This is a genomic window from Vibrio sp. AIC-3, assembly GCF_013114515.1.
GTDB lineage: Bacteria > Pseudomonadota > Gammaproteobacteria > Enterobacterales > Vibrionaceae > Vibrio > Vibrio crassostreae_C.
This window is the reverse complement of the sequence record NZ_VTXG01000012.1, coordinates 1-57,671: the sequence shown is the minus strand read 5'-3', so window position 1 is coordinate 57,671 and position 57,671 is coordinate 1. Positions and strand designations below refer to the sequence as shown.

50 protein-coding genes (1 of these 50 running past the window's edge) are annotated in these 57,671 nt (G+C 44.5%); 24 read left to right on the top strand and 26 right to left on the bottom strand.

Annotated elements, in window-relative coordinates:
• On the bottom strand, positions 1 to 1,433 hold the start of the coding sequence (locus F0229_RS10610) for an HD domain-containing phosphohydrolase (RefSeq protein ID WP_171732796.1). 1,591 nt of this gene lie to the left of the window's left edge; 1,433 of the gene's 3,024 nt are visible here — the first part of the coding sequence; its start codon is at positions 1,431 to 1,433; the stop codon falls past the left edge of the window.
• A gap of 321 nt (positions 1,434 to 1,754) precedes the next feature.
• Between F0229_RS10610 and F0229_RS10605 the strand changes: the two genes are divergently transcribed.
• From F0229_RS10605 to F0229_RS10590, 4 genes are all read left to right on the top strand, one after another.
• A complete protein-coding gene (locus F0229_RS10605; RefSeq protein WP_171732795.1) occupies positions 1,755 to 2,501 on the top strand; it encodes a phosphatase in 747 nt (248 codons plus the stop codon).
• A 144-nt stretch (positions 2,502 to 2,645) separates the two neighbouring features.
• Entirely contained in the window at positions 2,646 to 3,041 is a 396-nt protein-coding gene (locus tag F0229_RS10600; protein WP_171732794.1) for a cytochrome b562, read from the top strand.
• A 301-nt stretch (positions 3,042 to 3,342) separates the two neighbouring features.
• Positions 3,343 to 3,693, top strand: a complete 351-nt coding sequence (locus F0229_RS10595; protein WP_017064798.1) for a hypothetical protein — start codon at positions 3,343 to 3,345, stop codon at positions 3,691 to 3,693.
• Between the two features lie 111 nt (positions 3,694 to 3,804).
• On the top strand, positions 3,805 to 5,340 hold the full coding sequence (locus F0229_RS10590) for a PepSY domain-containing protein (RefSeq protein ID WP_171732793.1): 1,536 nt from the start codon (positions 3,805 to 3,807) through the stop codon (positions 5,338 to 5,340).
• Between the two features lie 111 nt (positions 5,341 to 5,451).
• Here the strand turns inward: F0229_RS10590 and F0229_RS10585 are convergent, their stop codons facing one another.
• Together F0229_RS10585 and F0229_RS10580 are read right to left on the bottom strand one after the other, a co-directional pair.
• Entirely contained in the window at positions 5,452 to 5,835 is a 384-nt protein-coding gene (locus tag F0229_RS10585; RefSeq protein ID WP_171732792.1) for a VOC family protein, read from the bottom strand.
• A complete protein-coding gene (locus F0229_RS10580; RefSeq protein WP_017059538.1) occupies positions 5,835 to 6,767 on the bottom strand; it encodes a LysR family transcriptional regulator in 933 nt (310 codons plus the stop codon). The genes F0229_RS10585 and F0229_RS10580 overlap by 1 nt, the downstream gene beginning before the upstream one ends.
• 455 nt (positions 6,768 to 7,222) lie before the next feature.
• On the opposite strand from F0229_RS10580, the gene F0229_RS10575 reads away from it, so the two are divergent.
• Together F0229_RS10575 and tdh are read left to right on the top strand one after the other, a co-directional pair.
• The gene (locus F0229_RS10575) at positions 7,223 to 8,416 is read left to right on the top strand and encodes a glycine C-acetyltransferase (RefSeq protein WP_017064793.1); all 1,194 of its coding nucleotides are present in this window, start codon (positions 7,223 to 7,225) and stop codon (positions 8,414 to 8,416) included.
• A gap of 110 nt (positions 8,417 to 8,526) precedes the next feature.
• The gene (gene tdh / locus F0229_RS10570; RefSeq protein ID WP_017059546.1) at positions 8,527 to 9,558 is read left to right on the top strand and encodes an L-threonine 3-dehydrogenase; all 1,032 of its coding nucleotides are present in this window, start codon (positions 8,527 to 8,529) and stop codon (positions 9,556 to 9,558) included.
• A 128-nt stretch (positions 9,559 to 9,686) separates the two neighbouring features.
• Here tdh and F0229_RS10565 read toward each other — a convergent pair whose 3' ends face one another.
• From F0229_RS10565 to F0229_RS10555, 3 genes are all read right to left on the bottom strand, one after another.
• A complete protein-coding gene (locus F0229_RS10565; RefSeq protein WP_171732791.1) occupies positions 9,687 to 10,913 on the bottom strand; it encodes a DUF819 domain-containing protein in 1,227 nt (408 codons plus the stop codon).
• Positions 10,914 to 11,453: 540 nt separating this feature from the next.
• Entirely contained in the window at positions 11,454 to 13,376 is a 1,923-nt protein-coding gene (locus tag F0229_RS10560) for a monovalent cation:proton antiporter-2 (CPA2) family protein (protein ID WP_017067137.1), read from the bottom strand.
• Complete coding sequence (locus F0229_RS10555; RefSeq protein ID WP_171732790.1) at positions 13,376 to 13,993, bottom strand: NAD(P)H-dependent oxidoreductase; 618 nt, start codon at positions 13,991 to 13,993, stop codon at positions 13,376 to 13,378. The genes F0229_RS10560 and F0229_RS10555 overlap by 1 nt, the downstream gene beginning before the upstream one ends.
• A 306-nt stretch (positions 13,994 to 14,299) precedes the next feature.
• Here F0229_RS10555 and F0229_RS10550 point away from each other — a divergent pair, with 306 nt between their 5' ends.
• Entirely contained in the window at positions 14,300 to 15,376 is a 1,077-nt protein-coding gene (locus F0229_RS10550) for a low specificity L-threonine aldolase (protein WP_171732789.1), read from the top strand.
• 102 nt (positions 15,377 to 15,478) lie between these two features.
• Here the strand turns inward: F0229_RS10550 and F0229_RS21980 are convergent, their stop codons facing one another.
• Complete coding sequence (locus tag F0229_RS21980) at positions 15,479 to 15,604, bottom strand: hypothetical protein (RefSeq protein WP_017060906.1); 126 nt, start codon at positions 15,602 to 15,604, stop codon at positions 15,479 to 15,481.
• A 247-nt stretch (positions 15,605 to 15,851) separates the two neighbouring features.
• Between F0229_RS21980 and F0229_RS10545 the strand changes: the two genes are divergently transcribed.
• Positions 15,852 to 16,286 (top strand): YccF domain-containing protein, encoded by a 435-nt coding sequence (locus F0229_RS10545; protein ID WP_004730224.1) that lies wholly within the window; start codon positions 15,852 to 15,854, stop codon positions 16,284 to 16,286.
• 115 nt (positions 16,287 to 16,401) lie between these two features.
• On the opposite strand, the gene F0229_RS10540 is transcribed toward F0229_RS10545, so the two are convergent.
• The 3 genes from F0229_RS10540 to F0229_RS10530 all read right to left on the bottom strand — a co-directional run bounded on the left by F0229_RS10540 (position 16,402) and on the right by F0229_RS10530 (position 19,103).
• Entirely contained in the window at positions 16,402 to 17,325 is a 924-nt protein-coding gene (locus F0229_RS10540; protein WP_171732788.1) for a hypothetical protein, read from the bottom strand.
• Between the two features lie 216 nt (positions 17,326 to 17,541).
• Positions 17,542 to 18,690 (bottom strand): L-threonine dehydrogenase, encoded by a 1,149-nt coding sequence (gene yiaY, locus F0229_RS10535; RefSeq protein WP_171732787.1) that lies wholly within the window; start codon positions 18,688 to 18,690, stop codon positions 17,542 to 17,544.
• Between the two features lie 260 nt (positions 18,691 to 18,950).
• Positions 18,951 to 19,103: a hypothetical protein gene (locus F0229_RS10530; RefSeq protein WP_171732786.1), complete on the bottom strand. Its 153-nt coding sequence runs from the start codon at positions 19,101 to 19,103 to the stop codon at positions 18,951 to 18,953.
• A 213-nt stretch (positions 19,104 to 19,316) separates the two neighbouring features.
• Here F0229_RS10530 and yjjG point away from each other — a divergent pair, with 213 nt between their 5' ends.
• Positions 19,317 to 19,991 (top strand): pyrimidine 5'-nucleotidase, encoded by a 675-nt coding sequence (gene yjjG / locus F0229_RS10525; RefSeq protein ID WP_171732785.1) that lies wholly within the window; start codon positions 19,317 to 19,319, stop codon positions 19,989 to 19,991.
• 180 nt (positions 19,992 to 20,171) lie between these two features.
• Positions 20,172 to 21,104 (top strand): aromatic amino acid DMT transporter YddG, encoded by a 933-nt coding sequence (gene yddG, locus F0229_RS10520; RefSeq protein WP_171732784.1) that lies wholly within the window; start codon positions 20,172 to 20,174, stop codon positions 21,102 to 21,104.
• 47 nt (positions 21,105 to 21,151) lie between these two features.
• On the opposite strand, the gene F0229_RS10515 is transcribed toward yddG, so the two are convergent.
• Complete coding sequence (locus tag F0229_RS10515) at positions 21,152 to 22,048, bottom strand: cation diffusion facilitator family transporter (protein WP_017064786.1); 897 nt, start codon at positions 22,046 to 22,048, stop codon at positions 21,152 to 21,154.
• A 306-nt stretch (positions 22,049 to 22,354) separates the two neighbouring features.
• Between F0229_RS10515 and F0229_RS10510 the strand changes: the two genes are divergently transcribed.
• Positions 22,355 to 22,705 (top strand): hypothetical protein, encoded by a 351-nt coding sequence (locus tag F0229_RS10510; protein ID WP_017060899.1) that lies wholly within the window; start codon positions 22,355 to 22,357, stop codon positions 22,703 to 22,705.
• Positions 22,706 to 22,739: 34 nt separating this feature from the next.
• Here the strand turns inward: F0229_RS10510 and F0229_RS10505 are convergent, their stop codons facing one another.
• The gene (locus F0229_RS10505; RefSeq protein WP_171732783.1) at positions 22,740 to 23,618 is read right to left on the bottom strand and encodes a LysR family transcriptional regulator; all 879 of its coding nucleotides are present in this window, start codon (positions 23,616 to 23,618) and stop codon (positions 22,740 to 22,742) included.
• A 161-nt stretch (positions 23,619 to 23,779) separates the two neighbouring features.
• Here F0229_RS10505 and F0229_RS10500 point away from each other — a divergent pair, with 161 nt between their 5' ends.
• The 3 genes from F0229_RS10500 (at position 23,780) to F0229_RS10490 (ending at position 27,262) form a co-directional block, all read left to right on the top strand.
• A complete protein-coding gene (locus F0229_RS10500) occupies positions 23,780 to 24,379 on the top strand; it encodes a class I SAM-dependent methyltransferase (protein WP_017064785.1) in 600 nt (199 codons plus the stop codon).
• A gap of 346 nt (positions 24,380 to 24,725) precedes the next feature.
• Positions 24,726 to 26,291 carry a YjjI family glycine radical enzyme gene (locus F0229_RS10495; RefSeq protein WP_171732782.1) on the top strand — a complete coding sequence of 522 codons (1,566 nt, stop codon included), beginning with the start codon at positions 24,726 to 24,728 and terminating at the stop codon, positions 26,289 to 26,291.
• Between the two features lie 56 nt (positions 26,292 to 26,347).
• Positions 26,348 to 27,262, top strand: a complete 915-nt coding sequence (locus tag F0229_RS10490; RefSeq protein WP_171732781.1) for a YjjW family glycine radical enzyme activase — start codon at positions 26,348 to 26,350, stop codon at positions 27,260 to 27,262.
• 75 nt (positions 27,263 to 27,337) lie between these two features.
• Here the strand turns inward: F0229_RS10490 and F0229_RS10485 are convergent, their stop codons facing one another.
• The 5 genes from F0229_RS10485 to yccS all read right to left on the bottom strand — a co-directional run bounded on the left by F0229_RS10485 (position 27,338) and on the right by yccS (position 32,892).
• Positions 27,338 to 28,249, bottom strand: coding sequence for a LysR family transcriptional regulator (locus F0229_RS10485; RefSeq protein WP_065584590.1), 912 nt, complete (start codon positions 28,247 to 28,249; stop codon positions 27,338 to 27,340).
• A 75-nt stretch (positions 28,250 to 28,324) separates the two neighbouring features.
• The gene (locus F0229_RS10480; protein WP_029235254.1) at positions 28,325 to 29,587 is read right to left on the bottom strand and encodes a hydroxymethylglutaryl-CoA reductase; all 1,263 of its coding nucleotides are present in this window, start codon (positions 29,585 to 29,587) and stop codon (positions 28,325 to 28,327) included.
• Positions 29,588 to 29,748: 161 nt separating this feature from the next.
• Entirely contained in the window at positions 29,749 to 30,069 is a 321-nt protein-coding gene (locus tag F0229_RS10475) for a hypothetical protein (RefSeq protein WP_017060893.1), read from the bottom strand.
• A gap of 121 nt (positions 30,070 to 30,190) precedes the next feature.
• A complete protein-coding gene (locus F0229_RS10470; protein ID WP_017064780.1) occupies positions 30,191 to 30,376 on the bottom strand; it encodes a hypothetical protein in 186 nt (61 codons plus the stop codon).
• Positions 30,377 to 30,708: 332 nt separating this feature from the next.
• Positions 30,709 to 32,892, bottom strand: a complete 2,184-nt coding sequence (gene yccS / locus F0229_RS10465) for a YccS family putative transporter (RefSeq protein ID WP_017060891.1) — start codon at positions 32,890 to 32,892, stop codon at positions 30,709 to 30,711.
• Positions 32,893 to 33,069: 177 nt separating this feature from the next.
• On the opposite strand from yccS, the gene helD reads away from it, so the two are divergent.
• Entirely contained in the window at positions 33,070 to 35,145 is a 2,076-nt protein-coding gene (gene helD / locus F0229_RS10460) for a DNA helicase IV (protein ID WP_017064779.1), read from the top strand.
• 87 nt (positions 35,146 to 35,232) lie between these two features.
• The gene (locus tag F0229_RS10455; RefSeq protein WP_017071128.1) at positions 35,233 to 35,583 is read left to right on the top strand and encodes a VOC family protein; all 351 of its coding nucleotides are present in this window, start codon (positions 35,233 to 35,235) and stop codon (positions 35,581 to 35,583) included.
• 117 nt (positions 35,584 to 35,700) lie between these two features.
• Here F0229_RS10455 and F0229_RS10450 read toward each other — a convergent pair whose 3' ends face one another.
• Both F0229_RS10450 and torT read right to left on the bottom strand, forming a co-directional pair.
• On the bottom strand, positions 35,701 to 36,156 hold the full coding sequence (locus F0229_RS10450) for a methylglyoxal synthase (protein WP_017064778.1): 456 nt from the start codon (positions 36,154 to 36,156) through the stop codon (positions 35,701 to 35,703).
• Between the two features lie 60 nt (positions 36,157 to 36,216).
• Positions 36,217 to 37,245, bottom strand: a complete 1,029-nt coding sequence (gene torT / locus F0229_RS10445) for a TMAO reductase system periplasmic protein TorT (RefSeq protein ID WP_171732780.1) — start codon at positions 37,243 to 37,245, stop codon at positions 36,217 to 36,219.
• A gap of 92 nt (positions 37,246 to 37,337) precedes the next feature.
• On the opposite strand from torT, the gene torS reads away from it, so the two are divergent.
• Positions 37,338 to 40,343: a TMAO reductase system sensor histidine kinase/response regulator TorS gene (gene torS / locus F0229_RS10440; protein ID WP_017060885.1), complete on the top strand. Its 3,006-nt coding sequence runs from the start codon at positions 37,338 to 37,340 to the stop codon at positions 40,341 to 40,343.
• A 135-nt stretch (positions 40,344 to 40,478) separates the two neighbouring features.
• On the opposite strand, the gene F0229_RS10435 is transcribed toward torS, so the two are convergent.
• The 3 genes from F0229_RS10435 to F0229_RS10425 are packed head-to-tail and all read right to left on the bottom strand — an operon-like array spanning position 40,479 to position 44,519.
• Positions 40,479 to 42,059 carry a hydantoinase/oxoprolinase family protein gene (locus F0229_RS10435; protein ID WP_171732779.1) on the bottom strand — a complete coding sequence of 527 codons (1,581 nt, stop codon included), beginning with the start codon at positions 42,057 to 42,059 and terminating at the stop codon, positions 40,479 to 40,481.
• Positions 42,060 to 42,063: 4 nt separating this feature from the next.
• The gene (locus F0229_RS10430) at positions 42,064 to 43,188 is read right to left on the bottom strand and encodes a DUF917 domain-containing protein (RefSeq protein ID WP_065584596.1); all 1,125 of its coding nucleotides are present in this window, start codon (positions 43,186 to 43,188) and stop codon (positions 42,064 to 42,066) included.
• A gap of 5 nt (positions 43,189 to 43,193) precedes the next feature.
• Entirely contained in the window at positions 43,194 to 44,519 is a 1,326-nt protein-coding gene (locus F0229_RS10425) for a cytosine permease (RefSeq protein WP_171732778.1), read from the bottom strand.
• A 93-nt stretch (positions 44,520 to 44,612) separates the two neighbouring features.
• On the opposite strand from F0229_RS10425, the gene F0229_RS10420 reads away from it, so the two are divergent.
• Positions 44,613 to 45,551 carry a LysR family transcriptional regulator gene (locus tag F0229_RS10420; protein ID WP_017069448.1) on the top strand — a complete coding sequence of 313 codons (939 nt, stop codon included), beginning with the start codon at positions 44,613 to 44,615 and terminating at the stop codon, positions 45,549 to 45,551.
• Between the two features lie 101 nt (positions 45,552 to 45,652).
• On the opposite strand, the gene F0229_RS10415 is transcribed toward F0229_RS10420, so the two are convergent.
• The 3 genes from F0229_RS10415 to F0229_RS10405 form a co-directional block, all read right to left on the bottom strand.
• Positions 45,653 to 48,007, bottom strand: a complete 2,355-nt coding sequence (locus F0229_RS10415) for a fatty acid cis/trans isomerase (RefSeq protein WP_171732777.1) — start codon at positions 48,005 to 48,007, stop codon at positions 45,653 to 45,655.
• 243 nt (positions 48,008 to 48,250) lie between these two features.
• Complete coding sequence (locus F0229_RS10410; protein WP_171732776.1) at positions 48,251 to 49,915, bottom strand: VRR-NUC domain-containing protein; 1,665 nt, start codon at positions 49,913 to 49,915, stop codon at positions 48,251 to 48,253.
• A 57-nt stretch (positions 49,916 to 49,972) separates the two neighbouring features.
• Complete coding sequence (locus F0229_RS10405) at positions 49,973 to 51,211, bottom strand: OFA family MFS transporter (RefSeq protein WP_171732775.1); 1,239 nt, start codon at positions 51,209 to 51,211, stop codon at positions 49,973 to 49,975.
• 594 nt (positions 51,212 to 51,805) lie between these two features.
• Between F0229_RS10405 and F0229_RS10400 the strand changes: the two genes are divergently transcribed.
• Positions 51,806 to 52,186, top strand: a complete 381-nt coding sequence (locus tag F0229_RS10400) for a hypothetical protein (RefSeq protein WP_017064770.1) — start codon at positions 51,806 to 51,808, stop codon at positions 52,184 to 52,186.
• 180 nt (positions 52,187 to 52,366) lie between these two features.
• Here F0229_RS10400 and F0229_RS10395 read toward each other — a convergent pair whose 3' ends face one another.
• Positions 52,367 to 52,711, bottom strand: a complete 345-nt coding sequence (locus tag F0229_RS10395; RefSeq protein WP_017060876.1) for a YajD family HNH nuclease — start codon at positions 52,709 to 52,711, stop codon at positions 52,367 to 52,369.
• A 284-nt stretch (positions 52,712 to 52,995) separates the two neighbouring features.
• Here F0229_RS10395 and yghU point away from each other — a divergent pair, with 284 nt between their 5' ends.
• The 5 genes from yghU to F0229_RS10370 all read left to right on the top strand — a co-directional run bounded on the left by yghU (position 52,996) and on the right by F0229_RS10370 (position 57,519).
• Entirely contained in the window at positions 52,996 to 53,853 is an 858-nt protein-coding gene (gene yghU, locus F0229_RS10390; RefSeq protein ID WP_102428327.1) for a glutathione-dependent disulfide-bond oxidoreductase, read from the top strand.
• A 317-nt stretch (positions 53,854 to 54,170) separates the two neighbouring features.
• Positions 54,171 to 55,307: a hypothetical protein gene (locus F0229_RS10385; protein ID WP_171732774.1), complete on the top strand. Its 1,137-nt coding sequence runs from the start codon at positions 54,171 to 54,173 to the stop codon at positions 55,305 to 55,307.
• Between the two features lie 16 nt (positions 55,308 to 55,323).
• Positions 55,324 to 56,229 (top strand): zinc ABC transporter substrate-binding protein, encoded by a 906-nt coding sequence (locus tag F0229_RS10380; RefSeq protein WP_253820986.1) that lies wholly within the window; start codon positions 55,324 to 55,326, stop codon positions 56,227 to 56,229.
• A gap of 2 nt (positions 56,230 to 56,231) precedes the next feature.
• Entirely contained in the window at positions 56,232 to 57,029 is a 798-nt protein-coding gene (locus tag F0229_RS10375; RefSeq protein ID WP_216606112.1) for a metal ABC transporter permease, read from the top strand.
• A gap of 166 nt (positions 57,030 to 57,195) precedes the next feature.
• Positions 57,196 to 57,519, top strand: coding sequence for a DOPA 4,5-dioxygenase family protein (locus F0229_RS10370; protein ID WP_017060873.1), 324 nt, complete (start codon positions 57,196 to 57,198; stop codon positions 57,517 to 57,519).
• The last annotated feature ends 152 nt before the right edge of the window (positions 57,520 to 57,671 follow it).

Sequence of the window (57,671 nt, the reverse complement as noted above, 5' to 3'; positions counted from 1 at the left end):
AAAAGGACAATGGTTTCTGCTTTGGTAATTAAATAGCTTTGATGAGCAATGTTCTTGGCTAAGAACGAAAACTCCTGATTCCCGGCGGTGTCTCGAAGTAGGGTAATCAGATCATGAAGCGTGTGTTCCATTAGCTCAATCGAGTGGGCGAGGTTAGCCACTTCTTGAATCATGCTTTTGGGATAATGAGTACGCCTGAAGTCGAACCGAGCGATGTTGTCGGTGAGTTGCATCAGCGTATTGAGCGGCTGAGACAGTCGATTAGCAACAAACCATACGATAGCGAAGCAGATGAACAACATCCCAATCGCGACCGCAACTTGCTTGTCTCGCATCGAGATAAGATCAGCGAGCAGCTCATTGTGTGGCGTCGCTTCTGCCAAGTATAAGGTGACATTTTGAGTCAGTTGAACCGGCGTTAGCGTTAGTGCCCAAGTGTTTAAGTTGTACTCAACGTTTTTTAGATTGAGGTTAAACTTCTCTTCATCAGAGATAAGCGGCGCAATAACGGACGCTTTCAATGCTTCCATCTGTTCACGTTTGGGCACATTAAAGAAGCTTTGGTCTTGCTCACTGCCAGAGAGATTCCCCGTCGTTTGGTTGTTCGTTTGCTCAGTTTTACTTGTGTCATCAGATTGGGAGTCAGGCTTGGGTACTGATAGCTCAAGTTGATGCTGACCGAGAAGATTAAAATGTTGATCGAACAAGGCGAGTCGGGTTTGCGGAGAATAAGCTAATTCACTGATCTGAGAAGAGAGGGAACTCAACGTAAAGTCGGCACCAACCACATGCTTGCCATCGGCAGAACGCCTAGAGAGTGTAATGCCATTGGTTTGCAGGAAATAGAATAGATAGGGCTCAGAGAGTTGTATTGAGCCATCAGGCTTTGCGTTACGAAACCAAGGACGAGTGGTGGGGTTGAACTTACTCTCTGCTTGTCGAGTACTGATCACTTGATGTGCGCCATCAAGATAGGTAATAAAGTTTTCACCGTCTAGATTGGTGCTGCTGACCATCATGGTCGCTTTAGCGGGCGCGCTGTTTTCGGCTCTCTGTTTATTGGTGCTTAATGGACGAAAGATTCTGAAGTCACCATCTTCAGAACCATAAAATAGAGCGACCAAATTGGTGTTTTGCTTGAAGATGATATCGACCGAAGCAAGCCAAGAGTCTTTTTCGACAGCGGAAGCTTGATGAGCAACAAACGGGCTCACCGCCATCACATTTAAGGTTGTGATAACAGGGGCAATGGCTTGTTTAAATACTGATTCCAGTTTGTCGCGGTGCTCATTACTGATCTCGCGCACTGTGCCTAGCAGCAGCTCTTGGGAGTGCCGATAACTAATCGAAATCAATACCGCACCGACAAGTGTTGTCAAAATTAGGAAAAGGCTAGTGATGTGGATACTCAGCGGATATCGTCTTCTTCTCATCTAACACTCCAGTTTGTAGGCTGGTTTAAGTATTGACGAACTTGGGTAGGTTGCAAAAAATTGGCGCAATTACCGAGTGTGTGCGGTTCGACTTAGATAAGACCAAGCGCTGGCTGGCTCTGGTTAGCCACGTATTCCCGTGTCGTGTAAATGAACCAGTAATAAACCTTTATGTTTGGGTGCTAATTGTCACTTTCAGCTGATAAACTGGCCGAATTGTTGCCATTAGGCATTCATTTTCTGAAGTATTCTTTTCCTGAAAGAGATTCAGAGTTACTTTCTGAAAAACGTATTTTGACCGAGCGAAGAGGGCATTGATTCATGGAACTCAAAGTAGATACTCACACCCACACATACGCAAGTGGTCATGCTTACAGCACATTGATCGAAAACGCCAAGTCGGCAAAGCAAAATGGTTTAGCCATGTTTTGTACTACTGATCATTCAGGATCAATGCCGGGCGCGCCACACTATTGGTTCTTCAGCAATCAGCGTGTGCTCCCTCGTTTTATTGAAGATGTCGCAATTATTCGAGGTGTTGAGTCAAACATCATGAACACACAGGGTGAAATCGACATTCATCCGAGTGTGGATAAGAACTTGGATTGGGTGATCGCGAGTTTTCATGAGCCAGTATTTCGCCCATCGGATGTCGCTACCCATACAGAAGCATTGTTGAATGTGATTAAGGGCGGTCGAATTGATGCGCTTGGTCACTTAGGCAATCCTAATTTTGATTTCGATTTCGAAGCCGTTATTCAATGTGCGGTTGAGAACAACGTGGCGATTGAGATCAACAACACCACACTCAAAGGCAATAGCCGAGTTGGCAGTGTTGACCGCTGCTATGAGATTGCAAGAATAGCGAAAGCGAAGGGTGCATTTATTACAACAGGCAGCGATGCGCATTTCTGTTTAGATGTCGGTGGCTTAGACTTAGTCGCAGCATTGTTAGATGAAGTGGGCGTAGATTCGAGTAAAGTGATTACCCATTCGCCAAAGCAGTTCCTAGCCTTTTTGGCCTTGCGCGGTCGTAATGAAATCCCAGAATATTCAGATCTTGTTTAAGAGAATGTCGGCGGGTTTGCATTTCGACACAATCAATTTTTGTGCCTGAAAGATTTTTGTATACACTAGCCGAAAATAATAAAGTCGAAGTGCCACAGTAATGACGGCTCTAACTTCAAAGACACCGCTTCACCTGGAGAAACAATGAAAACTCGCTCAATCCTTTTATCTGGCTTAATCGCTGCTTCAGTATTGTCTGGCAACGCATTTGCTAATGTAGACCTTAAGAAAAACATGCAAGAAATGAAGCTTGCGTTCAAACAAGCGGCAGAAGCTCAAAGCATTGAAGAGATGCAAAAGCCTATCGTTCGTTTAGATACGCTAGTGGCAGAGCTGAAAACGGGTGTTTACCCAGTCGAGAAAGAAGACAACTTCATGGAAGGCTTCAAAAAGATCAGTGCATCACTGGATAGCATTGAGCAGAAGCTAAACCAAGGTGACTTAGCGTCGGCACAGCAAGAACTTCGTACTATTGATGGCCTTCGTGAAGAGTACCATGAGAAGCGTAACCCAAGCATCTGGAGCAAGATCTTCGGTTAATTCGTTAATCATGAACGTTTGCTAGATAGGTAACAAAGAGCAAACCTCAAGATTCGATTTCTAAAACGCCGCCTTACATTACCCTCTTTCGAGGAAGGTGTAAGGCGGCGTTTTTATTGTCTCTTTTATCGAAAGCCTGCTGCAAAGAGATGAGTATTACTTTCTTAGTTTTAGTGTTGTAACCAGTATTTAACGAAAAAGAGTGTGCGTTAGCTTCAATTTTTTAACTTGCTGTTAATCTTTACGTTTACCTATATTCCAAGTCCCTCATAATAAGGGAAATTTATAAAGACTTGGAATAATGCGCCGAACCTCGTTCAACTTCTTCATGTTACTTGCAACAGCATTAAGCTGGGCGCTAGTGACATTAATGCCTGTTATCAATGCTCATGGTAATAGTGCGGGAGTATGGGCGTCGTTATGTACGGTCAATGGCTTTGAATTGGTTCAAATCGAAGAAGGCGAACCTAATACTCATAAAGGAAAGCCGTGTCCGTTTAGCCATTTTTCCACGTTTCACCAAGATGAACTTCCCACTACACTACTGACAACTCGACTGAGTTCTATTGTCTCCGACAGCTACGCTTTTTTGGCTCTAAGCGAACGCTACACGAGGCAAGCCCCGCGCGGCCCTCCCTTTGTTATTGCTTAAACCTAACCCATTAAAATAATTAAAAAATAAAGTATTAAGTAAAGTTAAACATGCTCAGATTACTTTCTGATTTTTCAGAAGGTATGTTTGCGTGTGTCAAAGGAAATTATAATGTTGAGAAATGAATCTCAAACCCCTGCGAAAGCACAAGCAACTTCGCAGTCTAAAAGCAGTGCAACAACCGGTTCGGAAACCAATATAAAAAGCAAAGACCGCAATAAAACCCTCTATTTCCTCACATGGCGCTGGCACTTCTATGCTGGGCTATTTGTTATCCCGTTTATGTTAATGCTGAGCATTACAGGTTTGGTGATGCTGTTTGATGATGAAATCGAATTGACTTTCCACCACGAAGCCCTAGAGATTGTTGCATCGGGCGAGCCGATTAAAGTGTCACAACAGTTAGCTGCAGTACAACTTCAATACCCACAAGGTTCGGTTACCCAGTTTGTTCCGAGCAAAGCTCCTGATCTGGCTAACCGCTTTTCGGTAGCACTTGTAGACGGCACATCGGTCTTCGCCACGGTAAATCAATATACGGGCGAAGTGGTCGGAGAGATTCCGCGTAGCGACAGCCTGTACCAACTCGCGAATGACATTCACGGCACTTTGTTGATTGGTGATTGGGGTGATTATCTAATTGAAGTCGCAATAAGCTTGTCTATTCTGTTGCTCATCAGTGGTATTTACTTATGGTTACCTAGAGATAACGCGAGCCGCGCTGGTTTTCTTAAGCTTCGATTTGGTTCAGGAACGCGTATTTTAATGCGTGATCTGCATGCGAACATTGGAGGTGTGTTATCGCTCGTTCTGTTGTTGTTTATTCTGTCTGGATTGGCATGGACAGGTTTTTGGGGCGGTAAGCTTGTTCAAGCATGGAGCACTTTCCCTGCTCAAATGTGGGACGATATTCCGTTGTCTGATAAGACGCACGCTTCCCTCAACCATGGCTCAGAAGAAGAGCTACCTTGGAACTTGGAGCAAACACTATTGCCTTTGTCTCAAGATAAGCCAGCAGAACACGTTCATCATGTGGAAGAGGTGACGGAACCTCATGATCACTCTAAGATGGGTGAAGATCACTCTCAACATGTGTTGTCAGCAAGCAACTTCGACATTGATGACGTTACTGAAAAAGCATACTCACTTGGTTTCACTCAATACAAGGTGAATTTCCCGCGTTCAGAAACAGGTGTTTACACGGTCACAGCCAACACTATGGGCGGTGACATCATCGATCCAACGCAGGATCGTACTACGCACCTCGACCAATACTCAGGTCGTATTCTGGGTGAGGTGACATGGCAAGATTATAACTTCATTGCCAAAACGTTAGCGGTAGGTATTTCATTGCATCAAGGTGACATCAGCATCATTAACAAGCTTCTAAATGCTTTGTTTTGTTTGGCGTTCATTGTTGTGTCCGTGACTGGCGGTGTGATGTGGTGGATACGTAGACCTTCAGGTCAAAGAAAGCTTGGCACGCCACCGAAGTTTGGCGATGCAGGGCTTTGGAAGACAGGTTTAGTGATCGTGATAGTTATTTCAGTACTGTTTCCACTGGCGGGAGCGACGATCGTGACAGCAATGCTGCTGGATTGGTTACTATTTTCACGCGTTGAGAAATTCAAGACGGCATTGAGTTAATTGATATACAAACTGACCTCCTTTTTGAGGAGGTCAGTTTCATTATTCAGATGACATGCTCTGTTTATTAAGAAGACGTTAGACTTGTACAGCTCTATATTTGATAAAGCTCTAGATTTCATAAAGCTCTAACGGAAGCCCGTCAGGATCGGCAAAAAAAGTAAATGCTTTACCTGTAAATTCATCAATTCGGATCTGTTCGACTTCGATTCTTTGTTCTTCCAAATAGCTTTTGATTTGTTGAACGTCATCAATACAAAAAGCTAAGTGTCTTAGCCCTTGAGCTTCAGGAAAGCTAGGCCTTTCTGGCGCGTTAGGGAAGCTGAATAGTTCTATTTGAGCACCATTAGGTAGCGCTAAATCAAGTTTGTACGACTGGCGAGCCTCTCGATAGTTTTCGGCAATGATCTCAAGTTTTAAAATCTCGGTGTAAAAGTGCTTCGATGCGTTGTAGTTTGAACAGATTATGGCTGCGTGGTGTATTCCTTTCAACATCAGTTTATTTCTCCTGCCAACTTGTCACCTAAGTGCTCCATGGCGTAATCAATGAATACACGCAGTCGAGCGGGCATGTACTTGGTTTGAGCAAACTGCATCGCAATCGCACCATGGTAATTACTCTTGATGGTCCAATCTTCCAACACTTGTACTACAGACCCTTCAGCCAACGCATCTTGAATCACGAAGTCATGGAAAATACCGACGCCTAGACCTTCTTTCACACCTTTCAGTCGCATCTGCGAGTGGTTAACTGCGTAACGTCCACTGACGGGTACTGTGTGAAATTCATCATCTTTAAGAAAATCCCAAATGTGATCTTTGTCTGTCTCTGCAAGATACAAACAGTCGTGTTCAGACAGCTCGGTAGGGTGGTGAGGAATCCCCTTGGCATCTAAATAGTCAGGGCTTGCACACAACACGAGGTTTGTTTTTCCTAACTCTTTCAATACTAAGCTTTCGTCGGGCTTATCAGTCAGGCGGAAAGCAATGTCGATGCCTTGACGTAAAATATCGATGTCGCCGTCAGCCGCTCTCAATTTAAGTTGGATTTCTGGATACTGATTTAAGAATGGAACAACGAAAGGCTGCAATACCGAATTCAAGAAGGCTTCAGGCGCCGCTACCGTTATCGAGCCTGCAGGTTCGGTATGGTCGGAGGTAGACAGTTCAACGGCTTGTTGCGCTGCGTTGATCATCACCACACTCTGATCATAAACCAATTGACCCGCTTGCGTAATGATAAGGGTACGAGTGGTACGCTCAAACAGTTTCACCGATAGCGCTTTTTCCAAGCGGGTGATGAGCTTACTCAAGGCTGATGGTGTCACGCCTAACTGTTTTGCTGCAGCCGTAAAACTACCTTCGTTAACCACCAAAATGAACGAGGCGAGATCCGGAAGCAGGGCGATGAGTTTTGGGTTAATCATAAGTATCCAGTTAAGCTAGTTTCAACGATGAACTTAATGGTCATTGTGAGCGATTTACTTTGATTTGTGAATCAATTTCATTAATTGATTGACGTGATTGCTCTGATAGGTTGTTGTGTTTGAAGCTCATCTGTATAGCGGCGTTGCTGCTGCGCATTCTGAGATGAAAAATTGAGATTTGATATGAAAGCGAAATTAGACGGAAATTATAGCTAATTTGGCGTTTAAAAAAGCAGGTGAAGGGCGTTAATGTGCCCTATGTCACTGGGATGAACTATTATTGGTGCCTGTGATTCATTAATGTTTTTCCAACTAAAGGGATAATCGGAACGGGGATGTTCAACTAGAATATAGGCATAAGTTTTACAGTGTAAATGATCGTGTTGAGATCGTTTACATCCCTACATAAAGCGGCGCGCGATGCTGCTAAATTATAACTAGGAAGGAATGAGACAATGTCTTCTGCATTTTACCAACAGATTCAAACTCAAATCGAAGAAGTTAAAGAAGAAGGTCTTTACAAGTCTGAGCGCATTATTACTTCTGCACAAAAAGCAGCGGTTTCTATCTCGACTGGTGAAGAAGTACTAAACTTCTGTGCAAACAACTACTTAGGTCTTGCCAACCACCCAGCTCTTATCGAAGCAGCTAAAGATGGTATGGATCAGCACGGTTTTGGTATGGCTTCAGTACGTTTCATCTGTGGTACTCAAGATTCTCACAAAGAACTAGAGCAAAAGCTTTCTACGTTCCTAGGTAAAGAAGACACTATCCTTTACACATCTTGTTTTGATGCAAACGCTGGTTTGTTCGAAACAATTCTAGGTAAAGAAGACGCAATCATCTCTGACGCACTAAACCACGCATCTATCATCGATGGCGTTCGTCTGTGTAAAGCAATGCGTTTCCGTTACTCGAACAACAACATGGAAGAGCTAGAGCAGCAACTTATCGCTGCTAAAGAAGCTGGCGCTCGTCACACACTAATCGTAACTGACGGTGTGTTCTCAATGGACGGCGTAGTGGCTAACCTTCCTGCTATCTGTGACCTTGCAGACAAGTACGATGCACTAGTAATGGTTGATGACTCTCACGCAGTGGGCTTCATGGGCGAAAACGGAGCGGGTACTCACGAGTTCCACAACGTTGTAGACCGTATCGATATCATCACTGGTACTCTTGGTAAAGCAATGGGTGGCGCTTCAGGCGGTTACACTTCTGGTAAGAAAGAAGTGATCGACTGGCTACGTCAGCGTTCTCGTCCATACCTATTCTCTAACTCTGTTGCTCCTGCAATCGTATCTGCGTCTATCCGCGTTCTAGATCTTCTTGCGGAATCTGGCGACCTACGTACTCAACTATGGGAAAACTCTGCTCACTTCCGTACTCGCATGGAAGAAGCTGGCTTCACTATGGGCGGTGCAGACCACGCAATCATCCCAATCATGCTTGGTGATGCAAAAGTAGCGGCTGAGTTCGCTGAGCGCGCACTAGAGAAAGGCATCTACGTTGTAGGTTTCTCTTTCCCTGTAGTGCCAAAAGGTCAAGCTCGTATCCGTACGCAAATGTCTGCTGCACACTCTCGTGAGCAACTAGACCGCGCAATCGATGCGTTCATTCAAGTTGGTAAAGACATGGGTATCATCTAATTTTAAAGGGATGCCACGAGCATCCTTTAATTAGATAGAGCAACACCCAGTAGAATATATAGATTTTTGATTCTCGCCTTACAGTTAGGCGAGATGAACTAGGTAACATTATGAAAATTAAAGCACTTTCTAAGCTAAAGCCTGAAGAAGGCATTTGGATGACCGAGGTTGAAAAACCTGAAATGGGTCATAATGATCTTCTTATTCGTATTAAGAAAACCGCAATTTGTGGTACTGACGTACATATCTACAACTGGGATGAGTGGTCACAAAACACAATCCCAGTACCTATGGTAGTAGGTCACGAATACGTGGGTGAAGTTGTTGGCATTGGCCAAGAAGTTCGTGGTTTTGAAATCGGCGACCGTGTATCTGGCGAAGGTCACATCACATGTGGTCACTGTCGTAACTGTCGTGGCGGCCGTACTCACCTTTGTCGTAACACAACAGGTGTTGGTGTTAACCGCACTGGTGCGTTCTCTGAGTTCCTTGTGATTCCTGCGTTCAACGCATTTAAGATCCCTGCAGAAATCTCTGACGATCTAGCTTCAATCTTTGACCCGTTTGGTAACGCAGTACACACAGCACTTTCTTTCGACCTAGTTGGCGAAGACGTGCTAATTACTGGTGCTGGCCCAATCGGTATCATGGCTGCAGCTGTTGCTAAGCACGTTGGTGCTCGTCACGTTGTAATCACTGATGTAAACGAGTACCGCCTAGATCTTGCTAAGAAAATGGGTGTGACTCGCGCAGTAAACGTGATGGAAGAGAAGCTTGAAGACGTAATGTCTGATCTTGGCATGACTGAAGGCTTCGATGTAGGCCTAGAAATGTCTGGTAACCCATCTGCGTTCAACAGCATGCTGACTAACATGAACCACGGCGGTAAGATCTCTCTACTAGGTATTCCACCATCAGACATGGCAGTAGACTGGAACCAAGTCATCTTTAAAGGCTTGGTTATCAAAGGTATCTACGGTCGTGAGATGTTCGAAACTTGGTACAAGATGGCTTCACTAATCCAATCAGGCCTAGATCTAACACCAATCATTACTCACCACTACAAAGTGGACGACTTCCAGAAAGGCTTCGACATGATGCGCTCTGGTATGTCAGGTAAAGTAATTCTTGATTGGGAATAAGCTTTAGCTGAGTAACAAGATATTAGAAAGGCGACAGTTTTTACTGTCGCCTTTTTTACATCTCGGAACTCAAGAAAATGGGCGATATGATCAAGGTTCAGTTGCCCATTTTTTACAGCAATGAGTTGTTAACCCAATGCAGCAGCCTGCATGATTAGGCCACAGATGTAAGCGCCGTATGTACCGAGTGCGTAACCAAGTACAGCCATTAGAATACCTACTGGAGCTAATGCTGGGTGGAACGCTGCCGCTACGATAGGAGCCGATGCAGCACCGCCGACGTTAGCTTGGCTACCTACTGCCATGAAGAACAGTGGTGCACGGATTAGCTTTGCCATCACAATCATGATAATCGCGTGGATGGTTAACCAAGTGATACCGATGAAGAAGTAGCCTGGGTTATCCAAGATAGCTGTGATATCCATCTGCATACCAATAGTGGCAACTAGGATGTAGATGAATGCAGAGCCCACTTTAGATGCGCCACTGTGCTCAAGGCTGCGTGTTGATTTGAAGCATGAAGCAATGAGTGCAAACGTAGTCACCATTACGATTAACCAGAAGAATCCAGAAGTCAGGCTGTATTGCGCCAGTTCAGGAGCATTAGTTGAGATCCATGGTGCGATAATGTCGCTAAAGAAGTGTGCTAAGCCCGTAAGGCCAAACGCAATCGCAGTGATCTTCATGAGATCGGTTGTGGTTGTTGGGCGAGCGTTCTCTTCTTGGTATTTAGAAACTGTCTCTTTTAGCTCTTCGATAGATGATGTGTCTGCTTTTAACCATGCATCAATCTTCTTCTGGCGACCAGCCATGATAAGTAACACTGCCATCCAAATGTTCGCACAGATAACATCAACCGTAATCATTGCAGAGAAGAGTTGGTCATCAACCTTGAACACTTCTTTCATTGCTGCTTGGTTCGCACCGCCGCCAATCCAAGAACCAGCCACAGTTGTAAGGCCACGCCATACATCGCCAGATACTAGGTCAGGGTTAACTTGGTCGATAATCAGAATTGCCAAAGGGCCACCAATGATGATGCCGACAGTACCGGTTAGGAACATGATGACGGCTTTTGAACCTAGTCCAAAGATCTTGCGCAGATCTGCAGAGATGATCAGTAGAACGAGTGCACTCGGAAGTAAGTAACGGCTTGCAACAAAGTACAGTTTAGAATTCGAAGCATCGATTATGCCGAAGCTGTTTAATAAAGAGGGAACAAAGTAACAAAGCAATAGACCCGGAACGAACGAGTAGAATTTTTTCAGTGCGCTATTTTGGCTACTTTCCGTGATAAAAACACCGCCAAGAATAACAGCTAACATGCCCATTATTACAGCATCATTAGTAATCATTATTATATCTCCTTTAAGGTGAGCGCAGAGGTCTCACTTTTTGAATTGCAGGACTATACCGATAACCGCTATTCGTTACAAATTGTAACAATAGACATGTTTTGAAATGTTTATGTTAATTTTAACGGGTTGAATTTGTGAATGTCGTGCGTTATTTATTTGATTGATGAATGAATCTGTTAGGGGTTTTGCGGCGTATTTCGATATATGCAATGTAATTCAAGCCTTAGAGAGTGGTCGCTAAGAATTGGGTGGGTGCTTGAATGGTAGGAATGAGTGCATATATAGCCATGTTTTTGGTGTGGTTTATGCGGGGTGGGAATGTTTCAATAATGTAAAAATCGAATCCACTTTTGCCATGTGGTCAGAAATTAAAAATTTTAGCTAGATCACACAAATCTTTCGGATTAAGAGTTTCAGCACCTGATACTTGTGCTCATTTGAGGTTTTGTCGGGGTTAAATGAAAGAAAAAGCGGCTCAAATAGCCGCTTTTGATGGTTGAATAGCATGGTTATCTAGAGCTGTAGTCTAGATTCTGCTTAAGACTCTTCTTCCTCAAAGCCATCTGCATAGCCTTTCGGTGGAGGTGTCCAACCACGTTCAGAACGAGAGTGTTTGTCTGAACGGTCTTTTTTCATATCTTCTTTCATTGCTTCTTCAAGGTGAATGAAGATTTGTCGGTAGTTGTTGTCGTAGCGTGGGTTCTCTTCCGCTTCAGACCAAGCTTGGTAAAGCTTTTCAGACTTACGGCTCTCAACGCGTTGATAAGTCGATTTTTGCTGCTCGACGAAGAATGGGTGATGACCCAAAGAACGCAAGGCTTCAGCGCCCATTTCAAGAGCAGAATGGTAGGTCTCTGATTCAACAAAGTCTGCCCCCGCTTCTCTTAGGCGATAACTATGACCTCGGTCGAATGCACGCGCTAAGACTTTCACTTTAGGGTAGGTGTGTTTAACGTATTTCACTAATTCAACGCTTGAGTCTTGGTTGTCGATTGCCACTACTAGCATCGCGGCTTCTTCGATACCCGCGGTATGCAACAAGTCGTGACGAGTAGCATCACCAAAGTAAGATTTAATATTGATGGAGCGTAATAAGTCCACTTGGTTTGCTTGATGATCCAATACTACGGTATTGACGTCATTTGATACCAACAAGCGGTTTACGATCTGACCAAATCGGCCGATGCCTGCAATGATAACGGTACCTTTCTCTTCTATTTTGTCTTCTTCTCGATCGTTCGATTTTTGCTCGTAACGGGGCAGAATGACTTTATCAAACAGAATGAACAGACCAGGAGTTAAGAACATAGAGAGGGCAACAACCAGTGATAGTGTTTGAACAATATCCGCAGGTAATACATGGTTCTGTGCTGAGAAGCTGAGTAGTACAAAACCAAATTCCCCCGCTTGAGCCAAGCTCAATGTAAATAGCCAGCGGTCGCTGTTTTTGATTCTGAAGATTAAAGCCAGTGTAAACAACACCAAGGCTTTCAGCGCCATCACGCCAAGAGTTAAGCCAATGATGAGTGCGAAATCGTTAAATAGAACGCCAAAGTTGATACCTGCGCCTACCGTGATAAAGAACAATCCAAGCAATAACCCTTTAAACGGGTCGATGTTAGATTCCAGTTCGTGCCTGAACTCACTGTTGGCAAGTACCACACCTGCTAAGAAAGTACCTAGGGCAGGCGACAAACCAACAAGGCTCATTAGCGCGGCAATACCAATCACCAACATCAGTGCAGTTGCAGTGAAGATCTCGCGTAAGCCAGAGCTCGCAACAAAACGAAACAGTGGCCGACTTAGATAATGTCCACCGACGACCACAATCGCAATTGAAGCCGTAATAACAAGTCCGTATGCCCAACTTGGCAAACCTGCAACTAAACTGAGTTCATCATGGTGTGCAGCGGTTTGGGCGGCACTTTCTGCCAAAGCAACCAATTCAGGAAGAGCCAACAAAGGGATGAACGCCAGCATTGGGATAACGGCAATATCTTGGAACAAAAGTACCGAGAAAGCGTTTTTACCGCCTTCCGTTTTAGACAGGCCTTTCTCATTGAACGTTTGTAGAACAATGGCTGTCGATGAAAGCGCAAAGATCAAACCGATAGTTAAAGCAATTGTCCAAGGTTGACCAAAGAACTGTGCAATTCCCATCACGATAGCGGTCGTACCACCAACTTGAAGGCCACCAAGCCCCATCAATCGGTTTCTCATCGCCCATAGCATCTTAGGTTCAAGTTCAAGCCCGACTAAGAACAGCATCATCACTACACCGAACTCGGCAAAGTGCTGGATGGTTGTTGTCTCTTCGCCAACCAATCCAATGATGGGACCAATCACAACGCCAGCGATTAAGTAGCCGAGAACTGATCCAAGTCCAAGTCTTTTGGCAATAGGGACCGCAATCACGGCTGCAATTAAATAGATAAATGCTTGTAGAAAGTATCCCGTCATTATTTAACCTCTGCTATCAATTCTTCCACAATATGGTTCAACTTTTCTGCCTTGTTGGCTCTTTTGATGTTGATATCACCTGCAACCAAGGCCTGTAAAAGCGTTCTGTAGCTATCGACATGTTGTTGAATACGGTTTTCTTCCAAAGCGGTACGCGAGCCAAATAACGCAAAGGGCGCGAGATAGTTCATCCCGCACAGAGAAGCGGTTTGTTCGATTGGGTGAAGCAGTTCTCGAATCGTGAAATGGTTGTAACCATCACTTTGGTAGGCATCTTTTTTACCTCCTGCAGTAATGCTACATAACAATTTCTTACCCTGTAGTTCATTGCCTTCGGCGCCGTAGGCAAAGCCGTATTCAAGAACAAGGTCTTGCCACTCTTTAAGAATTGCCGGTGTTGAGTACCAATACAAAGGGAACTGAAAAATGATGATGTCATGGTCTAATAGGCGTTTTTGCTCACGATCGATGCTGATCTTGAACGTTGGATATTCGGCATAGAGGTCGACGCACGTGACACCGTCAACGCGTTTTGCTTGCTCAAATAACGGTTTGTTTGCTTCAGAACGATGTTGAGAAGGGTGTGCGAATAGCACTAAAACTCGATTTTTCGACATATAGCCCTCTTTGTATATAAACGAATAATACCTATTGGGATTATAGATATACAATAATAGAAGAATGCTTGAAGAACAACGAATTAGCTAATAGTGATTGTTTTTTCATTATCTCATTTCGTATAGTTTACCTTGTTTTAAGGCACTGTATTGTTTATACAATTCAATACTTCGAAAGGATATGAGCTTGTAAAACTAAATATTCGTTAATAATAAAAGCTAATATTTTTACTTTATGTCACCTTAACGTTAGAACGAAACCATTCGACAACTTTTCATACAATGATAACGAATAAAGGAAAGAGTATGAGTACAGATCTGCGTCAACAATGTGATTTTTTGCTTTCTGGTCACTTAGAACCAACTCCGGCACAAACATTCGCTCAGATGGCTCACTGGTGTGAAACAAATAATGTTACTCACGATAGCTACGGTGATGGCGAGTTTATTGAGAGTTTTGAAAAGAAAGTGGCAGATCTGCTCGGTTATGAAGCGGCTGTGTTTGTTATTACGGGCACCATGAATCAACCGACTGCGCTAGAAATTGCGTGCCAAGAGAGAAGAAACCCAGTAGTGGCGATGCATGAATCGAGTCATATTATGCGCCATGAACGCCAAGGGTATCAGCTTCAAAATCGTTTTAGTGTTCTTCCTGTCGGTAACGTATTCCGCACTTGGAATGTCGATGACTTAAAGGCATGGCCTGATGAAATCGCAGCCGCATTATATGAACTGCCGATGCGAGAAATTGGTGGGCAGTTACCCGAATGGGAAGAGCTTGAGGCGATTAAACAGTACTGCAAAGAGCAATCGATTCACCTTCATATGGATGGTGCCCGCTTGTGGGAGTGTGGCGCGTATTACCAAAAGCCATACCGCGAGATTGCTAAGGGGTTCGATAGCGCCTATGTCTCGCTGTATAAAGGTCTCAATGGCCTTGGTGGTTCGCTACTGTTAGGCGATAAAGCTTTTGTAGCGAAGGCATCGGCGTGGATGAAGCGCCAAGGTGGTAACGTGTATCACCGAACGCCTTATGTGGTATCTGCTGCGATGCAGTTTGATGAGCGATTAGAACTGATGCCAGCTCTGTATGAACGCACCAAACAGGTTTATCAAATATTACAAGATTATCCTCAGTTCACTGTTAATCCGCAGCAACCGCAGGTCAACATGCTTCACCTCTATTTACCTGTGAGCTATGAAGACGGCATTATTGTGAGAGATAACATAGCGAAGAAACACAAGATTTGGATAGGAAACCCAGCGATCAGTGAGTTGCCAAACCAATGTAAGATTGAATGGTATGTAGGGGATAACCTACTAAATTTGCCTGATCATGAGCTGATAGACATTCTAGATTTTATTAGCGAAGAGCTGATTTGATTAACGAAGAGCTGGCTGAAGAAGAACTGATCTAATTGGAACTGAAATGGATACAGGAAAGGGTTCTTATATCCATTTATATAGCTAGGATGTCCGGCTCTGTTACATATACTGGTTGATGTACACATCAACTAAGAACATGAACACTGGAACAGTGCTGAGAAGTCCGAAGAAGACGATTGGCACCCAGTTTTTCATTTTCTTTTTAGGTTGCTCAGTGTTATTCATAAATTCGGCCTTAAATTCGTTGTTGAGTCTGTTTAGCTTTTTGGTACTAAAAATCTAAGTGTATGGTATCAAATAAATGGGTTTAGCCCTATGTAGATTTAGAGAACCGTGGTGTATATCAATCACATAAAATGTAAGTGATTCATAAACGGTTCATAAAGGTTCAACAATAATGAACCTATTACAACAATCATTGCCTTACTCGGCATATTAAATAAATAGCATTCAAAGATTTGGAGAATACAGAATGAAAACAATAGGAAACATCATTTGGTTTCTGTTCGGTGGCGTATTTATGGGACTAGCTTGGTGGTTCTTCGGACTGCTCGCATTCCTAACCATCGTTGGTATTCCATGGGGTAGAGCATGTTTTGTTATGGGTAACTTCTCATTCTTCCCATTTGGTCAGGAAGCGATTTCGCGTGATGAGCTAACCAATGAAATGGACATCGGCACGAGCCCGCTAGGTGTGATTGGTAACGTTATTTGGTTCTTATTTGCGGGGATCTGGCTTGCGATTGGTCACATCATGTCAGCTGTGGCGTGTTTCATTACCATCATTGGTATTCCGTTCGCGATTCAACACCTTAAATTAGCGGTTATCTCACTGGCGCCTATCGGTAAGACGGTTGTCGATAAACGTGAAGCAGAAGCGGCGCGAGTAAGAAATTACAAAGGTTAAGATTACACTTTTAGCCTGATTGAACTGAAAAGCACATCGTATGATGTGCTTTTTTTGTGCCTCTGTTCTTATCTCTCGACGCTCATATCCCAAACACTAACTAGGCGTTGTTGAGCTAGACATTATTGAACAGGACTTCAAGCCGCAGGGTGATGTTGGCTTCTTCGGTATGTTTCTCATGGGGTTCTCGTTCCCATTGATAACGAGGGATGAGTTCGTAGAACAGCCACTCTTTCCATACGTTTTGTCGGTAGGTAACCGAAACCTGAGCGTATTCGTAATGATTATGAGGCTCATCCGTTGCATTAATCGTGGCACTGTATTGAAGAGCTTGGTCTTGAGCAAGGTAGTGATACAAGGTTAATCCCGTACCATAATTCCAACCTTTAAGGTCGTCGTTATACCCCGCAAAGCTTGACCATCGAGCCAAGAAGTCATCACTCAAAGAAAGATCAAAGTCGATGTCAGTGATCTCACCAGTCTCCTGTTTTTCCTGATATACCCGCTGGGTAAGCCTGAATACCACATCGGTGGTCAGAGGGTAGGTAAAACGGTAGCGAGCTTCGATACGCGGTCGCAATGTTGCCTTAATATTGAAGCTACTGTAACCCTTGGCATAAGCGTCATAACGCAGGCCTAATGCACTTTCCAATTCATCGGAATCATTCGGAAAAAAATCCAAGAATTCTTCATCGCTGACAGACTCGTAGATCAATTTTAGGCGTTTACTGACAAAAGGAAGATGCAGACGCGCATTGAGCTTGGTTGAGTAGTCGAGCTCCCCACCTTCTGAATAAATAAAATCGTTATACCAACGTACAGATGTGCCAGCTCTGGCATCTTCAGTTATTCGGTCATCTACAAAGAAGCTATCGAACCAGAGTGCAGGTTGGCAAAATTTACTGTTCAGAAAATGGTAAGCCTTTTCGACAGGGACGTCTTCTAACGGCTGACTGTGGCACTCATTTTTTTCCTCTGCCTGAACGGTGTATGAAATGAGTGACGCCAATAATGAGGTGCTAGCTATCCTACGACTCAATGGAACCTGTTTGTTATTCTATATATCAATAGTTTGACTATAACCAAGCGATTGCAACAATGCGACTTTTTAGTGATGAGTGATGAGTGATGAGTGATGAGTGATGAGTGATTAGCGAGGAAGATAAAGGTTTGAAAGGGATTGGATAGATAAAAGAAAACGGACTCACAAGGTGAGTCCGTTTGTTTTAGCTATAAGAAGTGATTTGTATCTAGGTTACATTGCCGCTTCGAAGATCGCTGAGATCTCTTCGTGAGTTGCTTGTTTAGGGTTGGTGAAACCACAAGCATCTTTCAGTGCGTTGTCAGACAGCGTTGGGATGTCTTCTAGTTTCGCACCAAGTTGCGCGATACCTGTTGGGATGTTCACGTCGTTTGCAAGTTGAACAATCGCGTTGATCGCAGCTTCTGCGCCTTGTTCAGCTGTCATGCATTCAACATTCACACCCATTGCTTTTGCCACATCACGTAGACGCTCAGGACAAACTTGCGCGTTGTAGCGTTGAACGTGTGGTAGCAAGATAGCATTACACACACCGTGTGGAAGATCGTAGAAGCCGCCTAGCTGATGCGCCATCGCATGAACATAACCTAGTGACGCGTTGTTGAACGCCATACCCGCCATGAACTGTGCGTAAGCCATTTGTTCACGTGCTTCAATGTCTTCGCCGTGCGCTACTGCCGTTCTTAGGTGAGCTTGTACAAGTTCAATGGCTTTAATCGCTACAGCGTCTGTAATTGGTGTCGCTGCGATAGAAACGTAAGCTTCGATTGCGTGTGTTAGCGCATCCATACCTGTTGCAGCAGTCAGTGATGCAGGCTTAGCAAGCATTAGTTCAGGATCGTTTACTGAAATAAGCGGTGTTGTGTGCTTATCAACGATAGCCATCTTAATGTGGCGCTCTTCATCAGTGATGATGCAGAAACGTGTCATTTCTGAAGCGGTGCCCGCAGTCGTGTTGATAGCGATAAGAGGCATCATCGGTTTTTCAGATTGATCGACACCTTCGTAATCTGCAATCTTGCCGCCGTTAGAAGCAACCAAAGCGATACCTTTTGCGCAGTCGTGTGGAGAACCGCCACCTAGAGAAACAACAAAATCACAATCGTTGTCAGTCAGCAATTCTAGACCATCGTTCACGTTAGTGATGGTTGGGTTTGGTTGAGTGCCATCGAATACAACTGCGTCTACGCCTCGCTGGCTAAGAAGGTCTTGTACCTGCTTAACTACACCAATTTGATTCAAGATCTTATCAGTTACGATCAGACCTTTTTTAAAGCCTTGAGACTGAATACTATCAGCAGCATCCTTCAGACAGCCAGTACCCATGAAGTTGATTGTAGGGATGTAAAATGCAGTAGACATTGGAAAACTCCGTTAATTATGATTTTTAATTTCCTACATGTTGTCGGCATTCAAGTGGTCGACCATTGATCTGGAACAACTTTGAATTCGAACTACCACTTTGTGGCTAGTCGTTGTGATAGGGCTCATATAGCAATCGTTTTCATGGTTTTTGGCTGTGTTGATTGTCAGTAATAGATCGCGATAAATCGACTAAATTAGAGACAGTATGGAGCTCTATAACAATGAAAAATAAGGTTTTTCATTGAAAACTCTTCTAGTTAGGCTGGTATCGACGTTTTATCTGAGTCATCGCTGCATTCAATTTCAGGTTCTTGTGACTCTTCAGAATCAAGCGTGTCTTCTGACTCCTCGTCATAGTATTTGACAAGAAAAGGGGTAAGCATGACAGACGATGGTAAAAAGTGCTTCATAGTACCTCCCGGTACCTAAGTGTATTTATTGTATGGTATTGGTTTAATATGTGGCAAAATTTGCGATACATCATGACTTGTGGCTTGTTTTCTATAAATTATTAGAACTATATTCAGGCTCACAAAATTGGTAGTAGAATGAACATCTGGTCTTTGAGCCAATGAACAACTAAAGATAAACGCAGCTCAACAGCGTGATTAATAGGAAATAAAATGAAGTACGACTGGATATTCTTTGATGCAGATGAAACCTTGTTCCACTTTGATGCTTTTCAAGGAATGAAGCTGATGTTCTCCCGTTTTGGTGTGGACTTTAGTGAACAGGATTATTCGGTTTACCAAGAGGTTAATTTACCACTTTGGGTAGATTATCAAGATGGCCGCATTACGGCAGCTCAACTGAAGCACGCGCGTTTTGAAAGCTGGGCAACAAAGTTAGAGACAACAACAGCAGAACTAAACAGTGCATTTTTGACCGCAATGGCGGATATCTGTTCTCTGCTCCCAGGTGCAAAAGAGTTGATGGAGTCTTTAAAAGGCAAAGTGAACATGGGTATCATCACGAATGGGTTTACCGAGCTGCAATCTATACGTTTAGAACGCACAGGCATGACAGATTACTTTGACCATGTGATCATCTCTGAAGAAGTCGGTGTCGCGAAACCAGACGCTGAAATCTTTGAATATGCGCATAAGCTGGTTGGATTGCCATCGAAGCAAAGAATATTGATGGTCGGGGATAACCCACATTCCGATATTCTAGGTGGACTCGATTTTGGCATCGAAACGTGTTGGTTAAACAGTCAAGAAAAGGCAACGCCAGCGGGAATTAACCCTCATTATCAGGTTAAGTCTCTGGCTGACCTGCAAGCTCTTTTACTAGCATAATTGCTAATTGCTAATTGCTAATTGCTTTTAGATTTTTGAGTGAATGATTGATAGCCGAGTACAGTTATGTGCTCGGCTACTTATTTTTACTTACTGCAACTTATCGATAGTGGCGTTTAAGCCTACCTTTGCTTTAAGCTCGCTTTGATTACCCCATTACAATAAAAATAAGGAAGAGGCGTGCTGAAATCTCATCGCCATAGCTGCTACGGCATTGCTGCCATTTTACTTTGGAGCTGCTTAATCGCGCTGTCTCGTAGCGTATCAGAACAACTGGGCCCAATTGGTGGCGCCGCCAGTCTTTATACAGTGAGCTCACTGTTGTTGGTCTGTGTTATGGGGCTACCTAAGTTTTCACGCTTTTCTAAGTCTTACTTGCTGATTGGCGGCGCCTTGTTCGTTTGTTATGAGATCTTCTTGGCTTTGGCGTTGGGAATGGCGAACAGCCGACATCAAGCGATAGAGATGGCGGTAATCAACTATCTATGGCCGGCACTGACGGTGTTATTTGCGGTGCTGCTGAGCGACAAGAAGATTAACTGGCTGGTTTATCCAAGTATCTTCTTGGCATTCTTTGGTGTGGCTTGGAGCATCAGCGGTGACCAAGGTCTCTCTGTCGACCAAATTGCTGCCAACATTGCGACCAACCCTAAAACCTATTCTATGGCGTTTTTCGGCGCGATTATTTGGGCGGTCTACTGTAATTACACTCAGAAAGTGGCGAAAGGACAGAATGCGATCGTGCTGTTCTTTATCGCGACTGCAATCACCTTGTGGATCAAATACGCATTGAGTAACGAAACCGGCATGGTGATGACAAACAGTGCTGCAATTGACTTAGTGTTAGCCGGTGTGTGTATGGGCGCAGGTTACGCGCTTTGGAATACAGCGATACTTGGCGGCAATATGGTCTTCTTGGCGACCATGTCGTATTTCACGCCTATTTTTGCGACCTTACTGTCTTCTATTATTTTGGGTTTGTCATTGAGCATGACGTTTTGGCAGGGCGTTTGTATGGTAACGATTGGCTCTTTAGCTTGCTGGTGGGTAACCAGAGACAAAAAGCCGACGGTTACGGCGTCGGCTTCTAAAAAGGTTCAATCAGAGTCTTAGTCAGCGAGAGGTTGATTGGTTAGCTCTTGGTTCTTAACTCTCGACTCTTAACTCGCGATATTGAGATTCAATTGAAGCTCATAAGGCATCTTCGATAAGCGTCGCTTAAGTTGGCGGCGCGTACGTTCAATATCATCGACCGCAATCGCTTGTTGGTCGTTGGTATGAATATCAACATTGATTCGTAATTCTGGACCAACCTTAGTCACACCCATCAGCTCCAAATCTTGCTCCGCTTCTTTGTCTACCGCGACGACGTTCTTATCTACCGCATCACAAATATCTTTGTTTGCCGACATCATAAGCAGTTCGCGCATCGCCTCACGTAACATGTCGAAAGGCACTTTGATGAAGTAGAAAGACATTAGCAACATCATCATTGGGTCGGCATACACTGCGTATTCTGCAAGCGGAGAAAAAGTAATTAACCAAGCCGCTACGAAACCCGCGGTTACCGCTACACTCAGTAGCGTATCCATTTGCCACTGTTTAGACTCAGCCTGAATCAGACCTGAAGAAATACGTTTACTCTTATTCGCGATGTACCACCAAGCGTAACCACAACCCAGTACGTTGAAAATACCAAACAGAGTTGCGATAGAAGCATCAACTTCACGGCCACCCGTCATTAGGGCACCAATCGCAGAGTAAAGTGAATAACCAACCACAAGAAGAATCACAACGGCTTTAATCGCAATCACAATCGGCTCGATGATAGCTCGACCAAACGGGAACTCAGTGTCCGAAGGGCGATTGATGTATTTCGAGGCAGCTAGTGACAATAAAGTTAACAGTAAGCTGATAAGAGAATAGACACCGTCAAATACTATGACCAGAGAGCCAACGAGAAGACCCAACACCAATCCGCCAATTGCGAAGCCTGATGCTAAAAGGGCTGAGAACAATAGTACTCGATTTTCGTTTTGGCTTTTCCTGTCACACATAATATTTTCCAGATGTTTTTGATAACTTCATTGTTCTAATAATGAGCTAACTTTACAAACTTTATCTGATGATGTTTATATGTCTTATTTAATTCGAACATATAAATCAATAAAATTCAGTGACTTAAGGTCAGGGTGTAGTGTCAATAAAGTTGACGTTGAGTGTTTTTTGGTGATGGTGTGCAACTGAAATAGGATCGTTTATGATTAATAAAACACATTAGTCGCTAAGGTCTTATTGGTCTTCTAGATTTGACTGCGACTGCGACTGCGACTGCGACTGCGATGGACAAGGAGTGAATCAATATGAAGTTTGACGATATCAGTGATAATGAGTTGTGGGCGATTGCTAACCCGATCATGGATAATCTGATGGATGGTTCAACTAAGGTTGATCATGAACAGCACTGTCGAGATTTTACTCAAAGGATGAAAGACATTGTTACGCCAGAATATTTAGAAAAGGTGTGTCACCATTATCAGCACAGTAATGGCTTTTTTGCTGAGCGTGAGCAAGTTGCTTTATTTAGACGTTCAGACTCCATCGCCTTTGTGTGGAAACAAGCTTACACCATCGCCAAAGGTGAGTTTGTCGCTGAAATGGTATTGGTTGAAGAAGACGGACGCTATTTAGTGGATCACGTGATGGTTTTCTAGAGCAAGACTTAAGTATGGAGTAAAAGTCGTCCGTCTAGAAATCAAACAAATAATCACTAAGCTGGTCGGCCAACCAATTCATTCCTGGGTGCTCTGCCATGCCAGCCGCGGTAAACATACAGTAGTCTTCTTGTGTTAAACCGTAGGTGTGTTTGATCACGGCAAGCTCTTGTTCACGCAGTAAATGGCGAATCAATGGCTCAGGCATTACGCCCCATGCTTCTTCACGTAGAATCGTATCCAACATAAAGTCGAAGCTAGAGAAGCCAATGTAACGACGCGAGAAGGGCTCAAGCTCAGGATTATCCTTTTCATTAAGATAAACCATGGTTGCTTGCATCGAATTTCTCAGTACTTCATCAGACACTCGTCGCATCGCACTCAAATCATGTCCTTTCTTACATACAGACATCATTCGAATCTTACCAAGCGGGTTGTAGATAATTCTTGGGTCATCGACGCGTTCGTAATCGACACCAAATGCGAAGTCGACTTGCTGAGTTTTAACTAGGTTAGCTAAGTCACCGCTCGATGCGAGAACGAAGTTGAATGAGGTAGAAGGGTACTTGTTATTTAAGGCGTGAGATAAGTCCTGCCACATTTCATCGGGTAGGGAGTCATCTCGTGCTATCCAAATTTCTGCGTTGAATTCGCCCGAAACATGCAAGCAGGTTTGTTTAATACGCGCGGCTGTCACCAACATGCCTTCGCAATCTTTGTAAATCGCTTTACCCGCTTCTGAAAGCTCAACGTGGTTTCCGCTGCGGACGAACAGCTCGACATCTAACTCTTTTTCCAAGGCTTTAATCGACATGCTGAGTTTGGTTCGGTTGCATTCTAACTGGCGTGCAGCTTCAGAAACTGATCCTAAATCAGCAACGGAACAAAAGGCTTGGACTTGAGAAAGGTTCATTTCATTTCCATATTGAGCGGGGGTTGGTGCATATTATCTGAATATTGTGCTGACTATCTTAGAAATAGTCCATCTTTGCATGATAACTCTATGACGAATTGACTAATTTGGTTTACTCTGGGGAAGTTCCGAACCTACAAGAAGTAAAGATGGAGGCCATGATGGCGAAACAATGGGACGAATACGCCGTTGATTGGGATAAAGATCCCGCAACTGCAGTATTCGCACAATCCGTATTTGACCAGTTAACACAGCTCGTTGATTTAAACGGAACCCGTGTCCTTGATTTTGGTTGTGGTACAGGACTACTCAGCCAGAAAATATCTCCTTTAGCAAAAGAGATCATCGCACTTGATATCTCTGAAGGGATGATTGAAGAGTTAGATAAGAAAGAGTTACCTAACGTTGAACCGGTAGTTGATATTTTATCGCGCGGACTTGCAGCGCAGCATCCAGCATTCAGAAACCAGTTTGACCTAGTGGTAGCCTCTTCGGTGTGTGGTTTTATCCCGAACCTACAAGACACAGTCAGTCTGATTTACACGCTGCTTGAAAACGACGGTACGTTTGTACACTGGGATTGGTACTTGGAAAGCGACAGTGAAGACTACGGTGTAAGCCAACAGCGCTCAGAAAATGTATTGAGTGCAGCGGGCTTTGCAGTAGTTGAAGTCTCTACACCGTTCTCGATTGACACTCCACAAGGAGAGTTAAAGGTATTAATGGGTGTTGGACGTAAACAAGCGCTTCCAGATCTGTAATCGTGTGTATGCCTTGAGCTAGCATTCAGAATGCTCATTTAAACTACTAAACCCACATTAACGACTCTAACGTCAGTTATGTGGGTTTTCTCTTTTTGGCGCTATCGTTTTAAACAGAACGAATTAGCGCTTTCTCATTTCTTCACTACTAACTCTGGTTTCTCTATTTCTCTATGTCTCTATGTCTCTATTTCTCTGTTTCTCATCTCGCTCATAGAAAACTCAACACCGCTAATTTACAAATTATTTATTTCCATTTTGGAAATGTAGTCTTGCATACATTTCATTAGTGGAAATATAACGGTGAGATATAAAATAAGCCCATAACAACACTAAGGGTTTAATCATGAGCCACCAATCTGCGTCATCTACTTCTTCACCACTTTCAGAGCAACAACAACGCTTTAGCAATATCATTTCAGATGCCAACCTGTCACCAAAACAGAAGTCGAGCTATCTTGCCTTAGAAGCTGAAGCCAGCCTGCCGTATATGCCGGTAAGCAAAGAAGTAGAGCAAGCCTTACAACAAGGTGTGCTGTGTGACATGTTTGAAGGGCACGCCCCATTTAAGCCGCGCTATGTACTTCCAGATTATTCTAAATACTTACATCAAGGCTCAGAGTATTTAGAGCTTAGCGCGGCAACCAACTTCGATGAAGCATTGAACATGCTTACCATCCTTTACCACCATGTTCCGTCTGTCACTTCAATTCCGGTTTACCTAGGTCAGTTGGATGATGTGTTGATGCCTTTCGTGGGCGACTTAACAGAAGAGCAGGTATACCAAAAGATTAAGCTGTTCTGGATCATGTTGGATCGCACACTGCCAGACGCCTTTATGCATGTGAATATCGGCCCGACAGACAACATTATCTGCCGTACGATTTTACGTGTAGACGCTGAATTGAAGCAGATCGCGCCAAACTTAACCTTTATGTACGACCCAGCCTTGACACCTGATGATCTACTTCGTCATGCGGCGAGCAACATCTGTGAATGCAGTAAACCACATATTGCAAACTATCCAGCGCATGCCGAGGCTTACGGCGATAAGCGTTTTGGTATTGTGAGCTGCTACAACTCTCTGCCGTTAGCGGGTGGTTCAAACACCTTGGTGCGTATGAACCTTAAGCAAGTGGCGTTGAAGTCTGAGGACAGTGCTGATTTCTTACAACAAGTATTGCCGAACTACAGTGGCATCATGGTTGAGTTGATGAACGCTCGAAGCCGCTTCTTGCATGAAGAGTCTAACTTCTTCGAAGGCTTCTTAACCAAAGAAGGTTTGATCGAAGAGGATCGCTTTGCGCCAATGTTTGGTATTTACGGCATGGCGGAAGCAGTCAACATCTTGTTGGAGAAAGAAGGTCAAGCAGGGCGTTATGGTCACGATGAACTGGCGAATCAGCTTGGTCATCGTATCTCTGAAAAGCTGGCTGAGATCGTTGAACGCTCTGAAGTGAAATATGGATTAGAAGGTAAAGCTCTGCTGCATGCTCAAGGCGGTATTAGCTTAGATGAAGATGTGACGCCGGGTGTCCGTATTCCTTATGGTACCGAACCGGATCCTGTCTCTTACGTTCGTGCAACCGCGGGTCACCATAAGTTCTACACCTCGGGCATCAGTGACATTCAGACCATCGACGAAACAGTGAAATCTAACCCTGAAGCGATGTTTAACCTGTGTAAAGGCGCGATTCAAGCGGGTTACCGAGAGTTCACGGCTAACGTTGCATCAAATGATTTGGTTCGTGTCACGGGTTACATGATTAAGCTATCTGACATTGCCAAATATGACGAGCAAGGCTCACGCACCAATACCACCTTTTTAGGTGCCGAAGCTGCGAAGAACACGGGCATATTAGAGCGTAAACCACGCGTGGCGAGTTTAGAGATGTCGCCGACATACGAATAGCTTTAACGTGCGTGCGTTATGTGTATGGTGCGTTTCGAATACGAACAATGTGAATTATGAAAATTTCTGATCTAACAACTCAAATGGCTAGGGTTAAAAATAATAAGGCAGAAAAACAAGCGAAGGTCAGCCGTGTGCTGACCTTTTCTTGTGTTGATGGCCCGGGAAACCGCTTGGTGCTGTTTCTTCAGGGCTGCAATTTTGATTGTATTACTTGCCACAACCCCCACACAATCAATCACTGTAACCATTGTGGTGACTGCATTAGCGGCTGTCCAAGCCGTGCTTTAAGCATGGTTGATGGCAAAGTGAAGTGGGACCCAGCAGCTTGCACCAACTGCGATAAGTGCATTGATATCTGCGACCATAAGTCGAGCCCGAAAATTACCACAATGACGGTCTCAGAGGTTCTGGAGCTTGTCAGGCATAATCAGTTTTTCTTGAGTGGCATTACCGTTTCTGGCGGTGAAGCGACCATGCAGTTGCCGTTTATCATAGAGCTATTTCAAGCGATTAAAAGCGATCCGCAATTGGCACACTTAACGTGTTTTATTGACAGTAACGGCTCGTTGCCTCAACAAGGGTGGGAGCGAGTATTACCTTACCTTGATGGCGCGATGATTGACCTAAAATCATGGCAATCTGAAACACACCAATGGCTAGTAGGTAGAGGAAACCATCGAGTATTTGAAACCATTAACTACTTAGCAGATAAAGGAAAACTGCACGAAGTTAGGTTGCTACATATCCCAAATAAAAGCGATCTTGAGGACGAAATTGAACAAGTGGGGCGTTACTTGAAGACTCTACCAAGTGATATTCGAATTCGGCTGAATGCGTTTCAGCATCATGGTGTCATTGGCGACGCGTTAGATTGGCCGAAATGCACCGAACAGCAGATGCAGAGCTTTCACGATAAGCTCTACACCATAGTTCAAAGACCGATGCAAACTCCTGCGGTTTATACCTAGTCTTTAGATTTCTTAGGCGGTCAATCAGGCTTCTAAGAACGTTAACTTTCTAAAGATATCAAGTCTCTAAAAATATTAAGCTTCTAAAAACAGGTCACACAACCATTTGATCGCTTGATCATTCATGTTGGGTTTATTCCACACCAAGCTGTACGCCACCTTACCGTAATCAAAAGGCAAGGGCTTGCTCACTAAGCCCTGAGCTTGTTTAGCATGCTCAGCCCACTGTTTAGAGCAAGTGAACAGGAAAGGTGTGTGGTGACACAACACAGCCGCAGCGCCGAAGTCCGCGACCGATATTGCCATCTCTCTTGGTTGGTGGCATTGAACCAAGTTTTGTTCAAAGTAAGGCTGAGACAGTTCGTTATCTAAAATCCCAATGTGCTTGTAATCTAAGTAGCCTTCTACCGTCAGTTCTTGCTGAGCGAGAGGGTGGTGTGCGCCCATCAAACAAACCATTTCATCTGGAAGAATTGTTTCCCAAACCAGCTCTTTGTTATCGGTCGGCGGCTGAGATATATCATGAGGCAACAAGATCAAATTGACCTTGCCACTGAGTAAAGCATCGAAGCCGAGCTGTTGTTTCGAATAGATGTTGAGCTTCGCGCTTGGCGCGAGCTCAGTGGTAATTTTACTGATCTTTGAGGCAAATACTTCGAAAGTACTTTCACGCATCGAAAGTGAAAAACTGCCTTGGTACTCTTGAGGGGTAAAACTCTTTTGATGAAGCAGTCCATTCATGCTTGAAAGAATTGCGTGAACAGTGGGCGCTATCTTCAGAGCAAAGGGAGTCGGGATAAGCTTGGTACCATCTCGATAGAAAAGCTCATCATTCAGGATGTCACGCAACTGAGACAGGGTTTTGCTTACACTCGAAGGGCTGACACAGAGTTGCTCTGAGGTCTGAGTGACGCTGTGGGTGTTCAGCATAATATGAAGCGCAGTGAGGTGCTTAAGGCTCACCCTAGATAAGTGTAAGTAATCCATTTATGACTCACGCATTCAGATTGGCTTGTGATTTTGCATGAACGACAAAATCGAACAAGCCAAATTGGATAAAGGTTATTTACGAGCTAGCTTATGGTGCGCTCGTGAAAAGTGGCCTGCGCAAAATGCGCCCACAATCGATAGTTCACCCGCTAAACACAGTGCAGCACAAACTTCAGCTAGGGCTTGTGATTTACCGTTACCATGCAGCCCAAGTAAATCTAAACAGGCTTTTTGACTTGGCAAGCCAGTACCACCGCCGACAGTCCCCACCATTAGGTTAGGCAGTGTCACGCTAGCGTATAAACCGCCTTCTTTGTTGAGTTCCATACGCGTCATACCAATCGCTGACTCGGCGACACAGGCCGCGTCTTGGCCACAAGCGATGTAAAGTGCCGCCAGTGCATTCGCATAATGGGCGTTGATACCGATAGTGCCGCTCAAAGCGCCACCGACTGTGGTCATTTGGCCAAACTGGACCATCTTCTCTGGTGTCGTGTGTAGGTACTTCGCGACAAGCTCTGCAGGGATATTAACCTCAGCAGTTACCTTTTTGCCACGAACGCTGCGCAAGGTTTGGGTATTGGCTTTCTTATCGCCTGACAAGTTGCCATCAAGGAAAGCATGGTCAGGCTTAACTGGCGTATTTTCGATGATGTACTCAAACACGGCATTGGTTGCGATGGTCACCATATTCTGACCAGAAGCGTCTCCGGTTAGAAATTCGAACACCAAGTAAACATGGTTACCTTCGATGTTGATATTAATGTCGGTCAGCTTGCCGTGTGATGTTGTTGATTCTGCCAAGATCTTGAACTGGTCATACTGAGTCACAGCCCAAGCCACAAACTGTCCGGCTTCAACTAATCCTTGAAATGCAAAGCCAGGAGTACGTGTTACGCCTTCATTGAGCAACATCGCACTTGCGCCACCACAAGCCGTAATCAGCTTAGAACCACGGTTATAAGACGCGACAAGCGCAGCTTCTGTGGTCGCGAGTGGTACGAGGTAATCGCCCGTAGCAAATAGGCCATTGACTCTTAAAGGGCCAGATATTCCCACAGGGACTTTAACGGTGCCAATAAAGTGCTCAATGTTTTTCTCATAAGCTTGGAACTGACTTTGTGTATGAGGGTCGAGCAGTTCTTGCTGTGAATCTGCATTATCGAGCGCTGTCCAGCGACGTGTGAGATTCTTTTCTGTCAGGTAGGGGCTAGGTGTCAGCTTATTTACTGGCTTTTCAAAATGAGGCTGAAGCTTTTTTTCTAATTCGTCTGCGGAGATGTCGCCTCCTAAAATAGAAACATAGTCACGGCGATGCAGATTTAGTTTTGGCATAAATAGTATGAAGTAAAGTTTGTGCAGCAAATTGGTTTGCGCTGATTCTACCGAGTAATAAACCAGAAACAAGCGCCTGATATAATGAGTTACAGTTTGTGTGGTTGTTGAAGCAAAAAGCAGCGAAGTTTCGCGAAATATAGGCTGTATTTGAGCGAAATTTAGATATGAATGTCGAGAAGGCTACCGATGGCTTCGTTTTGACGATCAACCACACTTGCACCAACGCGGTTATAACTTGCGCTTTGTGTCAGTTTAATCAAGGAATCGGTTGAAGATGAAGCAGGTTCAGGTTCTTTGTCTTTAAAGGAAATGGCTTGTTCAGGCTCTATTTGATTAAAGCTGAGATCGCTAGCTTCGAAAGTGTCGTCGGATTCTAGAGCGTGTTTGGAGGCTTGGTTGAGCTCGATTGCGGCTTCTTCAGCCATGTTGGTGGATTGCTGAATAATGGCGTAACCAGATTGAATACCAGATATCGACATATCAGAACCTTTTATTGACGTATGGAATGAGTCTAGGCGGACGATATTTTGAGCGCAATGATGAACAGATGAAATTTACGGTAAAAATGTGAACTTAAGCTAAAATAGTGATGTCTGTCTATTAACTGAACAGGTCATTTAGCGCGTTTAACTCTTCATCAGTAAGCAAAGAAGGCTTCTCTGTTTCGAGGTTGCCGTCGATCTCACCCTGAAGTGCTTTTAATTGTTGTGGGCTAAGAAGCTGTATTTGCTGCTTAAATGCTTCAAATTGCTGTGTATTCATAGTGTGACCTTTGTTCAAATTCATATGCTCTTTAGAGCATAGCCTACTGATTCAGGAAATCAAACAAGATTAAGTGAATTTTAAATGATGTTTGAAGTTTCTTGAAACTAAGACAACTATAAATTCCTGTGGTCGTTTTTTGTCCGAGAAATGTTAGGAAAAGTTAAGGCTTGGTCAATCAAAGTCAGAAAATTCCTACAATGTAAAAACGCCTTCAACCCTTGTGGCACAAGGGTAGGTAAGTAATTTTTCTACCCAATTAGGGGTATGGGTAAAGCAATGTATAAATATTTGTGATGATCAAAAGATAAGCAATTGGCGTTATCTTTTTGTTTTTACGGTATTTTGTTTGTTGCTCAAGAAGCTTCTGTTTCAAACGACTTGTCGATCTTAACCTTAACTGCAAACTTGGTCGCTAAGGTATGCAGTTCTGGAAGCATGCGATAGATCAAATGGAGCTGTTGTAGAACCATTTTGACAGAATTCTCATCTTCTTCTCGCCATTCACTCAAACGTTTATCCAGCTCCGGGTCATAAGCGTTTTTCACTTCACAATGCTCTTTATGAGAATAGAGCTGATCATTTAGAGCGTCGAGATGCTGGTGGATTACTCTGTGCGCATCTAGCACCAGTTTGTGTGTCGCTTCATCATCAATACGCGTTCTGTGAGCACCCAGAGCCGAGATATAGCTAAGCAGAGCATGATTGAGTGTTAAGAATCGGAAGCTCTCATCTTCAGAGGTACGGTACTTACCCGGTTCAACCAACATGCTACTGATGGCGGCAGTCAGGTTTGCGTCATTATTATGAGCGCTACGACGAGCGATACGATAGTTTAGGCTATCTTTCTTACCGACACGGTATTGGCCGATGATCTGAGCGAGATAGTTCTTGTTGGAATCGAGCGCATCCGCCATCACTTTGTGCAGTCGCTTCGATTGCCAATCAGGCAACACATAAATGACAGCAAGCACGGCGAGAGCACAACCAATAAAGGTATCCGCTAACCTTGGCAATACTACCGCGTAGCCTTCACCTAATTGGTTAAAGCAGAAGAGCACAAGCAGTGTGATAAAGCCGGTCGCAAACCCGTAGTTATTGATTCGAAACGCAAAGAACATCACGCCACTGATCACAATGAACACTAATTGGCTCTCTTGCGACGGGAAGAAAGTCAGTAACGGTACTCCGATCAATAAGCCTGCGACCGTGCCAATGACACGCGCTGTCAGTTTTTGACGGGTTGCACTGTAGTTTGGCTGACACACAAACAGTGTCGTCAGTAGAATCCAATAACCTCGTTCGATATCAAAACCCTGGATAATCCCGTAGCCCAGCGTCAAAGTGATCGCCATGCGAATCGCGTGGCGGAATAGCATAGAATCGGTGTGCAAGTTAGCTTTGATCTTGTGCCACATTGCCGTCAAAGTATGAGGGTTGGTATCGTCCAATACACCTTCTTCAATCTTCTCTGCATCTGGGTTGCTGATATTCGAGAGCTGTTTTTCAACGGTTGCTAGGTTATTGAATAAGTAATCCAACTGGTTCAGCAGTGATTTCCATTTAGGATTATTCTGTTGGTGCAGATGATTGAGCGAAGACATCAGCTCATCGAGTGCCAATACAGACTTGTCACCATGCTGGTATTCAGCGCCAACTTTCAACGAGCTCGCCACTTCTTTACACGCAGTGGCCTGCGCTTCCAGTAGATACTTAAATCTAAACAACACGTCAGAGCGCTCAAAGTGTTTTGCTAGCTCTTGATAGCGATAGTGGCTAGAGCTGACGCGTTCATGAATATCTTGTGCGATGAAGTAGGTGTTAAGAAATCGGTCACTAGGACCGTCAATGTGTCCGCGCTTAGAGCGATTAAGCAGCGTCGCTTTACACATGTTGAGTGCGTTAACGGTACTCGCGTTGAGTTTGGCTTCAATGATTCGGTGTGGCTGGGGAATCAAGTCAGAAACGGGGTAGAAGAGTTCCGCTTTTGAATCGATGTAGTTACCGATTTGATCGAATACCGTGGCTAAGTTTTGCTGCACGGGTTGCATTGGCCACACTATCTGCCAAATCATCGACATGAAGTAGTACCAAGCGGCGCCAGTTAACAGTAGAAGCGGTTGAAACCAAAGGTTGGTGCTCTCGTGTGCACCAAGCATGGTATAGATGGCAACCAAGAGAGAACCAAACGCGATACTCGCGTATTTAGGGCCAATTGCCCCGAGAATGATAAAAGAGAAGGTTGAAACGAAAAGCCCGATCGCGAACAGCCAAGGCGTATCGAAGAGAAGCTCAATAGAGAAAGCCGCAACGGCGAAACAGATAAAGGTCAGCGTGAGTGCTTTCAAGCGCCCGGTAAAGCTGTCATCACTTTCCGCAAGAGCCGCAGCAATAACGCCTAAGATCAAAGGCGTGATCAGTGTGTTTTGTCCATAATACCAAGCAGGCACCACCACGCCGAGCAGAGTGATGAGAATTAATACGCTGTAATTTATGGTTTTATTCGCCCAATAGAGGCGTAATTTGGCTGAAAAGTCCACAGTCGCTCACTTGACACACTAAAAACCATAATCCTAACAGAAATCAAGCACAAGAATTTGATACTTATCCATAATTGCCCGTAGGTGGTCATGAAAGCGTCGATAAGATATGAGATATTATTAATTCTCATTGCATCATGATATAAATTCAATATTCCCAATTAAGAGCACACTCCAATGCAGCTAAGCGCTAACAAGACTGCACAGTTTTTTATTCAAAATGAATATCATCAGGTTGAACTTGATGGTCCACGCTTGCTGTTATCTTCAGTAGGCAGTGAAGAGCGTATCCCATTTACTATTTGGAGTGGCAAGATCGCGATAAAGCGCGGATTGTTCTGGGGATCGCTACAATTTTTTGCTAATCAACAAGATGGAACACAGCGCAGTTGGTTAGTACAAGGCTTACCTTGGGATCAATGCCGTCAATTTGCACGCGCGTCAGTTAGTGCTTATCAGAAGTGGCACGACACTCAATGTGAACAATTGGCTGAACACGTACCTCAGTGGGAAGCTGAATTAACACGTCTTGAGCAATTACCAGCCTTTCTACCGCATTCTAAGGTCAACACTTGGGTTGATATGGTCAACTCAGGCTTAGAGAGTATGACAATGACGCTAGAAGAGGCCGCACAACGCATGCCAAACCGCATCGCAAGAATGCAGCCATGGTTATCTGAAACGGAAATCAAGCAAGCTGAAAGAAACCAGCAATGGCTAGAGACCGAGCGAAAAAACTGGGAAGTGTTGTTTGCGCAATGTGAGTCGTCACCACTGAACTTATCGCAGCAATATGCGGTGTTGATGAATGATGATCACAACCTTATTTTAGCGGGTGCAGGCTCGGGTAAAACCAGTGTTCTAACGGCTCGCGTCGCGTATTTACTGCAAAGCCATCAAGCTCAAGCTGAAGAGTTGCTATTGCTCGCTTTTGGTCGTGAAGCGGCAGAAGAGATGAAGCAACGTCTCGACAGCAAAATTGGTTTATCAGCAGAGAAGGTGCAAGTCAGCACTTTCCACCAGTTGGGTTTAAAGATACTGAATCAAGTTGAACCCGAACGTGTGGTTATTTCTCCTTTAGCGCTCGATGACAACCAACGCCAAGCATGGTGCATTGATTGGTTGAAGAAGCACTGGATGACACCGACCAACTTTAAACGTTGGCAAAAGCATTTGTCTAAATGGCCAATCGCTTATTTAACCGGTGACGATGAGCTTGGTAGCCACGTTTCAAACCTCAAATTGATCGGTTGGCTTGAAAAGCAGCTAGAACAGTTGAATGCGTCGGGCTTAACGAAAAAAGAAGTACAGCAACAGCTGATTGATCATCGAGACTATACGCGCCTCAACAGCGAACTGTCACTGTGTTGGCCATGTGTAACCGCGTGGCAAAAGGAGCTGAAAGAACAGAATCATATCGACTTCTCAATCATGATCAGTCGAGCGACCCAGTATGTCGAGAAGGGCAAGTTTATCTCACCTTGGAAGTTTATCATGATCGATGAGTACCAAGACATCTCACCTGATCGTCTTGCCTTGGTTGAAGCACTTTGTAATCAGTCTAAAGCCGAGCATCAAGCCTCTATTTTTGCAGTAGGCGATGACTGGCAGTCGATTTATCAGTTTGCGGGTGCGGATGTGGATTTGACCACGGGCTTTAAGGATCGCTTTGAAAGCTCGACCATTCATCACCTAGATACCACTTATCGCTTTAACAATCAGCTAGGTGCAGTTGCCAATCGCTTTGTACAAGAAAACCCAATTCAGATTCCGAAAGAACTGAACAGCTTCAAGCAACAAAAGCAGAAGGCGGTGTACAGTGCGCCAAGCAAAGAAGTTGAGAAGATTCTTGATCAACTGAACCGTCAATCCAAAGGCAAAACCAATAAATCGGTGTTGCTACTTGGACGTAATCATTACCACAAGCCAGAGTTGTTGGAAGATTGGAAGAAGATCTTCACCTCCATTGATATCAAGTTCATGACTTGCCACGGCAGTAAAGGTAAAGAGGCGGACTTTGTCATTATTCTTTGTGTTGATGAAGGACAGTTCCCGACCAAGAAAAAACAGCTGCATATTGATGGCGCATTGACTGAATCATCAGACGCGTTCCCTTATGCGGAAGAGCGTCGTTTGTTCTATGTAGCAATGACGCGGGCAAAAGAGAAAGTATGGATCACGCACAGCGGTGACGGTTCTGGCTTTGTGCAGGAGCTGCATGGTTCTGATTACCCAGTTGTTCGTAAAAAGTGATGTTACTTGACTTGATTGTCTAAGATTAGATCTTCAATCCCTGCCCTAATATCACAAGGCAGACGCATAAAGCATAAGGAATTTGCTATGGAACACGGCTCTATTAACTACATTGAATTTGCTGCGAAAGATATCGCCGCAACTAAGGCGTTTTTCAGCCAAGTGTTTGGTTGGAGCTTTGAAGACTATGGCCCTGAGTATTCTGCGTTTGAAGGCAAAGGCTTAATGGGCGGCTTCTATTTGGCGGATCTGGCGTCGAATACGGATAATGGCGCGGCGCTGATGGTTTTTTATAGCCAAGATCTTGAGCAAACCGAGCGCGATGTAATTGATGCTGGTGGTCAGATAAACCGTGAGATCTTTAGCTTTCCCGGTGGCAGACGTTTCCATTTCAGAGAGCCAAGTGGCAACGAGATGGCAGTGTGGAGTGATAAGTAGAGACTCACTACACTGTTTATGATTGAACTGTTTAATGTCTGAAACGAGACATAAAAAAGCCTGCGATAAAATGCAGGCTTTTTAGTCTGTTCAGTAGAGATCACATTTAACGTGCGATTACGTGCGCTCTGCTAGATACGCTTCGTAGTCTGGGATTTCGATGATTACTTCTTCTTCAAGCAATGAAGAGTTAAACAGGAAGTTAGCGGTAGCGCGGTTAGTTGCTACAGGAATGTTCCAAACACTTGCGATACGAAGCAGTGCTTTTACGTCTGGGTCGTGTGGTACAGCATTAAGCGGATCCCAGAAGAAAATCAGCATATCGATTTTGCCTTCAGAGATAAGCGCGCCAAGTTGTTGGTCGCCGCCCATTGGGCCGCTGATCATGCTCTTGATTGCTAAGCCTGTCTCTTTACTGAGTAGAGAACCAGTCGTGCCCGTTGCGTAAAGGAAGTGCTTTTGTAGTTTTTCTTTGTTCTCTTTGACCCATCTTAGTAGCTCAGGTTTGAAGTGGTCATGAGCGACCAAAGCGATATGCTTGTGTGTTGGCATAGTGCGCGTTGTTTTTTGCATGAATGTTCCCTAAATTGTTGTTTCGTTTTTATTGTTTTGAGTTCTTCAGCCAATATAGCACTATGGATTCACACTGAATACCGGACGAAACTCAGAAGGTGACAATGAGTCGGCGATAATTTGATCTTTGAGAGTTGCAGGTGTCAGCGCTTCGATAATCGGTGCGCTGTGTTGCTCGTAAGGTTGACCGCGTAAGTAACTCGTGGCTTGTTTTACCGACAAGCGACCTTGCTCAACCATTTTATCTGTTGGCGCAAAAAGTACCTTGTTACGGAGTAAACCACGGTAGGTTCCGTGACTTAGGTAACTTGAGATTAACCCAATATCTTCGGTTTTATCGGCCGCTCGTAGCTCACTGATCGCTGCTTCAATCGCGACGGCACTTCCGACTATATATTGGATATCAGGTTCTTCTATCACCTGCTGTACTAGATTTCTTTGAAGTTCTTTATCGTTATCTGCCCAATAGCTGATCGCAATTTTGATATCACTCGACTTGATCGCATCATAAAACCCCAGTGCTACAGGCTTAGTGCCGCCACTTGCTTGTGGACCAAGTAACAGGGCGATAGGTGTTTCGCCTGATCCTTTCGGGTGTCGTTTCGACAAAAAATCTCCGACTTGGTATCCCATTTGGTACCAATCGACACCGACCGTACCTTTTAATACCTTCTGTTGTTCTTCATTGACGGTTAACTCATTTACCGTAGCAAACACAGGCGTCGAGCCAACCCAATCGCTGAGATTGTCATGATACGCATCGGGTGAAACCGTACCTAAAATAATGGCATCGGCTCCCCATTGCGTGCAAAGCACCAGTTGCGAGGCTTGTTTGGCCACGTTGGGGTAACCGCCAGCTTCCAATACTCTTAGCTCAACTTGCTGCTTTTCTGCTTCAGAGATCATTCCATAGTTTACCGACAACCAATAAGAGTCTTTGAGGTGCGGATAAATGGCACAGATTTTCTCTTTTTGTGATGTGGCATTGGCGGGCTTTATTGGGCTCAAAGGCTCACTAGCACCTGCGACAGTAGTTATTGAGGCCAGTAGTGAGAGAAGAATTATTGAAGCGAAAGGTCTAGATAGCATGAATTGCCGTTTTGTTGGTTTTAGATAAGAAACACTGCAAAATATAGCGTATTCTGCATGGGTAAAGAAGAACGTTTTAAGGTTTAGAGTTTATGTTGTTAGCTTCAGCGAGTATTGGACGCAAGCTGCTGGCCTCATTCTTAGTGATGGCACTGTTGGTTCTATTGTCTGCATTGATCGGTGTTTCTGGTTTTAGCTTTGTAGCCAAAACGGAAAGAAACGTCGTTGATTCGGCGCTTCCTGCCATGATCGAAGCTCGTCAGGTTTCTGAGTTGAGTAACCGTATTATTTCGTCAGTACAAACACTTTCTAATGCGAGAAACGAGGCCGAAAGAAAAGAGGCTGGCACCGTACTGTTTGACCAACTTGAGTCGCTTCTTCAACATATCAAAGAGCTTGGTGTCGACAGTTTCGATTCTCAGCTCCTCAATAAACTCGAAAACAATGTTCAAAGCGTTATTAACACACTGGCTGAGTTGGGTGTGTCGGTTGAGCGTAAGCTTTGGTTAAGCAAAGAGTTGTCGTCTCGTGTCGAAGAGATGCGCCTATTGGCCGAAGAGCTAGAGCAGTTGACGCGAACCCAAGTTTTGAACACGGCTACCATTGCGGTTGCTAACGTCACGCATATCTATGACCTGCTAGAAACCAAAGAAACGGATAAAGCCTACCAAGCCTTAGATGCGCTTGTAGAGGTTGACCTTGATTTGTCTGAGCGCCTACACGAATTGCATTTGCTGGCGTTCAAAATGCTTAACCAAATTGAAGAAACGCAAACCGTTACCAACGTAGAGCGTATTCATCAAATCCAATCAGAATTTGAATCCAACCTAAGAATCATGGCGCGCCGCGTTAAAGCGGTCGAAGATCCTACTCGTTCAGCGCAGATGTCTCAGCTTCTAGAAGAGCTCAGAAAACGCCAAGTCGTGTTCGATATTTCATTAGAACAATATGAGAACACCAAAAAGTCAGAGTTTCTGATGCAAAATACGTTGGAGCTGTTCTCTCAGCTGAATACAACGGTTAACCAACTGGTTGATGATTCAAACCGCAGTACCAAAAAAGCGGTTGATGAGCTGACCAGCACGTTGAATTTGGCTCAATGGTCACTGTCTGTGATTTCGGTTATTGGTTTGGTTATCGTTGCATTTATCGTGTGGCGAGTGGTGTATATCTCGGTTGTTAAACGTCTTACTGAATACTCATCGGCCTTGATGTCTATCGCACAAGGTCGCCTGAATATTGATATCTCGGTAAAGGGTAATGATGAGCTGGCTCATATGGGCGAGGCGATCATCACTGCCAGAAACACCGCGCAGGCGCTACAAGTGGTTGCGGTGGGTGAAGCAAAGGCGAAACGCGAACTTGAAGAGCACAAAGAACACTTAGAAGAGTTGGTCACAGACCGAACCTACCAGCTGCAAAAGACCAATGAGAAGCTGAACATCGAGGTAGGGAACCACGCTAAGGCTCGTAACGCCGCAGAACAAGCAAGCCGCGCAAAATCCGCTTTCCTTGCGACGATGAGTCATGAAATACGAACGCCGATGAACGGTGTATTAGGTACTGCAAGATTGCTCAAAGATACCGGGTTAGACCCGCTGCAATCCGGCTATGCAGACATCATTAACCGCAGCGGTAAGAACCTACTCGCGATTTTGAATGACGTGTTGGATTACTCAAAGATTGAAGCAGGGCATTTAGAAATCCGCACTGCTTCGTTTGATCTTCATCAGATGGTTCAAGATACCTACCAATTGATGGAAGGGCGTGCCGCTGAGAAGAAGCTGAACTTTGATTTCCATATTGAAAGTGATGTGCAACGCTATTGGCGTGGTGACGTAACGCGAATCAGCCAAATCTTGAATAATTTGGTCGGTAACGCGATTAAGTTTACGGAAAGTGGCTCGGTCGATATCTTTATCAGCTTAGATATCGAAGATGAAAATCGAGTGATGTTTGAAGTGTCAGATACAGGTGTCGGTATTGATGCTAGCGAACAAGCTTGTCTGTTTGATGCCTTTACCCAAACCGATAGCGGTCGCAACAAAACCGGCGGCACAGGGCTTGGATTAGCGATCAGTAAAAGCATCATGTTGGCAATGAACGGGGATATTGGCGTTCATTCTGAAGAAGGCGAGGGTAGCCAGTTTTGGTTCTCACTGCCACTTGAAGCCGGTGAGAAGATAGAAACGAAAGTACCGGTCATTGAAGCGTGTATTCGAGCTAAAGTACTTCTGATTGAAGATAACCCCGTAAACTGCATCGTTGCTGAAGGCTTCTTGCATAACTTGGGGCACGAGGTTGTGATTGCGACAACCGGACAAGAAGCGAGAGCCATATTCAGTGAGCAAGAGTTCGATATTGCGCTGGTGGACATTAACTTACCCGACTGCGATGGCGTCGAGTTAATTCAACAACTCAAAGACGATGCGCTTCAGCATAAAAGTGAAGAAGACGTAATTCGAAAAGTACCCCCAATGATCGCAGTATCGGCTCATGTGTTTAACGAAGAAGTGGAAAGCTATTTGTCGTCTGGCTTTGATGGATTCTTACCTAAGCCGTTAGAGAAGGAAGCATTATCGGAATTGATTGTTGAGCAGTTGGACGGTCACACGCTGTTGCTGCCTCAGCCGGATCCGTCAGATGCTGTTTGCTGTCAGCTAAACTCTAAACCTCAGGAAACCGAGCTAGACTTATCAGCATTGGCATTTGCAAGCTCGACACAACGAGCAAACCAAGACGCGGAACATAATCAAGGAGAACCGATTGTGCAGATGATTAACCCTAAGATTATCAAAGACGACTTGGCCATTCTCGGTCGAGAAAAAATAGTGCAGATTGTTGGGTTGTTTGACCAAAGCAGCCAAGTCACTCTCGATGAACTGATTGTGGCAAGTGCCGCTGACAACGCTCGTGAAATTAAGTCTTTAGCTCATAAACTGAAAGGGTCTGCCGGCAGCCTAGGATTATCTGCACTGTTTGCTTTATGCCAGAGCATTGAAGCGAGCGAGGATCCATTACTTCAATATCGCGATAATGCAGACTCATTACCTGAATTGGTGAAAGACTCGTTAGCAGCGCTCCGAGAGCAACTATAGAGTGGCTATTGGGCGGAAAGCCCCAAAATAAGAACAGAAAACAAAAAGCAGGCTATTTCTCCGTTTTAATATGAAGAAGTGACCTGCTTTTTTATTGTCGAATAAGAATCTAAGTAAGGCTTTCAAGGAACGGCTCTAAGCCATCTTGATATGTCCAGCAGCTTTGATCTTAACGTGAACCATATTGCCTTGTAGGTAGCTTAATGGAATCTCGCTGCGTTCAATGATCGCGACATTATCGCTGCATGCGCCAGCTTCAATCGCCAGTTGCTTTGATTGCGCTTCCAAGCCCTTTAAGGTCTCTTCACGTGATGCTGGGTCAATCGGTACGATCTTATCGAATTGACCTGATATTTCACCCAACGCAACACCAATCGCATTAGCCACTTCAAAGTGCTCAGGACGAACCACTTGGCTCACACCTTCAAAATGATCTGGGAATAGGGCACTACCACCACCAACCATGATTACGGGTACACTCGCCGCAGAGGTCTTCATCTTATCGATGCCTTCTTCAACATCCGTGACCATTTGTTGATAAATCTTGCTTGCTTGTTCGGCTGAAACACCAATCTCATCACTCAGTTGATGTTCTGCCTGCCACTGCATTTGTCCTGTTTTGAGTGCAATATCGGTGAGCGTAAGTTCATCACCACCAAAGCTACGCGCCGTTTGCGTCAAGGTATGGCCAACACTTTCTGGGCCTAGCTCTATACGCTGCTGTTCAAAGCGAACCTTGGTACCACCACCAATGGCTAACGCCAAAATATCAGGCATACGGAAGTTGGTTCTCACTTCACCGATTTCTACTGCTAAGCTCGATTCTCTTGGGTAGCCGTGAGTCAGTACGCCGATATCAGACGTAGTGCCGCCCACATCGACCACAATCGCGTCTTTTAACTTAGTTAAGTGACTCGCTCCACGAATCGAGTTTGTTGGCCCACAAGCCACGGTAAGAATCGGGTACATCAATGCGAACTGCTGTGACATCAGTGTTCCGTCGTTCTGACCGAAATAAGGCGTGGTGTGGATTTCATGATTGATGAGTGCACTGCAAAAGCCGTCAACGAATCGTTTTGCTGTCCCTTGCAGAGCCGCATTGAGGATAGTGGCGTTCTCACGCTCTAAAAGCCCTAAACTGCCCACTTTATGGGATAACGATAGGTTCACGCCCGGAAGTTCTTGTCGAATCCATTCTGCTGCTTGAAGCTCCTGGTCGCCGTTGACGGGAGAGAACACTCCGCAGATAGCAATGGAATCCACTTGGCCTTTCATTTTCTGGCAAAGCTCGCGGATCTCAGACTCTTGAATGTCGGCGATCAACTGGCCGTCGTATTCATAGCCGCCGTGCGCTTGGTAGAAGTGTTCACCAAGCAAGTTTTGCCACGCTTTGCTCCAACCACAAAGGGGCGGGACGCTATCACCACTTGGAAGCGCTAAACGAATCATCCCGACTCTATCTAAGCCTTTTCGTTCAACGATTGCGTTGGTGCATTGAGTCGTGCCAAGCATCGCATGTTTCACTTGCTGACCATCAATGTTTGCTTGGCTTAATAGCGCAGCAATCGCGTTATCAATACCTGTTGAAATGTCATGTGTGGTTGCGGTTTTTACTTTGGCAATCACATTCAAGTCTGCGTCGAGCAGCACACCGTCGGTATTGGTGCCACCTACGTCAATGCCCAAACGGCAGTAATCAAGCGTAATGTTTGTCATGCTACTACCTCTTCAATGTAGACTTTAGTTGTTCAATGGTTTGATACTCGACGGTGTAGCCAAAGTAACCCGGGCCCGCGACTTCAATACCTTTGTCAGTGCGCCATTTTGGGTCGCAAGGGTAGGCGATAAGGTCAATGCGCTGCCCGTAACGAAGTTGTTCGGTTGTGATTGGCTTGCCGGTTTCATGATCCAAGATCGAAATAAGATCCGGTGTTGATGCCAGCAGGTTATCTTGGTTCATGTCTGCGCGGCTTGTACCTTTGTGCGCGAGAAGTAATTCGTTTTGGAACTGCACAAACACGTTATCGACGCCGGTATCTTCAAACTGAGCCAACTTTTCAATCACGACACCACCTGTTGCAAAGCCACCATCAGTTTCACGTTGAATATCTACAATCTTGCCACTGATGATGGTATGACCGCCGACAATGTCTAAGACGGCCTGTGTGCCACTCTGATTGTTGTCGTTCGCCATTCTAATCGCTTCACCAATTTTCATCGCTTGGGTCAGTGTTGCGGGCAGTGCGCTGCGTTTTAGGTTCTTACCGTTCATTGGGTAATCGCACATTGCTGCAGAGCCACCCATCTGTTCGGTAATTGGTCTCGCAAACTTTTCAGACCAAATACCGTCAATTGGGTAAAGTGTGACGACATTGCCACGCTCATCGGCCAATGTGTTTGGTGCAGAAGGGAGACCATCAAGAAAGAAGGTCACCATCTGAGCTTCTGGGAACGCACGTCCCATCGCATCACAATCGATCACAGGAATGCTCTTTTGTGCTGCAACGAGAATTGGAATCAATGAATTGAAGCCGCCTACTTCGATAGGAAACGTTGCCGCCACTTCAGTGCCGAGCGCTTTTTCCATCGCTTCGAAAGCAATCAACATTTGATCTTTCGAATTGAGTTTCTCTACTGCGACGGTTGGTGCGCCAATCATTGAAGAGGGCACTGTCATCCAATCGTCTTGCACGTCTTCTAAAGGAATCATGCGTACAGGGTGCTTTGCCGTTGCAATGGCTACTTTCGCCATCAAGGCACCGCTGTATGGGTCACCGCCGCCGCCAGTACCTAATACCGTCGCACCCAGCGCGATATCATCAATCATTTGTTCAGTAATAATCACAACTACTATTCCTTATCAGTTGAAGGAGAAAGCTTCATTAGGGCGAGGTAAATCACACCAGCGGCAAGAATGCCGTCTAACGCCGAGATGCTGGTGAACGAAAACAGGTTGAAAAACTCTGGTGCAGTACAAGCGCTGAATGCAGTACCAAATGCCCAAGAAGCCAAGCCTTTAAACATCCAAGCTGGAACTTGTTGGATGTTCTCAAAGCTCATTTTTGTCGAATCTAAAACATAATATTGAACGATGTAGACACCCGCAGCAGGCGCAATGGTTACGCTGAGTAGCATTAAGAAGTCGGTAAACTTGTTCACCATGCCGAGTTGAGCGATACCAATGCCGACGATGGTCATGATCACAACCAGAACAGGGCGCGGAATCTTAGGTAGAACCATCGACATGCATAAGCCGCCAGAGGTCAGGTTGCTACTGTTGGTCGTCCATTGTGCGAACACCAGCACGATGATAGCTGCCATGCCTAAACCTAAGGTGAAGAAGACCTCAACTAGGTCGTCGGTGCCGGTCATTTTGGTCAAGATCAATGCGATAAGAATGATGGCACTGTTGCCGACGAGGAAACCGATACCCGCTCCTAAAATCGCATCACGGCGTGTTTTGGCGTAGCGAGCAATATCAGGTGCAGCAACCGCAGCTAGAATCCAGATAGACATAACAAAAGAGATGGCTTGGCCAAGCGTCAAAGGATCTTCAATCGATGGCGCTGCGCCACCTTGATAATCAGCAGCCATAAACAAACCGATGGTAATCAACGTCACCATCAATGGAACAGAATAGGTACTGAGTTTGCCTAAAGCACGAACGCCATAGATAGCCGTCATCATCATTAACACACTGCCGCCAATAAGAGCGGTGAGGTGTGAAATTATGATGTCGTATTTCGCCAGTGCATCGACCATGATGAAAGCGAAGAAATCAGCCTGGAATGCGAACCAGCCGACTAATGAGATGCCGTTGATGAAGCCAAGAATTTTACCGCCGTTACGGCCAAATACCGCGCTGCTCACCAGCGGGGTAGACACGCCAGCTTGAAAGCCAATGTTGGCACACAGCATCGCGATGATCGCCAATAAGCCTGAACCAATAAACGTGGCAAGCAGTGCGTCTTCAAAACCAATACCGCTGCTTAGAATCGAGCCGAGAAACAGTCCCGAAATGTCGATGCCGATTGCCAACCAAATAAGGCTGATGACCCACCAAGATCGTTTGGCCTTCTCGGGAACGGGTTCCAACTCGAAGTCATCTATCTTTTTGTGGCTGTGTGTTGCTTCGGGTTTATTCACGTAAGCTTCTGCCGCCATAGTGCCATCCATGCATTGTTATTCCATAAGTGTGAATAAAGCATACTGATGTATTTATTATTAATAAATGAATATAATCAGATGTAAACATAACAAAAAACAAATGTGAGTGGCAAAGTGAATCCAAACAATAAGTTAGATAAAAGAGACCTACGTAGATTAGAGCTTTTTTGTGAAATTGTTGAGCAAGGAGGCATCAATCAGGCGGTAGCAAGCACTGGGATTAGTCAACCAGTGCTGAGTAATCAGCTTATTGCCTTGGAAAAAAGCTTAGAATTAACATTATGCCAACGTGGTCGACGTGGTTTTAAGCTGACTCATGAAGGTGAGCAAGTGTATAAATATGCGAACCAACTAAAATCGACCTTAACCGACTTCGCTTATAAGTTACGAGGTGTACAGACGGAACTCTCTGGGCATGTGCGAATTGGATGTTTGGATAACACCGTCACTTTGCCTTATAACCCACTTCCCAAAGCGATCGAGACGTTTTACCAACGCAGTAACAGTGTAGAGGTGAGTGTTGATGTCGGGGATTTCACCCAGTTGAATGAGAAGTTAGCAAAGAGCCAGATTGATATGATGATAGTGGTTCTAGGGTCACATCAAAAATCAGCGTTTCAACATAAATACCCACTGTTTGAAGAGCACAGTTATCTGTACGCGCGTAAGGATCTGGCTGAGAAGATCATGGACAAGGATTTCTCATTGGATGGCTGTCGTATCAACATGGGCGGCTATGCCAAAGATGAGATGTTCCGATTACTGAATATTGAGCAGTACGATTCCGTAAAGCCTTTTGATGGCTGGCATGTCGAGTCGGGTGTAATTTTAACCTTGGCGGGCACACACCTGAGTTTTTTACCGTCTCATTTAATCGACCGTGGCCATTATGACCAAGCCTTGATTCCGCTTCAGCCCGAGAAGTGGAGCCTTAAGAGTCAGTTTTATGTGGTGTTGAAGCAACCTGTAGATTCCCTTTCCCCCGCCGCGCGTGCGTTTTTTGATGAGCTACACCAACCGGAAGCATCGGATTCAATATAGAGAACTCGTCGCTTCTCAATAGCACTTAAGATACTTTCTCATATACAAAAAATCCTCTACCAAGACAGAGGATTTTTGCTTTTATGCTTTATGAGTGAAAACTAACGGTTCTCGAAGCGGTTGTAATCCAACAATCCGAACTCGATCGGTTGGTCTTGTTGATACCAACGATGCACGCGATCACTGAATGGCCAGAACTCGCTAGAACTGCGTCGTACCGCAAACTTATCCAGCAGCGCCACGTAGTCTTCTTCAGTGCTTAAGTTTTGCAGCGTTTTAACCAGAGTAGGAATCTCGCTCTCGGTTAATGATAGGTAAGCCGCAGGGTAGCTACCGACAACGCCTCGTACGAGGGTAAGGTCATCATTGGCGTAATCACGGTTACCTTCTTCATTAAACAAGCTAGAAATGTTGCTGTGCGCGTTATTGTGAATCATGGTGAACAGTTGCTCTTCGCCGTTTTCGCCTTCAATCATGATCATCACTAATTGAGGCACATGACGCAGGCCTTCGCCCTTTATCAAATTCACTTGGTTAAGCAGTGCTTCATTCTTCCTACCAAAACCTGTTTCAACAATCTCAAAGCGATTATCGAGAACAGGTGCGAGCTTATCTTTGATCATATCAAGCAGTTCGTGTTTCGGATCCGCCGTTTTGTAAACCACGCTGGTCGGCTGATCAAAAGGTGCAATGTTTCGCTGCAAATAGTCACTCAGTTGTGCGCTTTGGTTCTGGTACCAACTAGAGTGTTCAATGTGACGAACGTCTTTAGGAAGAAGGCTTAAGAAGTTACTCTCACCTTCAAGACGCAAGAAGTCCATGAACATGCGTGTAATCAGCTGGTGGCCAAAGTTGCCGTAAACATCGAAGCCTGCAACGAGAAGATAATGAATACGCTCTAGAAGAGCATAATCAAGAATCCATGCAGTTTTAGGTTGAGGGCCAACCAGACCTTGGACAACAGAGGCACTATCAAAGTGTCTGAAGATCGTTAATGCTGCATTTGGGTTGGTGCCATTTCCGTCCCAAATGAGATCGGTATTTAGGTGTTCACTATTCTTAAACCATTGATTCGTGAAATTTGATTTGGCATCGAGGTATCGTGCTTGTTGTTTTGAGTAGTGTATCCAGCTAGTTATTGGGAGTGTATTACTGCTGAGCTCACTTGGTAGCTTTAAGTTTTTTTCTTGGTTCTTAAAGAAGGTGTTTATCTCTGGTAGATCCGCTTTTTCAGGATCAGCAAAGAAGACCCAAAAACGGTCATTAATGACATTTAATGCAAGCTGACCACGACACACCGGCCCTTTGATAAAGGCCATAATGGTATTCTGCGCATTATCTAACATGAAGTTGAAGCGCGAGTTTACTGGCAGTGCTTCAAACGAAGTCATTGGGTTAGCTGAAACATCGATGTCGTAACTAGGTAGTTGTTTTACTTCGTAATTTACGTCGACAAACCAGGTGTTCCACTTTTGTAGACGCTCTTTATTAAGTGCGAAAGGCATGTGCGTTTTGTTGACGATAGTGCCTTGTTCTGGAATCAGACGGTAGTAAACACGGTCTACTTTTGGATCGTCATAAGGGCGACGAGTCGTGATGCGCTGTACCGCTTCACCTGGTGGTGTTGCAGAGCGAACAACAGTAAAGAAACGCGTTGGTTGAGCTAAATCAGAAAAATAGACATGAGATAAAAACAGGTGCTCGTAGATATAACGTGCTGAAAGTTGACTCTTATTGTCGCTCTTGTTTAAAAAGCTTTCGTAGACATTAACGAGCTCTTGTTCTGCATCAGTCAATGGAATGTGGTCGTTCATTAACGCGCCATTTTTCAACCAACTCATTAAAGTCGCGTATTCGGTTTTGTCTAAGTTTGGCATCCCATAAGGCATTCCCCAAGTTGGGTAATCTTTTTCATATTTGGCATACTCCTCAATGGTTGGGCACTGTTGGTCACGGTCTATTGAGAAATCAAAGCCTTCGAGCTGCGTTTGATCAGGAAGAGGGTGGTTTTCTTTTTGCTTCAGCATACGAGAAACAAGCCCAGCATCGAGGTTGGCGGTTGGGTTCTGGATACGTTCGTTAAGTACAGGGTGAAAATCCGCCTCACGCCATTCTTGCGTAGTTAATGCATCTTCAAATAAGCGAGTAGGGGCAGATGCGGTTAAGCGAGTACCTTGATAAACGAGTGCTTTGCTCGCACCTCGGTCTATACCTTCCACTGAAGACATTTTGAGTTGGCAAGGGGCATCATAACAAGCGTGGCAAACCACGCATCGGTTATCAATGATGGGCTTTACTTCGTCAATGAAGTGCTGCGCTTGAGCTGAAAGAATAGGTGCTTGGCGATCGCGTACTTGTTGTTCACCAAACAGTTCGTCGAAGTTTAAACCCGCGTAGACGGCACAACCTGAGAAGACGCTAACAAAAGCTAAAATGAAGAGTTTTTTCAAATTCATACGTATTTAAATATTAGACATTTTCTATAATTATATCGAAAATGATTGAAAATGCTCATGTTCTAACAATTTTGTAGACAAGATCTTGATGGGACGAGTGACTTGTCGATGCGCGTCACTCGCTAGTGCTCAGAAATTGGTGTTTAGACTTAGCTAGATTTAAGTCCCAAGAGCTAAAAGCTAGCAGTTAAGAGTTAAGAGTTAAGAGTTAAGAGTTAAGAGTTAAGAGTTAAGAGCTAAGACTCATTGATTGACGTAACAAACAGAGAAGGGGACAGACAATCGCTCAAACTCTTTGATCCAGCGCCACTGGTTGTCTTGCAGTTTATCGCCAGGGCCTTTGACTTCAATCCAATGAAACTCATCGCCCTTGAACGCAATCAAATCCGGCATCCCAGTTCTAAATAGCTTTAAGTCACTCAATATCACTTTGAAGAGGTCTACAACCAAGGCATTTGGAATTGAAGCCATACCATGTTCGATGAGTGACTTAGGAAAATAATTCCAATGAACAAAGGGGTTCGCGATACCTTGCTTTTCATCGTAAGTATCAAGAAAATGGTTCAGCCCATGTTTGGATATCGTCTGAAACACGGCTTCAATCTGTTCGGCTCGCTTGTCTACGAAATCTGAATGGTACAGATCCAATGGTCGATGTTGGTAACGATTGATAAAGGCGCCTTCAACGTCTGCGAAAATGACATCCCAGAAAGCCAAACCAAACAAGCCACACAGAAAACTGTTTTCTGAAAAATAGACGTCCCAACCTTGGTTCTCAAAATGCTGCTTTACCGCAAGCTCGACTCGAGTTTGGCTGAGGTCTAATTCCAGTTTTAACTCTTTGCAGCTCGGCTTTATGGTTCGTGAAACTTTGTGCCCCTGTTTCCGTAGCAGCCGGTCTTCAAGCTTAATAGCGACTTCCAACTCTGACACATCCGATGGAGTAGCTTTCATTTGCGTGACAATGTCACACATTAAGTCTAGCGTACCTTGCTTATCATAGATGCGTGCAAGTCGTTCTCTGCTCGGAGGAAGTGTAGATTGTCTGAACCAAAAGATTGCTTGGTCGTTTAGATTAAGCCTTTCAAGATCGCGAGCAACATCATTGATCAAACGCGATCGTTTTCTGGCAATACTTCTGTGTTCTGATTCTTCAGGAATCGCATTTAAAATCAGTTCCAGAAACTCGCCATCTTTGCGGTCACCTTCTGAATACAAGCGTTGAATATCGCGCATCTGGATTAATTGATTGAGCTGATCCCTAGAGGTGAAGAAGCGGCGTTGCTTGCTTAATGGGTAGTTCTCAAAGGTGTTTAGCCCAAGGTCGCTTAACACGAACTGACTTAAGTCTTGATAGGTGTTGGCAAAGAACAGCAACAGTAATACATCAATCACTTGAGATTCGATGACGTAAATACAGTCGAAAGAGAGGTTTTGAAATTGATCAAAAGGTTGCTGATCAAGCCGTAACAACAGCTCGTCTTTCTTGGCATTTCTATGGCTCTTAAGGGCGGGGAATACACTCAACAGCTCTGGTTTGGTGAGCAAGTGCAACCCGAGCTCGACCTCACTAATGGCGAGGTCATGCTGTTCTTCGGGATGACTCAATCCAATGAAGCCTGAGCTGTTTAGCTCTTGCAGTACGGTCTTTAGATCTGGGATCTCAACATAGTTGAGTTTATCGCTGCGAAACCAACGGCCTTTACGAGAAAGCAAACGAACCATTAGGCATTGGCTTGAAACAGAAAGACGTTTGTATGCGGACAACCAACAACATTCATCATCACTCAGAAGATCGGGGTAGAGCGTTTGAGCGTGTTCAACCAGTCGATTGAAGTTGTCGAGATAATAAGTGGGGGAGAGCTGAAGAGTGGTTTCGGTCGTCAATGGAGAAGTCGCTTGATACAAAAAGAGCCTAACCCTAAGGTTAAGCTCTTCAGTAACAAATTCAATCTTTTCTGTTGATTAAGCTTGTGATGCTTTTAGTTCAGCAACTTTAGCTTCAGAGATTGGTTTAGTGATGATTGCTAGAAAAATACACACTGCCATCATAACTGCAGAGATTGTGTAAGCTAGGCCGTAACCTTCGCCGTTTGACATTGAGAAGCCAACAACTGCTGCACCGATAGCGCCGCCGATACCCCATGCCGTGTAAAGCACGCCGTAGTTAGTACCGTAGTTTTTCAGGCCGTAGAACTCAGCAGTTAGTGTTGGGAATACTGCTAGAAGCGTACCGTAACCAACTGCTGCGATAGCCGTACCAATGATTAGCGTGAATTCAGAGTTGAACGTAGCGAATAGAGCCATGTTCGCGCCTTGAAGGATGAACGCTAGAAGTAGAGTACGTACGCCACCGATTTTATCTGCAAGCATACCCGCAGCAACACGGCCGCCTGAGTTGAATACTGCAAGGATAGACGCTAGGTAAACTGCGTTTGGCAGGTTAGCTTGAACGCTAGCAATTGTAGTGATGTTACCGATGATCATTAGACCAACAGATGCAGCGAATGCGTACATGATCCATAGAGAGTAGAACTGAGGAGTCTTCAGCATTACTTTCCAAGTTAGGTCTTCAGTCTTCTTAACCGCTTTAGGAGCTTGGCCTGCTTTTACTTTAGGCTCAGCTGGCGTGTAATCCGCTGGTGGGTTGTTGATTGTTGCTGCTAGAGGTACTGCGATTGCAAGTACACCAACACCAAGAATCATAAAGCTAGTTTGGATACCCATGCTGTCGATTAGCGCAGAAGTTACTGGTGCTAGGTAAATAGCCGCAAGACCGAAGCCTGCTGCGATAAGACCGTTAACCATACCTTTCTTAGAAGAGTGGAACCACTTCATTGCTGATGGAGACAGACATGCGTAACCGAAGCCGATACCTGCACCTGTTATAATACCGAACGTGATGTTCAGCATCATAGGCGTTGTAGCGAAACCAGAAGCAATCATACCTAGGCCTGTAAGCGCTGTACCTAGGATAAGGATCTTACGTGGACCCATACGGTCTTGTAGGATGCCCGCAACAAGAAGACAAACAGAGAATGTGATAGTTGCAATAGCGTAAGGTGAAGATGCTTCAGCAGCACTCCAACCAGCTTCAGTTACTAGCGCTTTGTTAAATACACTCCAAGCATACAGGATGCCAAGACAAAGGTTGATACAGAAGCCTGCTAGCAGGATACGTGTTGCTTTATCAATCTTGCTCATTTTTATTCTCAGTTTTGTCATCGGTTAGTGGAGAGCCACTTAACTAAAGACGGGTTATTGTGATTGTTTCTTCAAAATTAGTTTGCGTTTATCAACAGATAGCGCAAAAGAGCGCGGATTATAACCAATTAAAATGTGATTGGAATCTCTTTTTCCATTTTTGGTAAATTAAATTCAATTTGTTAATAAGTTGTTTTTCATTGGTTTTTGAAATGTTTTTAACACCTCTCTATTTTGTTCTTTTTCGCTCTGTCTTCTTATTATTTCAGGGATTTTGAGGTGATGGTTTTTGAATAGACGCGTATTGCGTGCGGATATCACAGAGTTACAAATAATTTTAATTAATTTCCAAGGTTAAATTTGTGTAACAAAATAAATCGTAACAGCGCTTTGTTCATATGAGACAAGGAGTAACGGAGTTTTATTAAAAACAGAATGTTAAGCAATTGTTAAGGGTGATTTTTGTTAGTACTTTTGCTTACATTTTGTTCGATTGGAGGGGTTGTGTTGTCCGTAAAAAGTGGGAAAATAGTATGCAAACTGAGATTCCAAATTTGAAAGGATGCGTTTCCAACTTATGGTGAGGCGAGTATTATGAAACTGTTTTTAATTTTATTGATGTCAATTTCTGGTGGTGTAGCGGCAGCTGACCATATTCACTCTTTCCTATTCGGCTTCTATGTTGCGGCTCTAGCAGTTGGTAGTTGCTACTGGCTTGCATTCCGCAGTACGCGTTTCCCACAGTTGGCATTAGTGCTATTGATGTGTGGCTTTTTTGCGAAAATTGCAGTGACTGTTATCGGTGTTTCTTGGGGTATCTCGAACGATATCATTCAATCGCCGTTCATTTTCTCATTGTCATACCTGTTCTTCTTAGTGGTTGTGTCTTACGTTTGGTTTGCATACCGCGATAAATTGACGCTAAAACAACGCGCTAAGAAGGTAGAAGAGTCTCGCAAGCAAGCGGCAGCATAATTCGATTTGATTCTTAAAAAGCCTTCTTCGGAAGGCTTTTTTGATCCTGCCTACCTGAACTCTATTATTTGGTTATGACGGCAGATAAAAGAAACCCCAGTATGGTGACATACTGGGGTTACTTGTTATGTATCTATTATCTAGCAGTTACCATCTACCAAAGACTACTCTGAAGGTGTGTTATTTCTTCATCATCTTAGCGAGATCGGCGAACGGGTTGTGTGTCGCTGACTGATGATCATCTAAACTCGCTTTTGCATCCACACCATAACGCTCATGGTCAGTGTATTTTGAATGCTCATGATCGTGACAGTACAGGCACAGTAGCTCCCAGTTGCTGCCATCTTCAGGGTTGTTTGTATGGTCGTGATCCACGTGGTGAACGGTAAGCTCTCGGAGGTTTGAGTAAACAAATTCGCGCGCACATTTACCACAAACCCAAGGGTACAGTTTTAGTGCTTTTTCGCGGTAGCCTTTCTCTTGGCGAGCATACGCTGCACTCGAACCTGTGAAATCAGAAGACATTGCCAAATCCTTATCAATTGTAATATCCCGATTTTATCACAGCTTTCTTGAAGCTGTCGGTATGTCGTTCGTAAAATCATTGCTAAATGATGCAGTGGACTTATCGATATTAGATTGAAGTTTGAATACAGACTTACCTTCTACACACTAACGCTTAAGCGGGTTATGTCTTTCTGGAATAAGCCATGCTTAACAGTTTGAAAATAAATCGTATTCAGGGGTTTTAACCGCAGGCATGTGACCTAATATCAGTTTGTGAGACCCTATATTAATAAGGAAATATCATGTCAGAACAATACACTCCGCCAAAAGTTTGGGTTAACGATACTGCTGGTGGTAACAAGTGGGCAAACATCAATAGTCCTGAATCTGGAGCTCGCTTTGATAAAGAGCTTCCTGTTGGTGACCATGCTTTTCAATTGTATTCTCTTGGCACACCTAACGGTCAAAAAGTCACTATCTTGCTGGAAGAGTTGTTAGCGGCGGGTGTTAAAGAAGCTGAATATGATGCGTACTTAATCAACATCGGTGAGGCTGATCAGTTCTCTTCTGGCTTTGTTGGCGTGAATCCAAACTCCAAAATACCAGCACTTGTCGACAAGTCTGGTGACGAAGACGTGAATGTATTCGAATCGGCATCTATCTTGATGCATCTAGCAGAAAAATTTGGTCACTTCTTACCAAAAGAAGGGGCAGCAAGAACGCAAACCATTAACTGGTTGTTCTGGGCACAAGGCTCGGCACCATTCCTAGGCGGTGGTTTCGGCCACTTCTACGCTTACGCGGATGAAAAGCAAGAGTACCCAATTAACCGCTTCGCAATGGAAGCTAAGCGTCAACTAGATGTGTTAGACAAACAGCTCGCAAATAACACATTTGTGGCGGGTGACGAGTTAAGCATCGCTGATATCGCGATTTGGCCTTGGTATGGCAACCTTGTGCTAGGCAAAATTTACGATGCGGCCGAGTTTCTACAAGTTGAGTCATACACCAACGTTGTGCGCTGGGCGAAGCAACTAGAAGCGCGCGAAGGCTTCCAACGCGGCCGAGTGGTTAACCGTTCATTTGGCGAAGAGTGGGAGCAAGTACCAGAGCGCCACTCTGCGGAAGACATTGATCGAGTTTTAAAGCTACGCCCGTAGTGATTTTAAAACGATAGTCGACACCAGTATCTCTAGAGTTTGTTTTAGCGGCCAACGTTAACTCAAACTCTAGTTTTTTGTTCCATCGAATCATTCCTTCCTTATATCAGTCTTTCGATAAATACCGTTACTATTCGCTTTCACTTGTCAATTGCTTTTTTGTTTATGTGGTTGAATATTAATGGCTTTTGCCCTATTTAATGCCCTGTTATCAGAGTTATTTCATACTTTGTTACATTTCAACGATCAACTATTTATTGCAATGTTATAACATAACAAAAAATTAATTGGTGATGTATCTTAGAAAGGAAAAAGTTGTGAATAAAAAATTGATTTCTCTAGCGGTTGGTAGCATTCTCGTTTCCCCTGTTTTTGCCGACACGTTGTCGAACCCTCAAATTGGTGTCGTTCTTGATGGGTATTATCAAGACGGTCAACGTAATAACTCAGAGCGCGGCGAAGGCTTTGGTCTTGGTCATACAGAACTGAACATGTCTGCGAATATCGATGATAAGTTTTATGGCTCTTTGACTACGGTTATTGAAACTCACGATGATGAGACTGAATTACGGCTCGAAGAAGCTTTCATTGAAACACTGACGATGCCTTACGGTTTAAGCATTCGAGGTGGTCGTTTCTTGTCTGATTTCGGCTACCTAAATAACCAACATATGCATACCGATAGCTTTGTTGAGCGTCCTGCTGCTTACCGTACATTTTTAGGCTCTCATTATTACGATGATGGTGTTCGTGCAAACATCGTTCTTCCTACAGATCTGTATGTGAAGTTCGGTGTTGAAGCGCTAAGTGGTAGTAAGATGTCGTCTGTTGATGATGGCTCTGACGTTGGTGTTTACACTACAACTCTTAAGCTAGGTGAAGACTTTTCAGAGTCATCAAGCTGGCAGTTTGGTTTGAGCTACTTACGAAATGAAAACGGTAAAGTTCGTGAGTTTGGAGAGCATGATCACGGGCATGACCATGACCACGATCATAGCCACGGAGCGGCGGTAACGGGCTCAAACTTATACGGTGCTGACTTTGTATGGAAGTGGGCTCCAAACGGTAACTACAAATACCAAAACTTCACGCTTGCTGCTGAATACATGTTGTTAGATGGCATCGTCGATGACAAATTCAAAAATGACGCAGAATCACCAGATACACTAGCAGGCTACTATGTCTCGGGTGTCTACCGATTTAGCCCAAGCTGGTCTGCTGGCCTGCGTTACGGTGAAGCAGAAAGCTATGATGGACACGCACATGGTGACCACATGCACTTTACTGCAATGAACGACAAAGAAGCAGATGCAATGATCGCTTGGGATTCATCTCATTTTGGTACAGTTAGAGCGCAATACTCTCGCGTTGAAAACCAAAGTAAAGAGACAGATAACGTATTTACCCTTCAGTATGTGATGACCTTTGGGGCGCACGGTGCTCATGCATTCTAGGAAACTCCTACTTACAATGGCAACAGGTGTTGCCATTGTATCCTCATCTATAATGGCATCTTCGTCTACAATGGCGTTGAATATTTTCGTTTGTGAGCCTGAATGGCAAGCTCTTGTTCATAGTCACGCTCCTGATGCCAACATCTATTCGGCGACTACGGCTAAGCAAGACCCGCACTATGTTCAAGCAAGACCATCACTTATTGCCAAAATGCGTCAAGCAGATATGGCAATGTGTTCAGGGTCTGAATTAGAAGTAGGCTGGTTACCAATGCTGCAAGTACGCAGTGGTAATCCTGCGGTTCAAGATAGCGCGCCCACCATGTTATACGCGAGCGATATGGTAGGTATGCTTGATACCCATGACCATGTCGATCGAAGCATGGGAGACATCCATGCTCACGGAAACCCACATGTTCAGTTTGCTGCTGAATATATGATTCCTATATCGAGAGAAGTTACCAAGCGTTTACAACTGCTTGATCCTGACAATGCACATATCTACATGCGAAATGGCATGAAGTTTCGTGCCAACTGGCGTAATAAATTGGCAGAGTGGGAAACGAAAGCAGAGCTGTTACAAGGTAAAAAAGTGGTCGGGTATCATGCTACATATCGTTACCTCTTTGACTGGTTAGATATGGCGCAAATTGCTGATTTAGAACCTAAGCCTGGGATATCACCGACTACGTCACATTTACAGTCATTGACCAAGTTGGATCCTGCTTCGTTTGATGCGATTGTGTATTCATCACACCAAGACCAACGTCCTGCTAATTGGCTTAACCAGCAAATCAACAAGCCTACGATACAGCTACCATTGACGGTTACAGAAGGTCAGAGCCTTGACCAAATGTACGATCAAGTCATTGATGAATTGCTTAGAACGCTCGTTAACCCAGACACATCAACGAGATCATAATGTTGAATGAATATGGTTGGTTGGCACCTGCGGTATTGTGTGGATTAATTGCATTAGTCGGCAACATTGTGCTTGGGGAGCAAGTCCTCAAGCGCCAGATCATCTTTATTGATCTCGCTGTTGCGCAAGTGGCTGCCCTTGGCGCCGCTTTGAGTCACTATTGGTTGAGCCGATATGCACAGTTTAGCGGCTCTTGGTTTGCAGAGATGATTGGCCCGTGGGTCATGTCATTGTTGCTATGCGGATTAATTGCGTTAATGGAAAAGCGTTACAAACAACACTTAGAACCAATGATAGGAAGTTTGTTTGTGGTATCGGCTTCATTAGCGATTCTATTGGTCAGCAAAGATCCTCATGGCGCCGATTTTATTCAAGGCATTCTCAACGGGCAGCTATTGTGGTCTACCTGGGATGATGTCTGGCCATTGGCAATAATCACGACCGCGATGTTGGTGTTGATTAGCGTAAAGCCTGAATTTATGCAGGGAAGTGGCTTTTATCTTATCTTCGCTATTTTGATGCCGATCACCGTAAAGCTGACTGGGATATATTTGGAGTTTGCGTTACTGGTGATACCTGCGTTATGTGCAGCTGCGTATAAAGGCGTTCGCTTCTTTATCGCGAGTATCGGGATTGGCACTATCGGTATTTTATCGGGCTTAGCAGTGTCGGCTTATTACGATTTGCCAAGTGGCGCCAGCATTGTCATCACACTGTTTTTGGTGGGGGTGATGTTTAATATTGTGATGAAGTTGATTAGAAGCACTTGTACTGATAGTTCGACACGAGCTTGTGGTTAGGAAAAGGCCTCTAAGGTTTAACTTGGAGGCAACGAACCTGACGTTAACAAGACCATGGCGCTTTCTCTGTTTAGAACCGATAGCGCTGGCATATTATATTTAGATTTAGCTATTAAAGGCGGTTTAGGTATAAAATCGCGACATCATAATTCTAAAGGATGGTGCCATGTACCACGGTCATATCTATTTCCCTCTGCGATTTGCAGAGCAAGCAGAAACACTGCGTCAGAAAATTTTAGCGGAACGTAAAGATGTATTAGAGGTTTTCCCATTAATACAGCGTTTGGTTGGTCCACATAAGATGCCAATGTTTGAGATTCACTTTGCGAACAAAGAGTCGGGCATTGTTGAATGGCTTGAGCAAGAACGCGGTGATATGTCGGTGCTTATTCACCCTGTAACTGGCGGTGAAGAAACTTTGGATCACACAGTACGAGCGATCTGGCTTGGTCGTGAATTGGGTGTCTTTGAAGAAACGCTTACTAGCTAATCAAATATACCAATATTGCACTTAACTCATTCCGACCGGAAAATACATGAAATCGAGTAGGAGGAGGCCTCGCAGCCTCCGTCCTCTCACACCACCGTACAAGCGTGGGTCGCATACGGCGGTTCCGAATATACTTTCAGTGACTCGTACCC

Coding starts and splice junctions, on each gene's coding strand:
- F0229_RS10605 (WP_171732795.1), top strand. CDS start 1,755: ATGGAACTCAAAGTAGATACTCACACCCACACATACGCAAGTGGTCAT.
- F0229_RS10600 (WP_171732794.1), top strand. CDS start 2,646: ATGAAAACTCGCTCAATCCTTTTATCTGGCTTAATCGCTGCTTCAGTA.
- F0229_RS10595 (WP_017064798.1), top strand. CDS start 3,343: ATGCGCCGAACCTCGTTCAACTTCTTCATGTTACTTGCAACAGCATTA.
- F0229_RS10590 (WP_171732793.1), top strand. CDS start 3,805: ATGTTGAGAAATGAATCTCAAACCCCTGCGAAAGCACAAGCAACTTCG.
- F0229_RS10585 (WP_171732792.1), bottom strand. CDS start 5,835: ATGTTGAAAGGAATACACCACGCAGCCATAATCTGTTCAAACTACAAC.
- F0229_RS10580 (WP_017059538.1), bottom strand. CDS start 6,767: ATGATTAACCCAAAACTCATCGCCCTGCTTCCGGATCTCGCCTCGTTC.
- F0229_RS10575 (WP_017064793.1), top strand. CDS start 7,223: ATGTCTTCTGCATTTTACCAACAGATTCAAACTCAAATCGAAGAAGTT.
- tdh (WP_017059546.1), top strand. CDS start 8,527: ATGAAAATTAAAGCACTTTCTAAGCTAAAGCCTGAAGAAGGCATTTGG.
- F0229_RS10565 (WP_171732791.1), bottom strand. CDS start 10,913: ATGATTACTAATGATGCTGTAATAATGGGCATGTTAGCTGTTATTCTT.
- F0229_RS10560 (WP_017067137.1), bottom strand. CDS start 13,376: ATGACGGGATACTTTCTACAAGCATTTATCTATTTAATTGCAGCCGTG.
- F0229_RS10555 (WP_171732790.1), bottom strand. CDS start 13,993: ATGTCGAAAAATCGAGTTTTAGTGCTATTCGCACACCCTTCTCAACAT.
- F0229_RS10550 (WP_171732789.1), top strand. CDS start 14,300: ATGAGTACAGATCTGCGTCAACAATGTGATTTTTTGCTTTCTGGTCAC.
- F0229_RS21980 (WP_017060906.1), bottom strand. CDS start 15,604: ATGAATAACACTGAGCAACCTAAAAAGAAAATGAAAAACTGGGTGCCA.
- F0229_RS10545 (WP_004730224.1), top strand. CDS start 15,852: ATGAAAACAATAGGAAACATCATTTGGTTTCTGTTCGGTGGCGTATTT.
- yiaY (WP_171732787.1), bottom strand. CDS start 18,690: ATGTCTACTGCATTTTACATCCCTACAATCAACTTCATGGGTACTGGC.
- F0229_RS10530 (WP_171732786.1), bottom strand. CDS start 19,103: ATGAAGCACTTTTTACCATCGTCTGTCATGCTTACCCCTTTTCTTGTC.
- yjjG (WP_171732785.1), top strand. CDS start 19,317: ATGAAGTACGACTGGATATTCTTTGATGCAGATGAAACCTTGTTCCAC.
- F0229_RS10515 (WP_017064786.1), bottom strand. CDS start 22,048: ATGTGTGACAGGAAAAGCCAAAACGAAAATCGAGTACTATTGTTCTCA.
- F0229_RS10510 (WP_017060899.1), top strand. CDS start 22,355: ATGAAGTTTGACGATATCAGTGATAATGAGTTGTGGGCGATTGCTAAC.
- F0229_RS10505 (WP_171732783.1), bottom strand. CDS start 23,618: ATGAACCTTTCTCAAGTCCAAGCCTTTTGTTCCGTTGCTGATTTAGGA.
- F0229_RS10500 (WP_017064785.1), top strand. CDS start 23,780: ATGGCGAAACAATGGGACGAATACGCCGTTGATTGGGATAAAGATCCC.
- F0229_RS10495 (WP_171732782.1), top strand. CDS start 24,726: ATGAGCCACCAATCTGCGTCATCTACTTCTTCACCACTTTCAGAGCAA.
- F0229_RS10490 (WP_171732781.1), top strand. CDS start 26,348: ATGAAAATTTCTGATCTAACAACTCAAATGGCTAGGGTTAAAAATAAT.
- F0229_RS10485 (WP_065584590.1), bottom strand. CDS start 28,249: ATGGATTACTTACACTTATCTAGGGTGAGCCTTAAGCACCTCACTGCG.
- F0229_RS10480 (WP_029235254.1), bottom strand. CDS start 29,587: ATGCCAAAACTAAATCTGCATCGCCGTGACTATGTTTCTATTTTAGGA.
- F0229_RS10475 (WP_017060893.1), bottom strand. CDS start 30,069: ATGTCGATATCTGGTATTCAATCTGGTTACGCCATTATTCAGCAATCC.
- F0229_RS10470 (WP_017064780.1), bottom strand. CDS start 30,376: ATGAATTTGAACAAAGGTCACACTATGAATACACAGCAATTTGAAGCA.
- helD (WP_017064779.1), top strand. CDS start 33,070: ATGCAGCTAAGCGCTAACAAGACTGCACAGTTTTTTATTCAAAATGAA.
- F0229_RS10455 (WP_017071128.1), top strand. CDS start 35,233: ATGGAACACGGCTCTATTAACTACATTGAATTTGCTGCGAAAGATATC.
- F0229_RS10450 (WP_017064778.1), bottom strand. CDS start 36,156: ATGCAAAAAACAACGCGCACTATGCCAACACACAAGCATATCGCTTTG.
- torT (WP_171732780.1), bottom strand. CDS start 37,245: ATGCTATCTAGACCTTTCGCTTCAATAATTCTTCTCTCACTACTGGCC.
- torS (WP_017060885.1), top strand. CDS start 37,338: ATGTTGTTAGCTTCAGCGAGTATTGGACGCAAGCTGCTGGCCTCATTC.
- F0229_RS10435 (WP_171732779.1), bottom strand. CDS start 42,059: ATGACAAACATTACGCTTGATTACTGCCGTTTGGGCATTGACGTAGGT.
- F0229_RS10425 (WP_171732778.1), bottom strand. CDS start 44,519: ATGGATGGCACTATGGCGGCAGAAGCTTACGTGAATAAACCCGAAGCA.
- F0229_RS10415 (WP_171732777.1), bottom strand. CDS start 48,007: ATGAATTTGAAAAAACTCTTCATTTTAGCTTTTGTTAGCGTCTTCTCA.
- F0229_RS10405 (WP_171732775.1), bottom strand. CDS start 51,211: ATGAGCAAGATTGATAAAGCAACACGTATCCTGCTAGCAGGCTTCTGT.
- F0229_RS10400 (WP_017064770.1), top strand. CDS start 51,806: ATGAAACTGTTTTTAATTTTATTGATGTCAATTTCTGGTGGTGTAGCG.
- F0229_RS10395 (WP_017060876.1), bottom strand. CDS start 52,711: ATGTCTTCTGATTTCACAGGTTCGAGTGCAGCGTATGCTCGCCAAGAG.
- yghU (WP_102428327.1), top strand. CDS start 52,996: ATGTCAGAACAATACACTCCGCCAAAAGTTTGGGTTAACGATACTGCT.
- F0229_RS10380 (WP_253820986.1), top strand. CDS start 55,324: ATGGCAACAGGTGTTGCCATTGTATCCTCATCTATAATGGCATCTTCG.
- F0229_RS10370 (WP_017060873.1), top strand. CDS start 57,196: ATGTACCACGGTCATATCTATTTCCCTCTGCGATTTGCAGAGCAAGCA.